The following is a 57,194-nucleotide window of genomic DNA, read 5'->3' on the forward strand; positions in this document are numbered from 1 at the left end:
GATCACCACACCAACGACGAGGGGCTTCGCCACGTCACCACCACGCTGACCAACCTGTTTCACTCCTCAGACCCCAGGATGAAAGAGGTTCAGTGAGCGCGCGAAATCGCCTGATGCCCTCTTGCCGGGGTCCAGCGTGGTCGGCTGGACGTAGAAGCCGTCGTCCGGCTACAAGCAATGTCGGTCAACGAGCTCTCGGTGAGGACGATGTATGTCAGGGCGCGGTCGCCGAGCGCAGGAGGGAGATGATCCCCTCGATCCTCTCCTGTGCCTCTACCTTCCCCTGAGGCTCCTTCCAGCCGCTCCAGTACCAGCCGTCCGCCGGCAGTGCCGCTCGGAGCGCCTCGACGGCGCTCGCGGCGAGTGCGGGGCTGACGGGCTTGGCCAACCAGCAGGCGATCGACGGATAGTCCTCGTTCCTCTCGACGCGCGCGCCTGCCGGGGTGTTGGCCGCGACCACCGCCGCGGCGACGATCACCTCTTCCGGCAGCACCGATGCGGAGGGCGAGCCCGCCCCGCGCACCGCCGAGCGGAAGACAGCACTGACCGTCTCCTCACGATGCCGCTGGGACATGGCGTCGAGCTCTTCGAGGGTGTCCTCGGCGGTGTCGTTGTCAAAAGGCCCTGAGCCCCAGGTTCCCATGCCACTTCCTCTCAGCGATTGCGGCGCATTGCGGCAGATGCCCGCCGATCGGCACTTGGGTCTCCGGCTCCTTTGAATTGACGGGAGATACGGCTTTGGACCCCAATGCCATCCCATCGTTGCTGCGCGCGAGGTCGGCGATCGACGACGAGATGCAGACGCCTACAGTGGAATTCCCAAGGTCACCGACTTGGCCGCGAAGCCGTTGCGCTCATAGAAACGGATAGCCTCCGTGTTGCTCGAGTACGCCGTGACCTCCGCGAGCCCCGCATACTTCTCCTTCGCCCAGACTGTGAACTCGCGGACCAGGCGCCCGCCGATCTGTTCCCGGCGATGGGCGGGCTGCACATACATACTCACCAGCGTCGCGACCCTGACCGGCTTCATCGCAGACGCCTCGGCCACCAAACCGGTGAGATGGCCGACGACCTCGCCGTCTCGATCGGCAACGAGCAGCAGTCGGTCAGGATCGTCAATGCCGGAGGCGAAACGCCGAGGTCCGTGCTCGCGCGGCCAGTCGATGTTGATGTCCGGATCACGGGTCCCCGCGTCCTCGGCGAACAGGGCACGACTGCACGCCACCAAACCTTCTACATCCGCATGCTCTGCCTTGCGGACGACCACCTCATGCCATTGATCACTCATGGGCCGCGACACTACCGACCGTCACGGACGCGTCGCTCGACACCTCAGCCGATCCCAGAAGAACAGGCCAATCCCCGAGGTGACTGAACGAACTGGCACACGCTGAAAGGCCATGAGCCATGATGATCAAATCTCATCGGTCGGCAGCGAAAGGAGTCGAGGTGTCCGTGGTAGGTGACGGCCTGGCCGTTGGAGCCGAGTGCGATACCGGCCCCGCTGTGTCTCGGGGCGGGCGGATCATCTTCCTGAACGGTACGTCCAGCTCCGGGAAGTCGAGTATCGCCAGAGAACTTCTACAGGTTCTGGACGAGCCGTACTTCCACATGCCCGTGGACGCCTTCCATGCCATGCGGTCCCACTGCGAGGTGACGCCGGATGAACTGCGCGGTGTCCTTCGGCGCACGTGGATGGGGTTCCACCGTGCGGTCGCCGGCATGGCCGCGAGCGGCAACAACGTGGTGGTGGACCACGTGCTGAGCGAGCAGTGGCGCCTGCTGGACTGCCTCGGGCTGTTCGCTCCCGGGGACGTCGTTCTCGTCGGTGTGCGCTGTTCGCCGCAGGAGCTGGAACGGCGTGAGCGGGAGCGTGGTGATCGCCCGATGGGTCTGGCGGCCCGTCAGCTGAAACAGGTTCACGCCCATGGCCTGTACGACATCGAGTGCGATACGGACACCGACAGCGCAGCAGACTGTGCCCTGCAGATCAGGGACTTTCTGCCGCAGCGGCCGACTCTCACAGCGTTCGAGCAGCTCAGGGCCAGGCTCCGCCCCGATCTACCGTGATCGGCAGCTGGAGTAGTGGACGGTTGGGCGCCGGGCCCGGTGCCCCGCAGGGCCCGGCGCCGTGTACTGGGATCAGCTGCTGGGGACGGTGTCCTCGAACGTGGTGCCCGCGCTGCGGTACGTCGTCACCTGGGCCGCGACCTGGGCCGGCGTGAGGACCTGGTCCTTGACGTGCAGGACGTAGTCGACCTGCTCGTCGTACGCCCGCGCGGTGGTGCTGGTCAGGCCGCCGAAGTCGATCAGCCACTGGTTGAAGTTGATCGACATCGGCCGCTCCGGCAGGTACGCGGAGTCATGGGTGCCGAAGAGCTGGCCGTCGATGTAGTACTTGATGCTGCTGTTGTCGATGGTGAGCACCAGGTCGTGCCAGCCGGCGTAGCTCTGGCGGCTCTCGGTGTGCTGGTTGACCGCCACCCACGGGTCGGCCTGGTACGTCTCCCAGGACGTCGTGTAGAGGATGTTGGACGGCTCGCCCCAGCCGCCGTTGGGCAGGTACTCGAAGTCGTACTCGGCGTAGTCGTCCGCCATCGGCGCCGTGAGGTCGTTGATGGTGAAGAACGTCTGGACGAGGTGGTCGCCGTCCGGCCCGTACTTGGGCGCGTCGCTGAACTTGACCCGGGCCGCGTAGGTGCCGTTCTTGAACTTCCTCGCCTGAGTGAGGATCTCGGTGTGCTCGGTGCTCGCCCCGGTGCCGGCGGTCGAGGTCTCCAGGTTCATCACGGAGTTGCCGCTCGTGGTGGCGAAGGTGACGTTCTCGGGCGCCCAGGTCGCGCCGGAGACGCCGGGGCCACCGGAGTTGGAGCGCACGCTCCAGCCGTTCGCCGAGATCCTCGGGTCGCTGTGGCTGCTGTAGTTGAAGTCGTCGAACAGGGTGGCGGCGTCCGCCGGAGGGTCGGTCGGCGGGTCGGTGGGCGGGTCTGTCGGCTCGTTGCCCTCGGGGGCCGTGCCCCACAGGGTGGTGCCGGCCAGCTGCGCCGTGACCTTGGACCAGTCGCCGTACGACGTCTGCGATGCGCCGAAGGAGTAGTCGTCGCTCTGGTTCAGCGAGGCCCACGTCGACTGGTGGAAGCGCAGCTGCAGGTCGCCGGTGTCGGCGCCCGGAGCGAGTGAACCGGCACCCGAGGTGAAGCCGATCTCCAGGTAGCGGTCGGCGGTGGCGGTCGGGTTGGCGAGCGTACCGAAGGTGCCCGTGACGTTGGCGCAGCCCTTGACGGCCCAGGAACAGGCGAAGCGGTAGGTCGCGCTCGCGGAGTCGGCCTTGAAGTAGTAGCGGATCTTGACGTTCTGCAGTTGCACGCTCGTGTCGCCGGTGTTCTTCACCTTGAACCAGGGTTCGGCCTGGTCGGCGGTGGCTCCCGCGGCGCTCGTCCGGTACTGGACGTTCAGCCTCTCTCCGGCCGCGCTCGCGGTGGCCGGGAGTGCGGTGAGCGCGGCGGCGCCCATGGCCACCGCGACGGCGGCGGATGCGGTGGCGCGCAGCCGGTTCTTCGCGAATCTCATGGTTGTTCCTCTCCAGAAGGGTGGGGTGGTTCCGGAATGGGACGGGGGTTCGGGGTGGTGCTGTCAGGGCTGGTGCTTCAGGGGTGGCGCTGGACGCCGAGCGCGTCGAGCCGGGCCGTGTGCCCGTCGAGGCGGGACCGGAAGTCGGCCCAGTCGGTGGCGCCGCTCCAGCCGCGGTCGGCGAGGGCGCACAGGCGCGGGTAGGTGAGGTACTCGATGTGGGCGGGCGTCGTGACGAACTCGGTCCACAGCTGGGCCTGGGTGCCGAGGACCTTTCCCGCTACGACCCCGTCCGCGACCTCGGGTACAGGGTCGTGGGCATGGACGGCGCGCAGATCCACGACGGCTCCGGGCTGGGCCGGCGGCTCGTGCGGGGCGTCGGACTGGGCGTAGTCGAGGTAGGTGGCCCGGTGGTACGCGCTGACCACAGGGTGGCCGCGACGGGCCGCCGCCAGGGTGTGGGCCGAGTCGCGCCAGGTCATCACCGTGAAGTCGAGGGGCAGTTCGGCACCGGTCTCCGCCCAGCCGACCGGGCGGCGGCCGTGCCGGATGAGGAAGTCGCCGACCTGTCCGAGGAACCAGCCGTGCAGGGCCTCGGGGTGCGGCAGGCCCTCCGCCGCGGCCCGTTCGCGTGCGGCGGCACTTCGCGTCCACTCGGTGGTGGGGCACTCCTCGCCGCCGACATGGATGTACGGCGAGGGGAAGACGTCCATCACCTCGTCCAGGACGGTGCGGCAGAAGTCGAGGACTTCGTCGTGGACGCCGAGGACGGTGCCGCACACGCCCCAGCGTGTCCAGACGTCGAGGGTGCGCTCCGGGTGGTTGCCCAGTTGGGGGTAGGCGGCGAGGGCGGCGCGTACATGCCCGGGCATCTCTATCTCCGGCACGACGGTGACGCCGCGCGCGGCCGCGTACCGGACCAGGCCGTCGAGTTCGGCCCGCGTGTACGAGCCGCCGTGCGGAATGCCGTCGTACGTGCCGCTGCCGGCCGGGCCGTTCTGGGACTCGGCGCGGTGGCCGCCGATCTCGGTGAGCTTGGGGTAGGCGGCGATCGGCATGCGCCAGCCCTGGTCGTCGGTGAGATGCAGGTGGAACACGCTGATCTTGTGCAGGGCCAGCACGTCGACGTATCGGCGCAGGTAGGAGACGGGTTGGAAGTGGCGTGCCACGTCCAGCATCGCGCCGCGCCAGGGGTGACGGGGGACGTCGCGGATGTCGGCGCACGGCAGCGGCCACCGTGTTTCGGGCTGCGGGATCGCCGACAGGGCCTGCGGAGGGAGGAGTTGACGGATCGTCTGGATGCCGCGCAGCAGGCCCGTGGGGTGCGCGGCGCACAGCAGCACGGCATGCGGGTCGATGGTGAGGACGTATCCCTCTTCGCCGAGCCCGGAGTCGAGCGCCAGGGTGAACTGGCCGTCCGGGGACGGTCGTAGGGACAGTCCGGTGGCGGGGGCGAGCAGGGTGCGCAGCAGTTCCGCGGCCGGTTCGGTGCCTGCCCCGAGCCGCAGAGTGGTGTCGGGGTCGAGCGTGAAGTGGCCGGGCCTGAACACGGCCTCGGTGGGGCGGGGTACGAGGGCGGGCATGCGTCGCCTCCGGAACGGGGTCGCGGGGGTGGGTGTGAGGGTCAGCCCTTGACTGCGCCGGCCGCGAAGCCGGAGGTGACGTGGCGCTGGAGCAGCAGGAACACCACGAGCGCCGGGGCGGCGAAGAGGGTCGAGGCGGCCATGGTGGCGCCCCAGTCGGTGCCGAAGACGTTCTGGAACGAGGACAGCCACACGGGCAGGGTGCGGTTGTCCTGCTGCTTGATGATCAGGAAGTTGGCGTACGTGAACTCGTTCCAGGCGGTGATGTAGCCGAACAGCGAGGTGGCCATCAGGCCCGGTGCCAGCAGTGGGAACGCCACGCGCCGGAATGCGCCGAACCGGGTGCAGCCGTCGACCTGGGCGGCCTCCTCCAACTCCGGCGGGACCGTGGCGATGAAGCCGCGCAGGACGATGACGGTGAAGGGCAGCGTCATCATGAAGTAGACGAGGGTCAGGGTCGGCAGCCGGTCGAGCATGTCGGTGTCGCGGGAGATGATGTAGACCGGGATGATCAGTGACTCCCAGGGTGCCATCTGGGCGATGAAGACCATGAGCATGAACTGCCGGCGCCCCTTCCACTTCAGCCGGGCGACCGCGTAGGCGGCGCCGAGCGCGATGACGAGGGCAAGCAGGACGGCGCTCAGCGTGACGAGGATGCTGTTGCGCCAGAACAGGCCGAAGCCGTCGGCGCCGACGGCGGTGCGGAAGTGGTCGAGCGTCCAACTCTCCGGGATGAACCGGGGGCTGTCGGACTGGATGTCGCGGGTCGGTGTGAGCGCGGTGGCGGCCATCCAGTAGACCGGGAACAGGCAGACCACGACCGTGACGACGGCGGCGGCGTTCAGGGGCAGGCGGCGGATGCGGGGACGGGTCGTGCTCATACGCGCCGTACTCATGCGAGCTCGTCCTCCTGGCGGAACATCTGGCGGAAGTAGAAGACGAGCACGCCCGACATCAGCACGACGGTGACCATGGAGGCCGCCGATCCGAGGTCGTAGCGCTGGCTCGACAGGGCGGTCTGCACCGCGTACACGGGCAGGATCGTGGTCGCGTCGCCGGGCCCGCCGTTGGTCATCACCCAGATCTGGACGAACGCCTTGAAGGTCCAGATCACTTCGAGCGAGAACACGAGCATGAAGATCGGCCGGACCATCGGGAAGGTGAGGGAGCGGAAGATCCGCGGCCCCGACGCTCCGTCGAGCCGCGCCGACTCGTACAGCTCGGTGGGGACGGTGGTGAGGGCCGAGTACAGGGTGATCGCCGCGAAGGGTACGGACTGCCACACGACGAGTACGACCACGATGGCGAAGGCGGCCGGGCCGTGCGCGAACCACGGATAGCGGTCGAAGGACCCGAACCCCAGGCCGGTCAGGACCGAGTTGACGATGCCGAACTCCGAGTGGAACAGCCACTGGAAGACGGTGGTCGCCGAGATGACGGGCATCGTCCAGGTCAGCACCAGCGCGCTGAGGACCGTGGTCCGGCCGAACCGGCCCAGTCGCTCGATCATGAGCGCGACCAGCGTGGACAAGGTCATGATCAGGACGACGCTGATCGCCATGAAGAGGAAGGTGCGGCGCACGACCTCCCAGAAGTGGCCGTCGCCCAGCAGCTTCTCGTCGTTCTCGAATCCGACGAACCGCGCGTCGCCCACGATGAGTTGGCGCAGCCCGAAGTCCTGGAGCGATATCACCACGGCGCGGACCAGGGGATATACGAGGAGGTAGAGCGTGCCGAGGACGGCGGGTGCGATCAGGACGTACGGCCAGATCGCGCGGCCGGTGGTCTTCGACGGGCGGTGCGGTCCGCGGCCGGTGGAGCGCCGGGGTGGGGCGGTGCCGAGTGGGGGGCGGGGGGCGGTCTGCTCTCGGACGGCCGACACGGCGCTCCTCCTTCCGGTGCGTGGACGGTTCAGGAGCCGGAGTTCATCGCCGTGGTGATGGCTTCGGACGCGGTGACGGCTTCTTGCCGCGGGTCGCCTCCGGTGAGTACGGCCGTCATGTAGTCCTTGATCGGGTTCTTGGCCTCGACGGCTGCCCAGCCGGGGCTGTTGGGCGTGGCGTGGCCCTCGGCGGCGCCGACCGCCATGGCCGCGGCGCCCGGGTCGGCGGCGACCGCGTCGGCGAGGGTGGTCTTGTTCGGGACGTAGCTCATGGCGACGGCGAGCTTCTTCTGCCAGGTGTCGCCGGTGAGTTCCTTGATGAAGGTGTAGGCCGCGTCCTGCTTGGTGGAGGCCGTGGGGATGACGAGGTCGGAGCCGCCGGTGAAGACCGCGCCGGGTGCGCCGGCGGTCTTGCCCGGGATCGGGAAGAAGCCGAGCTTGCCCTTCAGTTCGGGGTTGTTCTCGATGACCGTGCCCGCGCCGCCGGGAGTAGAGATGACCTGGGCGACCTTTCCCTTGGCCATGACGTCCGCCTGCGGAGGGCCGGCCTCGTCGGAGTCCTTCGGGCCCCTGCCGAGGGCCTGGAGCTTCTCGTAGAACTCCATGCCGCGGAGCGCCTCGGGGGTGTCCAGGCTGCCCTTCCACTTGCCGCCGGACTCGGTGGCGAGGTCGCCGCCCTCGTCCCAGACGAAGCCCGCGAGGGTGTACCAGTTCTGGCCCGGCAGATAGATGCCCTGCGTGTCACCGGTGTTGAGCTTCTCGGTGGCGGCGATCCACTGGTCGCGGGTCTTGATGGCGGCCGCGTCGATGCCCGCCTCCTTGAAGAGGTCGGTGCGGTAGATGACGACGCGGTTGGCGGCGTAGTACGGAATGCCGTACTGCTTGCCCTCGTAGGCGCCCGGCTCGGCGAGTCCCTTCAGCCAGTCCTTCCCGCCGAGTTCGTCGACCTTGTCGCTGAGGTCGAGCAGGCCCCCGCTCTGCGCGAACTGGGCGACCTGGGTGTTGCCGGTCTCGATGACGTCCGGTGCGTCGTTGCTGGCGAGGGCCGCCGTGACCTTCTCACCGATCCCGTCCCACTCCTGGATCTGCACCTTGACCTTGATGTCCGGGTGTGCGGCCTCGAAGCCCTCGACGAAGTCCGTCTGGAACTGGGCCGAGACGCTGTCGCGCATCAGCCAGACGTCGATGGTGGAACTCCCGCCGGGGCCGTCGTCGGAGGCATCGGAGGAGCTACTGCAGGCACTCAGCCCGACCGTCGTCACGAGCACGGACACACCGGCAAACAAGCGGAGCTTCACGGTTCACCTCTGGAGGACAGGACCTGACCACCTGACCAGTGAAGTCCACTGGACAGCTCACCTGTTGATGTGGGGACGAAGGTGGCATAGACCAATCGAGGGCGTCAACCCCCTGCGTTTCTAAGGGCTTTAGCGCGCAGGCCAGTCAGAACATGGACGATCACCGTGCGGCGGCAGTTACACTTCCCTCGCCAAGAGGGCAGTTGCGGAAGACCACTGGTCAACTGGTCAACCGGGGATTCCGTGCATGAGGGAGTGCGACATGAAGGCCGACGAGCCAGGTGCGGTGCTCAAACGGGAGCGAGTTCGCGACTTCATCCTCGACCTCGTCGAGTCGCACCGCCCGGGAGACGCGATCCCCTCCGAGCGTTCCCTGTGCGCCCGCCTGGGCGTGTCCCGTCCGACCCTTCGCGCGGCGGTCGACGAGCTCGTCGCCGCGGGTCTGCTGGTTCGGGAACACGGCCGCGGCATGTTCGTGGCACCGGAGAAGATCACCCAGGAACTCGTCTCCGGTCAGCAGGCCATGACCGTGCCTCAGGCGTCCGGAACCTGGTCGAGCCGCCTGCTGGAGTTCACGACCATCCCGGCAGGCGCGCGCGTGGGCCGCAAGCTGCGCATCTCCCCCGCCGCCGAGATCGTGTACGTAGCACGGCTGCGCCTCGTCGACGGCGCCCCGATGGCCATCGAGCATCTGCACATCAAGGCCGATCTGGTCCCCACCCTGTCCGCCGAGGAACTGGAAGCCGGCGACCTGTACGAGCACCTTCGCGAACAGCATGGCGTGCACGTCCATGAGGCCGTACAGGCGATCGAGCCGACCGTCGTCACCCGCGCCGAGGCCGAGCTGCTCGAGGTGCCCGAGTTGTCCCCGGCGCTGCTCTTCGAGCGGCTCACCTCGGACACCACGGGTCAGCCCGTCGAATACGTCCACTCGATCTACCGCGGCGACCGCTACCGCATCGTCTCCCGGCTCACCCTCGGCCCCTCGGCCACCGTGGCACCGGCCCAGCTCGGACACCACCCCGGCATCCCCCCGGGCGACTTCGCCCACCGCGACACCATCGCGTCCTCCACACGCGGGGACATCCAGTCGGCACCGTGAGCCAACGCGGTTTCCCGGTGAGGCGTGGGCGGAGGGGCAGCCGGCGAGTACCGGCCCTTCCTCAACGCTGCACCACGGCCATCTGCGCCACCCGCGGCCGCCCTCTTTCGCGCCGCCCCAGCCCTACCCGGTTCGGTATGCCCGGAGAAAGGTCCGCACTCCCTCGACGATGAGCGTCCGGACGCGGGTGTCCTCCGCGGCGTTCGCGGAACCGAGCCTGTCCAGCGCGACACCGAAGGTCAGCGCGATGAACTGGTCGGCCGCGAGTCGGGGGTCGGGGACGTCGAGCAGCCCGGCCTCACCGAAGGCCGCGAGCCGCTCGGCAAGTGCCTCGTCGGGAGTGTCGGCCATGGAGTTGTAGCCCCGGTGCGGCAGGTGGCCTGATTCCGCCCGGACCAGTCGTTGAAGCGTCGCGTACTCCGCCGAGTCGAGCATGTCGGTCGAGATGCGCATCGAGAACGTGACCAGGGCGTCCTCGAGTTCGGCGACCTCGGTGAGATCGGTGAGGGTGTCGTCGAGGGTGCGCCGGATCGTGGTGATCATTGACTGGCCGATCGAGTCGACGACCGCTTGCAGCAGCGTCTGCTTGTCGCCGAAGTAGTCGTAGACCGTCCGCTTGGACACCTCGGCCCGGGCGGCGACCGCGTCGACGCTGGACCGGTCGAAGCCGTCGGCGAGGAACAGTTCCCGGGCCGCCGAGAGGATGGCTGCCCGCTTCCGGGTGGACCCCTCGCGCAGGGTCTTCGTGGTCGGCATGGGCACATCTTAACCGTTCTACACTGCACGGTGTAGTGTAGTGTCGACTCGTGACGCACCGCAGTCGTGCACCACAGTCGTGCACCGCACTTGTGCACCCGCTCCGCCTGGCGGAGCCGTGCATGCGCCAACTCGGTTACCGCCTCCCCGGGTTCAGCCCGCGGGACGACCTCGGACCTGTCCACAACGCTCCATGCACACCGCGCCCCGCGCGAACAGGCCGCCTGGTCCGCGCCGGGCGGACCCGGCAAGGCGGCAGCGCTACAGGTACGACCGACCTCCTACTCGCCGCCCGGCAATGAAGGAAAGGACGTCCATGACCGCAACTCTGGCTCCCCCGGTCCGCATCGGGAAGGCCGCTGTCGGAGCCCTCGGCATGCTGGCAGTCGCCACCGGCGCCTTGGAGTCGGTGGTGGCACCGACGCTTCCGCTCCTGCAACGCGAGCTGGACATGAGTACCGCCGAAGGGGCGTTGCTCAGCATCATGCTTCTCATCACCGGCGCGCTCGTCACACCGGTCGCGGGCAAGTTAGGCGACCGCTACGGCGGAAAACGGATCCTGATCCGGCTGATGGCGGTGGTCTCGGCCGGTGGTCTGGTGTCCGCCCTGGCGCCGAACCTGCCGGTGCTGCTGCTCGGGCAAGTACTGCAGGGGGCGATGGTGGGCGCGCTGCCCCTGTCGTTCATCCTCGTGCGCAAACACCTCCCCGCGGGCGAGGCGAAGGTGGCCATCGGGATGGTCAGCGGGTTGCTCGTCGGGGGCGGGATGACGGGCACACTGGCCGCCGGGCCCGTGGCGGAAGGGCTGTCCCGACACTGGATGTTCGCGCTGCCGACGATCGCGGTCATCGGGGCCACCCTGCTGGTGAACAGGCTGATGCCACATGATCCGCCGGGCCGGTCGGACGACGCCGGGATCGACTGGCCCGGACTGGTTCTCCTGAGCGGGACGCTGGTCACGCTCATGCTCGTCCTCGCGCTGGCGCCCGACATCGCCTCGCAGCCACTCCTGCTCGCCGCCCTCATCGTGGCTCTGGCCGCCTTCGCGACCGGATGGACAGCCGTCGAACGTCGCGCGGCCTCGCCGATGGTCGATCTGCGCATGCTGGCACGGCCCGCGGTATGGAAGTCGTCCGTACTGACGTTCGTGATCTGCGTCGGAACCGCGATGGCGGTCCATCTCCTCCCGCAACTGTTCGCCGTGCCCACCGACGAGTACGGCTTCGGGGCGAGCGCCACCGAGATCGGCTTCTTCCTGCTGCCCGGCGTCGTGGCCGCGTCGCTGGCCGGGCCGATCAGCGGGATCGGGGCGCGGCGCTTCGGCTCGCGTGCCGTGGTCACCGCCGGGATCGTCATCATGGCCGTAGGCCTGGTCGCCCTGGCAGCCGTGCACACCGAGGTCTGGCACCTCGTCATCGGCAAGGCGATGATCGCGCTGGCCAACGGCCTGTGCGTCACGGCGCTGGTGACGAGCACCGCCACCTCCGTCGATCAGAGTGACACCGGCATCGCCACCAGCCTGGTCCTGGTGACGCGCGTGGTCGGCTACGCCGTGGGTGTGCAGGTCAGTGCCGCGATCCTCACCGCCGGGACCCCTTCCGGATCGGCTGTCCCGGCCGAATCGGCCTTCGTCACCGGCTTCGTCATAGCCGGCGCCGTCACGGCGCTGTCCCTGCTTGTCGCCCGCACCATGAGCAAAGGAGTCAAGGAATGACCCGTACCGATCTGTCGAGGGATATCCGTACGACTCCGAGGCGCAAAGTCCTGATATCCGGGGCCGGCGTCGCGGGGCCCGCCCTCGCGTTCTGGCTGAACCGCTGCGGATTCGCGGTCACGGTGGTCGAGAAGGCGGGCGCGCCTCGTGGCGGTGGCTACCCCATCGACGTGCGCGGCACCGCACTCGAGGTCGTCCGGAGGATGGGAATCCTGCCGCGACTGCAGGACGCGCACATCGACCTGCGCCGGCTGACCTTCCTCGACGGGGACGGCAGCGAGGTGACCTCGGTCAAGCCGCACTCCGTCACCGGCGGTGTCGCGGGACGGGATCTGGAGGTGCGGCGCGGGGATCTGACCGAGGCACTCCACACGGCGGTCCGTGACGACGTGGAGTTCTTGTTCAACGACTCCATCGACACCCTCGACCAGTCGTCCGGCCACGGGGTCGACGTCACCTTCCGCGGGGGCAGCAGGCGTACGTTCGACATGGTGTTCGGCGCGGACGGCCTGCACTCACGTACCCGCGCGTTCCTGTTCGGGCCCGAAGAGCAGTTCCATCGATACCTCGGCTACTGCTTCGCCGGATTCACGATGCGCAACACCTTCGGGCTTTCCGACGAGCTCTTGATGTGGAACACGCCGGGCAGGGCGGCGGCGCTCTACGCCGTGGGGGGCAACGACGACGTGCACGCCCTCCTGAACTTCGCCCACCCGGAACCGCCGTTCGACGCGTTCCGGAACCCGGAAGCCCAACGGGACCTGGTCGCCGCGGTCTTCGCCGACGCGGGATGGGAGGTCCCGGGCATGCTTGCCGCCATGCGTGACGCGGATGACCTGTTCTTCGACGGGGTCAGCCAGATCCGCATGCCCCGCTGGTCCAGCGGCAGGGTCGCGCTGGTGGGCGACGCCGCGTACGCACCCTCGTTCCTTACCGGACAGGGCTCCAGCCTCGCACTCGTCGGCGCGTACATGCTCGCCGGTTCCCTGGCCGACCGTGACCACACCGCGGGCTTCGCCGCCTACGAACACCACACCCGTGAGTTTGTGACCGCGAACCAGGATCAGGTCGGCGAGGGCGACGCCACGCTCTTCCCGACCACCGCCCGGGGCCTGGAGCAGCGCAACGACATGCTGCGCAATCTAAGCGCCATGCCCTCCCCGGAGGGACGACCGGCCCATTCGGCCCTCACCCTGCCCGAGTTCATGCCCCTGACGTGAGCCCGGCCGCGCGCGCCGTTGACGGGGGTCACCGGCGGTGGGGGTCGGCGGTGCGGACCCGGTTCCGGTCGCTCTGAGCAGCCCGGGACCAAGATCGATTGTCAGTGGTGGGTGGGACGATAGGAGCATCGAGTCGGAAGTAGGGGGAGCTGTCTTGTCCGGAAGCCAGAACTACATCAATCACGTTGCTCTTGTGCTGGATGCCAGTTCGTCCATGTCGCACCTGAGCCGCAAGGTCGTCGAAGTCGCCGACCAGCAGATCGCCTATCTGGCGCGCCGATCACAGGAACTGGACCAGGAAACCCGCGTCACGGTGTACGTGTTCGCGGACAAGGTGGAATGCGTCATCTACGACAAGGACGTGCTGCGGATGCCGTCCCTGAAGCAGCTGTACCGGGTCGGTGGCATGACAGCGCTGCTGGCAGCCACGCTCAAGTCGCAGCAGGAGCTGGCGCAGACCGCTCAACTGTATGGCGACCACAGCTTCCTGACGTTCGTGCTCACCGACGGGCAGGAGAACGCGAGTCATCGCTGCCCGGATGCCCCGGCCAGGAATCCGCGTGAACTGGTCAAGGCCGTGGCCGAGATGATGGCAACACAGGAGGACAACTGGACCCTGGCCGTCCTCGTGCCGGACCAGATGGGCAAGCGCGAGGCCATGCAGGGCGGGTTCCCGAAGGACAACATCGCCATCTGGGACGCCACGAGCACACAGGGTCTGGAGGAGGCCGGACAGGTCATCCAGCAGGCCACCGAGAAGTTCATGGTGGGCCGCGCCCAGGGCATCCGCGGATCACGGGCCGTGTTCTCCACCGGTGCGGAAGCGGTCAACAAGAACACCATCAAGGCTGCCGGCCTCACCCCGGTGGACCCGTCCGCGTACCAGCTGATCCCGGTGGCTCGTGACGCGGCGATCCGGGAGTGGGTCGTCGAATGCGGGCACACCTACCGCACGGGGGGTGCGTTCTATCAGCTGAGCAAGTCGGAGACGGTCCAGGCGCGGAAGCAGATCGCAGTGCTGGAGAAGAAGACGGACCGGGTGTACACGGGGCCCGAGGCGCGCGCCCTGCTCGGCCTGCCGGACGTGGAAATCCGCGTCAAGCCGGACCACAACGACGACTTCACCATCTTCGTGCAGAGCACCAGCGTGAACCGGAAGCTCGTACCGAACACGCGGCTCCTGCTGATGCTCTGACGCCTTGGAAACGCCGTCGGGTCACGGAGGATCATGCCGGGCAGCCGTCAAACGCCGCCGTACCCTCAAGGCCGGGCTTGGGCTGTACAGCACCGTGTTGTTGTGCCTGACGGTGCTGCACAGCCCGGCTTCACAGCAGGGACTTGTCCTCGATGAGCGGCCTCCTGGCCGACACCGCCTACCCTCTGGTGTCGGCCGGACGGCCCGGCCTCACTTCAGGTGCCGGCCGAAGAACCGGTTCCCGTCGTCCACCTCGAACCACGGGGTGCCGGTGTGCCCGCCCATATTGGCGTGCAGCGTCTTTTCCTTGGTGCCGAAGGCGTCGAACAAGTCCAGGGCGCGCTGCCGGGGGTTGCCCTCGTCGTCCCACTGCAGCAGGAACAGCAGCGGAATGGTGACCTGCCGGGCCTCCTCGCGCTGGGCGCGGGGCACGTAACCCCCGGCGAAGAAACCGGCGGCCGCGATGCGCGGTTCGGTCACCGCAAGGCGGATGCCGACGGCGGTCCACCCCGAGTACCCGACCGGGCCGCCGATCTCGGGCAGCGCAAGGAGGGCGTCCAAGGTGGTCTGCCAGTCCGGGGCCGCCTGTTCGACCAGCTGGCCGACGAGGGACTCGAAGATCTCGTCGACCGGCTCGCCGGCCCGCATCGCCCGACGGAGGTCGGCGCGGGCCTCCTCGTCGGCGGCGGAACGGGGCCGGTCGCCGCACCCTGCGGCGTCGATGGCGGCCACCGCATAGCCGTACGCCGCGGAGTGCCGGGCCCGGGCCACCAGCCGCGGTTCCCGCTTGGGCAGGCCGTTGTTGTGGGCCATCAGGATCAGCGGAGTTGGTGCGGCGGATTCAGGCATCCACAGGGTGCCGGGGATCTCGCCGAGGGTGAATTCGCGTTCGAGGACGCCGTCGTCGAGGCGTTGCTCGGAAGTGACGTGCATGGTCGTGCCTTTCGGGAGTGCGCTTGGAACGGCGCTCCCGGACGACCTAGCGTCCGACCGTGACCCCGAAGGGGAGCACCCATGTCGATACTGCGTTCACGGGTACCACCTCCTCGTTCTCTCGCACGGCCTCCGGAAAACTAGCAGTGGCCGCCGTGGCCCGCCAACGGGTTTTGCGGGGGCTCCGCGGGCGGATGCCATCGAGCCACCCTCCACATGTGACGGGCATCACAGCACACAAATCAATGTCCTCAGGTCATCATATGACCTGATCTCCACGAGCGGTGAGCTTGAGCCGACGCGCTCCGGACAACACAGACGAGGATGGGCATGGACGACCAGAACAAGCCCGAACGGCCGCGCGTGGGCGTGGTCGGGCTAGGGGCCATGGGCCTCGGGATGGCCCACAGCCTGCGCGCCGCGGGCTACGACGTCGGGGTCCACGACCTGCGAACGGATGTGGCCGCAGCCTTCGCGCGTGGCGGCGGGACGGCGTTCGCCTCCTGCGGTGAGCTGGCGGCCGCGGTGGATGTCCTGGTCGGCGTGGTGGTCAATGCGGCGCAGGTCGAGTCCGTGCTGTTCGGTACGGACGGGGCGGCCGAACGGCTCCGGCCGGGCGCCGTCTTCGTGATGTGCTCCACGGTCGATCCGAGCTGGTCGGCCGAGCTTGAGGGACGCCTGGCCGAGAAGGGTGTGCTCTACCTGGACGCCCCCATCTCCGGTGGCGCCGTCCGTGCGGCGGCCGGCGAGCTCACCATGATGACGTCGGGCTCTGCCGCGGCGTACTCCGTGGCCGACCCGGTGCTGGAGGCCATGAGCAGCACCGTCTACCGGCTGGGCGACCGCGCCGGACTCGGCTCGAAGGTCAAGATCGTGAACCAGCTGCTCGCGGGCGTGCACATCGCCGCAGCGGCCGAGGCGATGGCCCTCGGCATCAAGGCGGGTGTTCCCGCCGAGGCGCTCTACGAGGTCATCACGCACAGCGCCGGCAACTCGTGGATGTTCGAGAACCGCATGGCGCACGTGCTCGCCGGTGACTACACACCTCTTTCCGCCGTCGACATCTTCGTCAAGGACCTTGGGCTCGTGCTGGACTCCGCAAGGCCCGAACGGTTCCCGCTGCCGCTCGCCGCCACCGCCCACCAGATGTTCCTCCAGGCGTCGGCGTCCGGGCTGGGGGCCGAGGACGACAGCGCGGTCATCAAGATCTTCCCGGGCGTCGACCTGCCCAAGCCGGCGGAGGCCTGACATGGGAATCCGCCTCGGGTGCATCGCCGACGACTTCACCGGCGCCACCGACCTGGCCAACAACCTGGTGCGCGCGGGCATGCGTGTGGTCCAGCTGATCGACGTGCCGTCGGCCGACCCCGGGCAGGTGGTGGACGCGGACGCGGTGGTCATCGCCCTCAAGTCGCGGACCGTCCCGGCCGCCGACGCCGTCGAGGTGTCCCTCCGGGCGCTTGCCTGGTTGCGGTCCATGGGCGCCGAGCAGGTCTACTTCAAGTACTGCTCCACCTTCGACTCGACCCCGGCCGGCAACATCGGACCGGTCACCGAGGCGCTGATGGAGGCACTGGGCAGCGACTTCACGATCGCGACGCCCGCGTTCCCCGACAACGGGCGCACGGTCTTCAAGGGCCATCTCTTCGTCGGCGACGTGCTGCTCAGCGACAGCGGCATGCGCCACCACCCGCTCACCCCGATGACCGACTCCAACCTGGTCTCCGTACTCGGCGCGCAGACCACGCGAGCGGTCGGGCTCATCGATCACACGGTCGTCGCCGACGGGCCCGAGGCGATCAAGGATCGCATCAACGCCCTACGCGAAGACGGCGTCGGGGTCGCCATCGCCGACGCCGTCTCCAACGACGACCTGGTGCGCCTGGGCGCGGCGGTCAAGGGGCTGGCCCTGGTGACCGCAGGCTCGGGGCTGGCCATCGGTCTGCCCGCGAACTGGGGGGTCAAGCCCTCCCCCGCCGCCGCGCGGCTTCCGCCGGCCGGCGGCCACCGGGCCATCGTCTCGGGATCGGTCTCCGCGGCCACGAACGGTCAGGTCCTTCAGTACCTGCGCAGTGGCCAACCCGCGTTCAGCGTGGATCCGTTGCGCGTGGCGGCCGGTGACGACGTGGTCGGACAGGCCCTGGCCTTCGCCGAGTCGCACCTGGACGACGGGCCGGTCCTCGTCTACTCCACCGAGTCGGCCGACACGGTCCGCACCGTCCAGGGCCGACTCGGCGCCGCCGAGGCCGGTGAGCTCGTGGAGCGGACGCTGGCCCGTGTCGCACAAGGGCTGGTGGAACGCGGCGTCCGTCGGCTCGTCGTCGCGGGCGGTGAGACCTCGGGAGCGGTCGTCCAGGCGCTCGGCCTCACCGGGCTCCGGATCGGACCGCAGATCGACCCCGGTGTGCCGTGGTGTGCGGCGGCCCTTCCCGGCGGAGAGACGCTCCACATCACGCTCAAGTCCGGCAACTTCGGCGGCCCCGACTTCTTCACCTCCTCGTTCGCCCTCCTGGAGAAGGAGGCCGGATGACCCAGCACCAGGGCACCACCGCCGGGCCGGCGCACGACGAGGCCGTCGACGAGGCGCGCAACGAGATCGTCCGCGTGGGCACGAGCCTGTTCGCCCGGGGCTACGTCCATGCCAGCGCCGGCAACATCAGCGCCAAGGTCGACGACCGCCATCTGATCACCCCGACCGACGCCGCCCTGGGGTTCCTCGAACCCGGCCGCCTCGCGCTGGTCGACTCCCGTGGTGAGCAGATCGCCGGTGACCGCGCCAGCAAGACCCTGACGCTCCATCGACGTATCTGTGCCGCCGACCCCACCGCCCGGTTCGTCGTCCACACCCACTCCACTCACCTGGTCGCGCTCACCCTGGCCGGTGTGTGGAGCGACGACGACGTGCTCCCGCCCATCACGCCGTACTACGTGATGAAGGTCGGCCACGTCCCGCTCATCCCCTACCACCGGCCCGGCGACCCGCGCGTGGCCGACCTGGTGACCGCCAAGATCGCCGAGCGGGCGGAAAGCCGTACGCCCATCAGGGCCGTGCTGCTCGACCGGCTGGGCCCCGTCGTCTGGGGTCCCGACGCGGCCACCGCCCTCGCCGTCCTCGAAGAACTCGAGGAGACGGCACGCCTCTGGCTCCTGACCGACCGTCGCCCCGAGCCGCTCCCCCATCATGCGCTCGATGAACTGAGGTCCACGTTCAACGCCGCGTGGTGACCCGCTCCTCACCTGTCAGAACCTGTCAGAGAATTCCCCTGAGCCGCGCCAAAGGATCGCCATGTCCATACCCAAAACGGCGTCCGCAGTCCCCGACGTCGCCCGTGAGAACGCCGTCTTCCGCAAGGTCGTAAGACGCATCGTCCCCTTCCTCGTCCTCTGCTACGTCGTCTCCTACCTGGACCGGGTCAACGTCGGCTTCGCGAAGCTGCAGATGTCCGACGACCTCGGGTTCAGTGAGGCGGCGTACGGCCTCGGTGCCGGTCTGTTCTTCATCGGCTACTTCCTCTTCGAGGTGCCCTCGAACCTGATGCTGCAGCGCATCGGGGCCCGCACCTGGATCGCCCGGATCATGATCAGCTGGGGTCTGGTCTCGGCGTCGTTCGTGTTCGTCAGCAACGAGGCGACGTTCTACGTCCTCCGGTTCCTCCTCGGTGCTGCGGAGGCGGGGTTCTACCCGGGGGTGATCCTGTACTGCACCTACTGGTTCCCGTCCCACCGTCGTGCCCGGGTGATCGCGCTCTTCATGTCGGCGATCCCGGTGGCGGGTATTTTCGGCAACCCGCTCTCCGGCTGGATCATGGACCGCTTCCAGGGCGTGAGCGGCTGGCAGGGCTGGCAGTGGATGTTCCTGCTGGAGGCGATCCCCGCCGTCCTCATCGGTGTGGCCACCCTGTTCTACCTGGACAACAGTGTGCGCGCCGCGAAGTGGCTCACCGATGAGGAGAAGGCCGTAGTCGAACGGGCGATCGCCGAGGACGCCGCGCACCAGACCGTGCACGGCCGGGTCTGGGACGCCTTCCGTGAGCCCAAGGTGTGGCTGATGTGCCTCATCTACTTCTGCTTCGTGATGGGCCAGTACGCCCTGACCTTCTGGATGCCCACGTTCATCGAGTCCACCGGCATCAAGGGCAACCTCGCGATCGGCGTCCTCAGCGCCGTGCCGTTCCTGGCCGCGCTCGTCACGATGAACCTGTTCGGACGTTCGGCGGACAAGCGCCGCGAGCGCCGCTGGCACCTGGTCGTGCCGAGCCTCATGGGTGCCGTCGGCTTCTCGCTGGCGGCCGGCTGGGCCGGGTCCACCGCGCTGTCCCTGGCCGCGCTGTCCTTCGCCGCGGCCGGGGTGCTGACCTGCGCGCCGCTGTTCTGGTCGCTGCCCACCGCGTTCCTCGGCGGCACCGCCGCCGCGGTCGGTCTCGCCGCGATCAACTCGGTGGGCAACCTCGCCGGCTTCGTCAGTCCCTACATGATCGGGGCGCTGAAGGACGCCACCGGCTCGACATCGCTGCCGATGTACGTCCTGGCGCTCAGTCTCGTCGTCGGCGCGGCCGCGGTGCTCACCACCGACAAGCAGGTCGTCAACCGCTGACCGGGCCCTCCCGGTCCCCACACAGGAGCCAGCATGCCGAGGTTCGCAGCGAACCTGTCCATGATGTACACCGAGCACGACTTCCTCGACCGCTTCGCCGCGGCCTCGGCGGACGGCTTCACCGCCGTCGAATACCTCTTCCCCTACGCCTACGACGCCACCGAGCTGCGCCACCGACTCGACGACCACGGCCTCAGGCAGGTGCTCTTCAACGCGCCTCCCGGGGCGTGGGAGTCCGGGGAACGCGGGATCGCGGCGCTGCCCGGCCGCGAGGCGGAGACGCGCTCCGGGATCGCCCGGGCTCTGGAGTACGCCGCTGCCCTGGACTGCCCGCGGGTGCACGTGATGGCCGGGCTCGTACGGGCGGACGCGACGCCGAAGGAACTGGCCGAGCAGCGCGACACCTACCTGGCCAACCTCGCCTGGGCCGCCGAGCGAGCGGCCGCGGTGGGCGTCGACATCCTGGTCGAGCCGATCAACGGCCGCGACATGCCGGGCTACTTCCTGTCCCGGCAGGCGGAGGCCCACGCGGTGGTGCAGGACGTGGGTGCCCCGAATCTCAAGGTGCAGCTGGACCTCTACCACTGCCAGATCGTCGAGGGCGACCTCACCACGACCCTGCGCCGCGACCTGCCGACCGGCCGGGTCGGTCATCTGCAGATCGCGGGCGTGCCCGACCGCCACGAGCCCGACCTCGGCGAGCTCGACGTGAGCCACCTGTTCGGCGTCGTCGACGACCTGGGATTCGACGGGTGGATCGGCTGCGAGTACCGCCCCCGCGCCGGCACGAGCGAGGGGCTCGGCTGGCTGAACGACTACCGAGGAGACAGCGCATGAGGATCGTCATCACGGGTGGCTTCGGCTTCCTGGGGCGGCAGCTCACCGGCACACTGCTCAGGACGCGGACGTTCCGTGGTGCGCCGATCGACCGCCTGGTGCTCGCCGACCGGTTCGTGCCGGCCGAGTCGCGGTCGGCGTCCGACCCGCTCGTGGAGATCGTGCAGGGCGACCTGAGCGACCGCCTCGACGAGGTGTTCGCGGAGCCGGTGGACGTGCTGATCCACCTCGCCGCCGCCGTCTCGGCCGAGTGCGAGGCCGACTTCGACCTCGGCATGAGTGCCAACCTGGACACCACCCGCGCCCTCCTCGAAGCCGCCCGGGCGCAGTCGGCCGCCGGTGGACCGACGCCGCGCGTGGTGTTCTCCAGCAGCGTGGCGGTCTACGGTTCCGACCCGGCGCTGCCCCTCCCGTCCGTGGTCAGCGAGTCGACCCTGCCCACGCCACGATCGAGCTACGGGATCCAGAAGCTCGTCTGCGAGCAGCTGGTCGCGGACTACACCCGCCGGGGTTTCGTCGACGGCCGCGTCGCCCGTCTGATGACCGTCTCGGTGCGGCCCGGCAAGCCGAACGCGGCCGCCTCCGGCTTCCTGTCCGGCATCATCCGCGAGCCGCTCGCGGGCCTCCCGGCGATCTGCCCCGTACGCCCCGACCTGCGGGTGGCCCTGGCCTCGCCACGGCGCACGGTCGAGGCGATCCTCCGCATCGCGGAAGTCGAACGCGGCACGGGGCCGGGACGGCTCGACGGCAGGCTGCCGGTCAACCTTCCGGCACTCACGGTCTCGGTCGCCGAGATGCTGGCCACGCTGCGGCAGGTGGCCGGCGACGCCGTAGCCGATCTGGTGACGATCACGCCCGATCCTGACATCGAGGCCATCGTGGGCTCCTGGCCCTCCGTCTTCGACAACACACGCGCCGCCGCGCTCGGGCTCGAGCCCGACCCGGGCTTCGCATCGGTGGTTCGGGACTACGTCACCGACCACCCCGAGGCGGTCCTGGCCGGCCCACCGCTCGCAGCAGGACAGCCAGATCCAGGCCTATAGACTGAAAACCATGTTTTCCAAGGTGCCCGGTCCCGTCCGGCTCGCGGATCAGGTCGCCGCAACGCTCTCAGCGGAGATCGAGTCGGGGCGACTGGCCGAGGGCGACCGGCTGCCTACCGAGGTGGAGCTGGTCAAGCAACTGGGCGTCAGTCGCACGGTGGTGCGCGAGGCACTCTCCAGGCTCCGCAACGCCGGCCTGGTCGAACCGCGCCAGGGCATCGGCGTGTTCGTCCTGCCCCGGCGCACACGGCCGCTCGACCTGGAAGCCGAGGCCTCCGACACCAAGGCGAAGGTGCTGCAGATCGTGGAGGTGCGTCGCGCCATGGAGGGCGAGGCGGCCTACCTGGCGGCCACCCGGGCCACGCCCCGCGACCTCGCGCGGATGCGTCAGGCGCTGGACGCGATCGACTCGGCGGTCGCGGCCGGCGGCGACGGCGTGGACGAGGACCTCGCCTTCCACCGGTCCATCGCCGAGTCGACCGGAAACACGGTCATGGTCTCGACGGTGCGGTACCTGGGCGATGTGTCGCGCGGCGGTATCCGCGTCACGCGCGCGAACGAGGCACGCCGCAACGACTTCATCGAAGCGGTCCGGGAAGAACACCACGCCATCCTCGACGCCATCGAAGCCGGGGACGCCCGAGCGGCACACGCCGCCGCGCGCAGCCACATGAAGCACGCCGCCGCTCGGCTCCGGGACGCGGACGACCGGTTCTGGACCGAGGCCGAGGACCTTGAGGTGGATCTCGACCCCGCTCCCTGACGCAGGCCCGGCCCATTGCCCCAGGGCCGCGACTAATTGCGGATTCAGATAAACACGGCCCGAAGAGGGGTCGTATAAGCACTCCTTTAAGAATCCAAAAGTCGCGATACGGGGCCAAAACTGGTCGTCTGCAGCCGACTTGACGGAGCGTCAGCCCACTCTCCGTCGCTCCGCCTGGACCATCGCCCCGTCGGCCCTCGCCCTTGGTGGCACCGGCTCTCGACGTACCCGGTGTGGCGCGCCCGCCCGGCCCCGCGTCGAGCGTTTCCGGCCCGAGCCCCGCCGAACGGTGTCCTACGCACCTTGTGGCGGCCGGTTGCCCGCCTGCACGATCGGCCTCGCTCGTACGGAACCGATCCCGGAGCAACCCAGTCGAGGAGACCCCTGTGACGACCGACCGCATGAGCCTCAGCCCCGAGGCCGCCCGGCAACTCGCGACGACCACGAAGACGACACCGCAGATGCGCGGTATCACCCCGCGCTACCTCCTGCGCGCCCTTCCGTGGGTCGATGTCGAATCGGGTGTCTACCGCGTCAACCGACGCCGCACCTACGTCCTGGGCGACGACCGCATCAGCACCCACACCGACGCGGGAGATCCCCGCGTCGTCCCGGGCGACTTACGCGAGATCCCGTATCTGCGCGAGACCGACGACGCAGCTCTCGACCAACTGGCCGATGCCTTCAGCGAGATGAGCTTCGAGGCGGGGCAGGTCCTCGTGCAGGAGGGCGACACCGCCGAGCATCTCTGGGTGATCGTCCGGGGACGCGCCGAGAAGCGCGCCGCCGGGCGATACGGCGACGAGGCACTGATCCAGGTCATCGGCGACGGGCAGTACTTCGACCTGGACGCGTGGACCAGGCGCGAGCCCATGCCGTACGCCGTCAAGGCCGTCACTCCCGGCGTCGCCCTACGAGCCGATCGTTCCGCCCTTGCCGCGCTCATGGAGCTCGACGAGGCGCTGCGCGGGGCGGTCGAGTCGTACGCGGCGGGCGACATGCCGGCACCCGGCAGCGAGGCTCCCATCGACCTGAGCGGCGGTCATGTGGGTGAGGTCGACCTGCCGGGCACCTACGTCGACTACGAGGACGCGCCTCGCGAGTACCACATGACGCTCGCCCAGACCCGGATGATGGTGCACTCCCGCGTCGCCGACCTCTACAACGGCCCGATGGACCAGACCCGGACCCAGGCCAACCTGACCATCCAGGCCCTGCGCGAACGGCAGGAGAACCTGATGCTCAACCACCCCGACTTCGGGCTCTTCCACAACGTCCCGGCCGGTCAGCGCGTGCAGGCGCGCACCGGCGCTCCCACCCCCGACGACCTGGACGAGCTGCTGGCGAAGGTGTGGAAGCAACCGGCCTACTTCCTCGCGCACCCGAGGGCGATCGCCGCGTTCGGGCGCGAATGTACGCGGCGGGGGGTGCCCCCGGTGACGGACAGCAGGTTCGGCAGCCCGCTGCTGACCTGGCGGGGCGTACCGCTCCTGCCCTCCGACAAGGTGCGCTGCCCGGGCGGCTCGGGCGATGCCGTCGGCACCACCGAGATCCTGCTGATGCGGATCGGCGAGGCCGAGCAGGGCGTGGTGGGCCTGCGCCCCGCAGCCGTGCCGGACGAGGTCGAACCCGGCCTGTCCATGCGGAACATGGGCATGGACCAGAAGGGCATCACGTCCCATCTGATGACGGCCTACTTCAACACCGCTGTGCTGGTCGACGACGCCATCGCCGTACTCCAGAACGTCGAGGTGTCCAAGTACCATGACTACGCCTGACGTCACGGCGCGGCCGACGCCGACGGCAGCGGGTGGGTTCACCGCCGAGTCGGTACGGCGGGACTTCCCGATCCTGCACCGGACCGTCAACGGCCACCCCCTCATCTGGCTCGACAACGCCGCCACCACGCAGAAGCCGCGCCAGGTCATCGAGGCGCTCACCGCCTACTACGGCGCCGCCAACTCCAACATCCACCGCGGAGCCCACACCATGGCCCGGGAGGCAACCGAGGCGTACGAGGAGGGGCGGGCGGCCGTCGCCGAGTTCCTCGGCGCCCCGAGCCCGGACGGCGTCGTCTTCGTGCGGGGCACCACGGAGGCCATCAACCTCGTCGCACAGACGTGGGGCCGGGCCAACCTCGGGCCCGGGGACGACATCCTGGTGCCGGTCCTGGAGCACCACTCGGACATCGTGCCGTGGCAGATGATCGCCAAGGAGACCCGGGCCCGGCTCGTGCCGGTCCCGCTCACGCCGGACGGGGAGATCGACCAGGACGCGTACGCCGACCTGCTGTCCTCTCGCACCCAGCTCGTCGCGATCAGCCATGCCTCGAACGTCCTGGGCACCGTCCCACCCGTCAAGGAGATGACGGCACTCGCCCACCGCTACGGTGCCAGGGTCCTGGTGGACGGCGCACAGGCCGTCGCTCATTTCCCCGTCGACGTACGGGACTTGGACGCGGATTTCTACGCGTTCTCGGGCCACAAGCTGTTCGCACCGACCGGCATCGGCGCCCTGTACGCGAAGCCGGAGCTCCTCGCCGGCATGGCACCGTGGCAGGGCGGCGGCAACATGATCGAGTCCGTGAGCTTCGAGAGGACCACGTTCGCTGCCGCGCCCCACAGGCTGGAGGCCGGTACCGGACACATCTCCGGGGTCATCGGACTTCTCGCCGCCGTGAACTGGCTGACGTCCCTCGATCGCGAGGCCGTCGCCGCATACGAGGAAGGGCTGATGTCGTATGCGCACCAGGCCCTTGCCACGGTGCCCGGGCTTGAGCTGATCGGCTCGGCGTCCCAGCGGATCGCGGTGCTCACCTTCACGCTCGCCGGGCAGGACCCGGCCGCCGTCGCCGACTGGCTCGACCGCGACGGCATCGCCGTCCGCGCCGGTCACCACTGCGCCCAACCAGCACTAGCGCACTACGGGTTGGAGTCGGCGGTACGCGCCTCGCTCGCGCTCTACAACACGTCCGAGGAGGTGGACAAGCTCGTCGCTTCGTTGCGCAGGCTGCAACAGAGCGCCTGACGACGGGAGTGGGGATTGAGCGACTCAGCCGGGGTCCGTACGGCCGCGTTCGGCCGGACGGACCCCGGCTCCGCAGCAGCGGCCTGTACCGGCGATCGAAGCGGCAGGGGGCCTTCCGATAGAGGGAATGAAAATGCCTGGATAGCATTGAATTGTGCCGCCATGTCGAGATGCGGCATGCGGCATGCGAGGAGGCCCGACCGGTATGGCAGACCCGCAACGTACACATTCCGTCCGGCCCGACGCGCAGCGCATCGACATCCACCAGCACGTCATCCCGCCCGCCCGCAGCCGCGCCATCGCCGCCCGCGCCGCGGCTGTCGGCTGGCCCGCGCCCGCGTGGGACGAACAGAGCGCGATCGCCATGATGGACCGGCGAGCGATCGACACGGCGGTGCTGTCCTACGCCGCGCCGCTCGCCGGCCCGGACGACCCCGCCGCAGCACGCGAGGCGGCCCGCAGCATCAACGAGTACACGGCCGAGCTGGTCAAGAACCGGCCCGACCGCTTCGGTCACTTCGCCGCCCTCCCCCTGCCCGACGTGGACGGCGCCCTCGCCGAGGCGGCCCACGCCCTGGACGAGTTGAACGCCGACGGCGTCATGGTCCTGTCCAACGCGCACGGCCGCTACCCGGGCGAGGAGGCGTTCGAGCCGCTGTGGGCCGAACTCGATGCCCGTTCCGCCGTCGTACTCGTCCACCCGACCGCACCTCCGGGCGCGCCCTTGCCTCAAGTCCCCCCTCCGCTGGCGGACTTCCCCTATGACACCACCCGCGCCGCCCTGCACATGACCGTGCGCGGCGTACTGCGCCGGTACCCCCGGATGAAGGTGATCCTCCCCCACGCAGGCGGCTTCCTGCCGTACGCCGCCTCCCGCTTCGCCCTCGCGGCCCGCCTCCCGCACACCGCGAGCCCCGACAGCCCGGCCCCAGTTGCCGAAGTCCCCGCGACCCCCGAGGACTTCGTCACCGATCTCCGCCGGCTCTACTTCGACACGGCCATCTCCCCCGGCCCCGCCACCCTGCCCTGCCTGCTCGCCTTCGCCGCCTCCGGCCACATCCTGTACGGCAGCGACTGACTACCCCATGCTGCCCGAGGACTGGAACACCGGCTTCGACACGGCACTCGACGCCTACCCCTCATGGAATCCCGGCCAGTTGCACACCATTTACCGAGGCAACGCCGAACACCTGATCCCACGCCTGGCCCTCGAACCGTAGTCAGCGAAGCACAAGGAATACGCCGCCCGTGTCGTTGCGCGGACGGCCACAGCCGGCTGACACGATGCCCTCATGACGAACAGCCGGTCGATAACCTACGTGCGGATTGCCGAAGTTCTCACGGGGCTCGGAATGATTCCTCAGGAGAAGGCTCAAGGGGTCCTGGACGAGTTCGCCGAGTACGCGAACGAGCCGATGGAGCGAGGCCATGAAGTCGCCAGTGCCCTGGAGTCCTTCGAGGTGGCTGTTTCCATCCACTCCGAGGACGTCGACTTCGCCGACGCGCACTACGAATGGCTCCTGAACGAGGCGGCAGCTCTCACCGGAGGCGGAGTCACCGTCTCCGACTACCGCTTCGAGAAGAGCAACCCGGACGACGAGGACTGCGGCCTGGGGACGATGCACTTCGAATGCAACGGCAAGCCGCTCTCGTTCGGCGTCGAGCAGGAGTCGAACGACTACCTCGACATGGGAGCAGCGCGGCAGGCGATCGAAGCGCTCACCGACCACGACACCTCCCGGGAATTCCGCTGCGTCGCGCAGGAGGGCCCGCAACTCGACGACGACATCATGGTCCTGGCCTCATCCGAGCAGCGGGAAGGTCTCCGCCGGCACCTGGGCATCACCTTCGAACCTCCTTTGGGACAACGCTGACCGACACAAGCCGTTCACGGCCGGTGACGCGACTCCCGGGCGTCGACGCCGGCATCCTCGGTGCGCCCGGTCCCCTGCCGCGAGGGTGCCACCGCCTCCACGGCAAGCGCGAGGACGGCCCGGTCGTCCTCGTCGGACTGGGTCGACCAGCGTTCCGAGTCGGTCCGTACGAAGGACACGACCGTCTCCGGGGCGGGTGGGCGCTCGCCGGAGAAACGTTCGCAGAGCCGCTCAAGGACGGGATAGAAGACGCCGTCCGCGTCGCGTGCCTCGCTCACCCCGTCCGTGTGCAGGACGAGCACCTCCGAGGGTGCGAGGCGGTGCACCGTCGTGTCGTCACCGTCCGGAGCCAGTGCGCCGAGCCCCAAGGGCAGTCCGGGCGCCGTGCGCAGTGACCTGGCACCGTGCCGGCCGACCACCAGAGGTGAGGGATGGCCGCGGTCGACGATCCGTACCTCGCCGCCGTGCGGCGGGAACTCCAGCACGAGCGCGGTCACGAACAGTTCGGGGTCGCCGTCGTCGCCGGCCGGACTGTTGCGGGCGATGCTGAGCTCCAGTCGCCCGGCCAGCGTGCTCAGGCTCTGCCACTCGTGGGCCGACACCCGGAAGCTGCCCAGCACCGCCGCGACCGTCTGGACCGCGTCGAGCCCTTTGCCGCGGACGTCACCGATGATCGCGCGCACCCCGAAGGGCGTCTCGCACACGTCGTACAGATCCCCGCCGACGAGCGTGCCGCCCTCCCCGGCCTCGTAGAACGCGGCGGCGCGTACGGGGCCGAGCCTGCGCGGTACGGGGCGCAGCAGGGTCCGCTGCATGGCCTCGGCGACCGAGTTGGCCCGGATCAGATGCCGCCGGGTCCGCTCCCGCTGCCTCGCCAGCGCGACACTCGCGATGCCGATCAGGGCCGTGGCGACATACATCGCGACATGGTGCTGCTCGTCGAAATGGCCCGGGCGCCGAGCCGCCATCCACATCTGCAAGCCCAGGCACACCACCGTCGACATCGCGGTACCCCGCGGGCCGCGCGTCGCGGCGGCCAGCGGCGGTACGGCGATGAGCATGAAGCTCACCGGTTCGCGGCCCCTGACGATCAGTTCGGCGGCCACATCGACGAGCACCGCCACCAACGGCAGCCACCACACCCACCCTCGCGCGGAGGGGGGTCGAAGCTCGGAGCGGAGGTCCCCGTCGGACACGGCGCGCCCTACCTTCCCGGCCCGGCGGGGCCGGACCCGGAGTCCGTGGCGCCTGCGGCCGGCGTACCGCGTGCCGCCCCTCGGAGCGCCTCAGGAAGCCCTGCCTCGATCCTGGCCAGCTGGTGGGTGAGACTGCGCAGCCACAGGTCGAGGTCGACCAGCACGGGCAGGGCGCGCGCGGCCGGCTCCGCGGGCATCGGGCCGGTGCCCAGCGGCGGTTCCGAGGGCTCCGGCTCCGTTCCGGGTCGCTGTGGACGCTCGCCGCTGCACAGGGCGGCCAGCCGGTCGGTGGTCTCGACGAGCGTGCGGGCGCCTGCCCGTGCCCGGTCGGCGTCGTCCGGGGGCAGGGCGGTCGTGGGCAGGTCGAAACGGGGCAGCCACTGGGCGCCGAGCAGGATGTGGTGGGCCGTGATCAGCACGGCGTGCCAGTCGGCGCGCACCGGCGCGCTGCTCCCCGGTTCGCTGCGGAACTGGGCGTAGGCGGACTCCGCCAGGCGCAGCCGGTGCAGAGCGGGCAGCGTCGGCGGGGCGGGGGCCGAGCCCGGCGGCGCCGCGGACAGCATCTCGACGGTGCCCCTGATCAGCGGGCCGCACTCCCGCAGCAGCCCCGCCATGGTTCGGCGTACCTCCGCGCGGGCGCCGGCCGGCCAGGCCAGCATCGCGCACAGCAGACCGATGGCGCTGCCGGTCACCACGTCGACGATCCGCGCTTCGGCCAGCCTCCAGGACGCCGGGGCGATCTGGGCGAACGCCGTGGCCACGACGAGTGTGAACAGGCCCTGCGCCCAGGCGACCCCGAGCAGCGGACCGAGCGCGAAGGCGATCAGCATGGCCGGTGCCAGGATCGCGGCGTACGCCTCGGTGTGCCGGCCCAGGCCGATGAGCAGGGCACCCGCCGCGACCGCGCCCACGAGGTTGCCGGTGACGGCCCGGCGGATGGCCGTCCAGGTCTCCACGACCGTGGTCCGGCTCAGCGTCAGCACCGCCAGCAGCACCCAGAAGCCGTGGGTCAGGTCGAGCGAACCGGCCACGAGGCGTGCGGCGGCCAAGGCCACGGCGATGCGGACGGCGTTCTGGAACTGCACCGAGCGCAGCGTCATGTTGCCGGTGATCCGGCGCGCCCACAGCCGGGGCGTGGCGGCCTCCGCGTACCAGAAGAGCTCCCGTGGCTCGATCGGCGGGGTGAGCCGCCCGTCGAGGCCGACCCGTACGGAGATCTCCAGGATGCGCACCGACTCGGCGACGGCCAGCAGCGCCGCCTGCCGACGCAGCACCGCCACCGGCGGTACCTCGCCCGCGGCAGCGGTCGCCTGCCGCAGGCGCAGCCGCTGGAAGTCGTCGATGGCATTGTCCATCCGCTGTGGGCCGGGAACGGCCCGGCCCGTGCGCAGGGACGCGGCGGTCGCGTCGCACAGGGACACGACCTGCGGCAGCAGCGACCCGGACGCGGTGTCGGTACGCCCCCTGCCACGTCCCCCATCCCCGCCCGCACCCTCACCCTCGCCCCCGGTGCCGTATCGGACCAGTTCACGGAATTCACCGGTCTCGGTCAGATGGGCCAGTTGCTCAAGGAGCCGACGGGCGGCGGACCCCGCCTGGGCGAGGCCGCGAACCGCGCGGCCCGGACCCGCGGGGCGCTCCGCGGGCGGGATGTTCGACAGCCGCAGCCGCGCACCGGTCTCCCGCAAGGCCTGTGGGGAGCGGTCGTCGCGCCCGGCGATGGTGTCGCCCGCCGTCGCCAGGGCGTCGGCGAGGGTCGTCCGGTACGGCGTCGCCGGCGGCTGTGGCAGCAGGAACAGTTCGCACAGCGCCAGCGCCACCACTCCGAAGGTGAGCCCCGCCAGCCGCAGCCAGAGGGTCTGGGGTTCGTACGGCGGGAAGCAGGCCAGGATGTAGAAGAGCTGGAGTCCGGGCGCCGCCCCGGCCGGTCGTGGGCCCGCGATCGCCGCGAAGGCGAGGAGGAATCCCACGACGAGCATGCCGAGCACCGCCGCCCACGTCCGCACCGCCAGCACGGTCCCCAGTGCCACCAGCAGCAGGCCCACGGGCAGCGCCTTCAGCATCACCTCGGCCCGCTGCCGCCCGGATCCGGGGATCGGGGACAGCAGGCCGAGGGAGATCGGCGCGAACAGGGAGTACAGCGCCAGCACCGGTTCGTCGAGCCCGTACACGAAGGTGTAGAAGCCCACGGACGCGGCGAGCGTCACCCGCACCGCCCGGTGCAGGATCTGTGTGCGCTCCGCTCCGCCCGTCACTGCAGGCGCCCGCCACGTGGCGTCCCCGAGGCGATCGGCGGGGCCCCACCGAGGACCATCGGCCGATGGCGTACGGCCATGACGACGACGGAAGCCGCCAGGATCACCCCGCCTCCGAAGCGGAGGATCGCGTCGTAGGCGGCTTCCGGGGATCGCTCCGGCACCATCGCCGTGATCGCGGCCGCGGCGCCCGCCAGCGCGACGCCGCCCAGCGTGACCAGGAACGTCAGCAGCACGCCCGAGGCCTCGCCGGCCCGTTCGGGCGCCACGACCTGCTGGGTGGCCACACTGGCGAAGGTCCAGCCGAGGCCGAGGCCCAGTCCGCACCAGGCGAACACCGGGACGTACAGCCACCAGGCCGTGACGGTGCTGAGCGCGATCATGCCGGTCCCGGCGACCGCCCCGGCCAGCGCCATCACCGACGTCGGCCGCATATGCCCGGACAGCCTCGCGCCGAGCGGCCCGCTGAGCGCCACGAGCACGGCGGGCGCCAGGAAGACCACGCCCGCGTCGAGCGGTGACAGCCCCCGTACCTGCTGGAGATACAGCGTCGAGACGAAGACGGTGACGGCGTAGCCCATGTTGGTGATGGTTCCGGTGCCGGTCACCAGGACGTAGGGCGTGTTGCGGAAGAGCCGCAGGTCGACGAGCGGATGCCGGGTGCGCCGCTCCCGGCGCAGGAACAGGGCGCCCCCCACGGCGGCGAGCGCCAGCAGGGTGAGCGTGCGGGCGTGGTCCCAGCCCCAGGCGCTGCCTCGTTCGACGGCCAGCGTGAGTGCCGCCAAGGCGCACACGACGGTCAGGCAGCCGGCCAGGTCGAGTTGGCGTGGGACCGTCGGGTCGCGGGAGTCGGGGACGTAGGCGTAGGCCACGATCAGTGCCAGCACGCTCAACGGTGCGAGGAGCCAGAAGATCCAGCGCCAGCCTGGCCCCTCGGTGAGGCCGCCGCCCACGAACGGACCCAGCGCCGTGCCCACGTTGGCGATCCCGAACACCGCGCCCAGCGCGCGGGCCCGGCTCGTGTCCGGGAAGGCGTTGCTGATCACGGAGACCGACACGGGGAAGACGAAGCCCGCCCCGATGCCCTGCACGATCCGTGCCCCGACGAGCAGCCAGAGCCCCGGCGCGAGCGCGCAGCCGACCGACCCGGCCGCGAAAAGCGCCGTCCCGGCGAGCAGGGCGCCCCGGCGTCCGAAGACGTCGCCCACCCGGCCGCCCACGATGAAGCAGCAGCCGATGGAGAGCATGTACGCGGACAGCGTCCACTGGGCGGCCGAGGCGGTGACGCCGAATTCGTCGGCGATTCCGGGGACGGCCAGGTTCAGCGCGAAGAAGTCGAGCTGGATGCAGAACAGGACGACCGCCACCGCGATGAAGGCTCCCGTCCGCGCGGCCGACGAAGACTCAGCGCGCATGAGCACGTTCCTCTCGGGCCGACGCGCCGACGCGGCGTCGGGGCCGGGCCGGACATGCGATCCACTGCCCATTGTCGGCCGACGCCGTTCGGACCGCAGCCCGGCGGTTTCCGGAGAGTTGCCGAATCGGCAAACACGCTCGTCCTCTCGGCACTGTCCTCCGCATGATCGGCGTTGAGGCACGGGAAGGACGGCGAGGGCCGTCAGCACGCAGAGCAGGGCACAGCAGAGCACAGGGTCTCGGAGGAGGGCGCATGTCGCAGCAGCAGTCGCACGTCGCGGAGGTCACCCATCGGTTGGTTTCGTCACCGGCCGGCCGGATTCACGTGGTGGAGCAGGGGCGCGGGCCAATGGTGCTGCTCGTCCACGGCTTTCCGGAATCCTGGTACTCCTGGCGCCACCAACTGCCCGTGCTCGCGGCTGCGGGATATCGCGCGGTCGCCATCGATGTGCGCGGATACGGCCGCTCCTCCAAGCCGGCCGACACGGAGGCGTACCGGATGCTCGACCTGGTGGCGGACAACGTCGCGGTGGTGCACGCCCTCGGCGAGGAGTCGGCGGTGGTCGTCGGCCACGACTGGGGCGCGGCCATCGCCGCGAACTCCGCCCTGCTCAGGCCGGAGGTCTTCAGCGCGGTGGGGCTGCTCAGCGTTCCCTACGCACCGCGCGGCGGACCCCGCCCGACGGAACTCTTCGCCCGGATGGGCGGCGACGAGGAGTTCTACGTCTCCTACTTCCAGGAGCCCGGCCGCGCCGAGGCCGAGATCGAACCCGATGTGGGCGGCTGGCTCAGGGGCTTCTACGCGGCCCTGTCCGCCGACACCATGCCCGCACCCGGCGCTCCCGATCCGCACTTCGTCGGCCGGGGCGGGACGCTGCGCGACCGGTTCCCCACGGGTCGGCCGCCCGCGTGGCTCAGTGACAGGGACCTCGATGTCTACGCCGGGGAGTTCGAACGGACCGGTCTGACAGGAGCGCTCAACCGGTACCGGAACATGGACCGCGACTGGGAGGATCTCGCCGCCCTGGACGGCGCCCCCGTCACCCAGCCGTCCCTGTTCGTCGGTGGCAAGCTCGACGCATCCACGACATGGCTGGCCGACGCGATCGCGGCGTACCCGGTCACGCTGCCGGGACTGATCTCCTCCCACATCCTCGACGGCTGCGGCCACTGGATCCAGCAGGAACGCCCCGAGGAGTTCAACCGCCTCCTGACCGACTGGCTCGCCGCCCTGCCCACGTGACGCGTCGTCAGCCGCCCTTGGAGTCTTGACGTACTTAGGAGTCGGCCAAGCCCTCGGCGATGATGATCCGGCCCTCCTGGCTGAGGCAGTGCACACCACCGTTCTCCAGATGTCGGGGTCGGGCGCCTGATCCTAACCGTCCCCGCGCGGCTGCTGGAGGAAGGTCACAAGCGCCGCCGTGAGTTCGGCCGGTGCGTCCTCTTGTACGAGGTGACCCGCACCGGCAATGGGTTCAAGCCGCGCGCCTGGGATGCGGGCGGCGAGTTCCCGTCCTCTGGCCGCCGGGATCCAGGTGTCGTCCTGGCCCCAGCACACCAGCGTCGGAAAGCCGATCTCGCCGTACCGTTCTTGTATTTCGTCGGTGTACAGCTGGTCGGCCTGGGCGATCTGACGGTAGAAGGCCGCTTGGCCGAGGTCGCCGAGCCAGGGCTGGACGAGCCGGTCGAGGACGGTCGGGTGCAGACCGGGACTGCTGGCCGAGCTCACGTACTCGCGCACCAACGCGTGGTGCAGTGCGGGTGGCAACTGCTCGAAGACCTCGGAGTGTTCGCCGACGAGCCGGAAGAACGGGGAGCCCCACGGGGCCAACGCGACGGGGTCGACCAGCGCGAGGGCACGGTAGCGGGCCCCGTGCAGCAGATGTGCCCGCAAGGACACGGCACCACCGAAGTCGTGGGCGACCACCAGCGGTTCCTCAAGGCCCCAGTGCGCCAGCAACTCGGTGAAGACCCTGCCCTGAGCGGCCAGGGAGACATCCTGGCCGGCGGACATCTCCGATGCCCCGTAACCGGGCATGTCCCACACGAACACCTGGTAGCGGCGGGCGAGCGCGCGGGCGACAGCGCGCCAGACGTACGAGGAGAAGGGGGTGCCGTGCAGGAGCACGACCGGGTCCTGGCCGGGTTGGCCGAGGCTGCCCCAGCGGACACCGCCCGACGTGCTGCGGAACGTCTCGGACAGCTGCCATTCACTCACCGGTGCTGGTCCTCTCACTCGTGTCCGAGCCGTCTGCCGACCCGGCGGTTGCCCTTCTACTTGCCCCAGATCTTGCGGTACCCCTCCTGGTAGCCCGAGGGATCCCAGGTCGTGGCCCCCTCGCTGTTGTCGGCCGTGGTGATGTGGACGGGGGCCACGTATCCGCTGGCGGGCCTGCCGGCGAAGGCGCGGTTGAACTCGTCGACGATCTGCCAGCCCTGTTGGGACAGCGGCTCGGGCACGGTGGCTGCCTGGTACTGCCTGGTGTTGATGCGCTGGAAGGCGGAGGGGTCGCCGTCGCCGGCGCCGATGTTGAACGGTGGGCCGGAGCCTTTCTCGCCGGCCGCGCGGAATGCGGGCGCCGCGTCGGCGAAGTACAGGTCGTTGATGGCGACGGAGTGGGTCCACCTGCTCTGGAAGCGGGAGAGGAGAGAGGCGATCACCCGAGGCGTGCGGCTGCTCGCGTCCGGGATCGGGATGTTCTCGTACGCCAGCAGCTTCACGCCCGCGCAGGTGGCGAGTTCATCCCTGATCAACTCGGACTTGTTCTTGGCGAAGGGGATCGAGGCGTCGGTGATGAGCACGGCGCCGGCGCGGCCGCCCGAGTCGGCGATGATCCATTGGGCGCTGATGGCGGCGACGTCGTCGACCCGGGTGGTGACGTTGGTGAACAGCTCGGGCCGCGTGCTGGGGCCGGGAGCGGCGACGGCGTGCCAGCCGATGAGCGGGATGCCCGCCGCGTTGGCCCTCGACACCTGCTGCAAGGTCGAGTTGGGGTCGAAGCCGCCGATGACGATGCCCGAGGGCCTGACGGACACGGCCTGGCTCATGGCCGCCTGGATGCCGGCCGGGGTGCCCCCTCCGTCGATCACCCGGACGTTCCAGCCGATGACCCGCGCGGCTTCCCGCACCCCGTTCGCGGCGCCGGCGACTCCGGGGTTGGTCATGGTCTGGGCGACGTAGACGAGGGTCTTGCCGGGCTCCGCCGCGGGACCGGTGGTCGGCCCGTTCCAGGAGACGTCCGTCTCCTCGGCCCGGCCGACAGCGGCCTGGGCCCGGGCGTGGACTTCCGGGCAGCCGTTCGGGCCCGCGGTGAACTCGTCCGGCCCGCTCTGCGAGCCGCGTTCGCAGCCGGCGAGGACGGTTGCCGTCGCCAGCAGGGCGCAGACGGTGAGCCGAACCCGGCGGGCGCCGGTGGTGGCCTTGCGGTTGCCGTTGCGGTGCACGAGAGCTCCTCACGGAGTCACGGAACGGAGTCACGGAGTCAGGGGCGGGAGGATGCGATCGGACGCGGAGTCGGGGTCCTTGGCGTGGGTCATGGGGCGGTGCCCGTAGGGCCGTCGTGCCGCGTCGGGGAGGGGGGTGGCTCGGGCGGCCCGGCGGGCGAGTCGCGGGCGGATACGGCGCCGGTACGCAGTCGGCGGCGGGCGGCGTAGCCGGCCAGGCCGACGGCCAGGAGCAGGGTGCCGCCGTGGAACAGCGGGACCGTCCAGAAGTCGGCGCCCAGCTGGCCGATGCCGGTGAGGCCGACGGCCAGGACGGCGACGGCGACGACGGTGCCCAGGGCGTTGGGCCGGCCGGGTTTGATCGCGGTGGCGCCGAGCAGGGCGCCGACGAAGGCGGGCAGCAGATAGTCGAGGCCGACGCTGGGATTGCCGATCTGCTGCTGGGCCGCGAGCAGCACACCGGCGAAGCCGACGATCAGTCCCGACGCGGTGAACGCGTACACGGTGTATCTGCGGGTCGGGATGCCGACCAGGTCGGCGGCGCGCGGGTTCGACCCGATGACGTACAGGTACCGGCCGAGCGGCAGCCGTTCCAGCACCAGCCAGAGGGCGGCCGCGAGCGCGAGCACGTAGAAGGCGGGGACCGGCAGGCCGAGGAACGTGGAGTCGTAGAGGTCGGTGAAGGCGGCCGGGAGGCCTTGCGGTCCAGGGACGATCCGGCCGCCGTCGGTGACCCAGCCGGTGACGGCGTACAGCATGCTGCCGGTCCCGAGGGTGGCGATGAAGGAGTCGATCCGGCCGAACACGACGATGACACCGTTGAGGACGCCGACGACCGCCCCTCCAACGATCACCGCGAGGCAGGCGAGCGGCCAGGGCCACCCGTCGTTGACGATCAGCTGCATCACCATGACGTGGGCGAGGCCGAGGCCGTAGCCGATCGAGAGGTCGAACGCGCCGGTGACGATCGGGACCATGGCGGCGAGCGCGAGGACGGCCGGGATCGACTGGTTGGACAGGATCGAGTCGACGGTGTCCAGCGTGGGAAACGTACGCGGCAGGGCGAGGGAGAAGATCAGGAAGAGCAGGCCGGTGAGGGACAGGAGGCCGTAAGCGCCGATGAGGTGCCCGCCCGGGCCGCGCAGCGAGGGGGTCATGGATGCGTCGCGGTTCCGGAGGCCGGCATGGCCGAGGCCGACCGGGTGAGTCCGGCGACGGTGAGGGCCGGGCCGCTGAGTTCGGCCGTCACGGACCCGCCGACGAAGACCAGGGCGCGCCGGCACGCGCCGACGACCTCCTCGAAGTCGGTGGAGATGAGCAGGACCGCGAGGCCGGCGGCCAGTGCCTCGTCGAGCAGCCGGTAGACGGCCGCCTTGGCTCCTACGTCCACGCTCGCGGTCGGCTCCTCCAGGATGAGCAGACGCAGGCCCACCCGGAGCCAGCGGCTGATCATCACCTTCTGCTGGTTGCCGCCGGACAGGGTGGCGATGGGGGCCTCGCTGTCGCGGGGCCGCACCGAGAACCGTTCGATGAGGGTGGTGGCCTCGGCGCGTTCGCGGCGGGGGCTGATCCAGCGCGGTGCCGGCGGGCTGTCGGCGCGGGGGTTGGCCAGGAGGTTCTCCCGTACGGTCAGTTCGGCGAGGCAGCCCTCCCGTTGCCGGTCCCCGGGCACCAGGCCGACACCGAGGCCCACGGCGTCCGCGACACTGCGCGGGCGGTACGGCCGGCCGCCGAGGAGCACCCTCCCGTCGACGACGGGCCGGGCGCCGGCGAGGGCCCGTCCCAGGTCCATGTGTCCGGCGCCCGAGAGGCCGACCAGGCCCAGTGCTTCGCCGGCCTTGAGTTCCAGACTGACCGGTCCCGCGCCGACGGTCCGTACGCCGTCGAGTGTCAGGACGGCGGGGCCCTCGGCGGGGATGCGGACGGGGTGGCGGTGTGTCAGTTCCTCGCCGACGATGTCGTGCACCAGGCGGGCGGGGCTGTGGCCCGCGAGCGGGCCGTGGCTGACGAGGTGCCCGTCGCGCAGCACCGCGAAGGTGTCGGCCACCTTGTACACCTCGTCCAGACGGTGGCTGACGTAGAGGATGCCGTGCCCCCGGTCACGCAGGGCGTGCAGGACGTGGAAGAGGCGGGCGCAGTCCGCGGCCGGGAGGCGGGCGGTCGGCTCGTCGAGGACGATGAGCTTCGCCCGTGCCGCCAGGGCTCGGGCGATGGCGACCAGGGAGCGTTCGGTGGGGGCGAGGTGGGCGATCGGTGTGTCGGGGTCGAGATGTGCGGCGACGGTCCGCAGGGCGTCGGTGCTGTCCTCGCGGGTCCGCCGCCAGGAGATCAGTCCGGCGCGGCGCGCGTACCCGGTGCTCAGGGCGATGTTCTCGGCGACCGTCATCCACTCCACGAGACCGAGGTCCTGGTGGATGAAGGACATGCTGTGCGATGCGGCATGACTTCCGAGTGGGTGCCCGTCCACCGTGATCTGCCCCGCGTCGGCGTGGTGGACGCCGGAGAGCACCTTGATGAGCGTGGACTTTCCGGCACCGTTGGGGCCCAGGAGGGCGAGGACGCTGCCGGCGTGGACGTCGACGTCGACCCCGGCCAGCGCGACGGTCCCCCCGAACCTTTTGCGGAGCCCGCGGATACGGACCAGAGGTTCCGCTCCGGAGGGCGGGATCGTCACGTTCTTCCCGGCTTTCATGAGGGACACCAACGGATCACCGACGGATCACCAACGGATCAGATCATGACATTTCGACCATTCCATGTGAGGCATTGCCGTCAAACACCGGCGAGCCCGCACTCGGCCCAGATGACCTTGCCCTGCGGGAGGTAGCGCGTACCCCAGCTCCGTGCCAGCTGCGCGACGAGGAACAGGCCACGACCACCCTCGTCGGTGCTGGCCGCCCGGCGCAGGTGCGGGGCGGTGTTGCTGGCGTCGGAGACCTCGCAGATCAGGGTGCGGTCGTGGAGCAGCCGTACCCGGATGGGCCCGGCGCCGTGCCGGATGGCGTTGGTGACCAGCTCGCTGAGCATGAGTTCCGCGGCGAACGCGGCCTCGTCGAGACCCCAGTCGGCCAGCTGCCGGACGGCGGACGCGCGGACGTCGCTGACCAGGGCCGGGTCGGCGGGCAGCTCCCAGGCTGCGATCCGGTCGGGGTCCAGGGCGTGGGTACGGGCGACGAGGAGGGCGATGTCGTCGCACGGGTGGGCGGGCGCCACGGTGTCCAGGACGGCCTGACAGGTGTCCTCGGGGGTGCGCTCCGCGTGGGCCAGGACTTCTCGCAACTGGTCGAGGACCACGTCGACGTCGCGTTGCCGGTCCTCTATGAGTCCGTCCGTGTAGAGGACGAGCTGGCTGCCCTCGGGGAGGGGGATCTCGGTGGCTTCGAAGGGCAGGCCACCGAGACCGAGAGGGGGCCCGGCGGGCAGCTCGGGGACGGACACCGTGCCGTCGGGGTGGACGACCGCGGGCGGAGGATGCCCCGCGCGGGCCATGGTGCACTGCTGCGAGGTCGGGTCGTAGATCGCGTACAGGCAGGTGGCGCCGATGATGCCGCCGCCGTCGGAGGTGGGGTCCTCCCGGTCCAGGCGTCCCACGAGGTTGTCGAGGTGGGTGAGGACGTCGTCCGGAGGGAAGTCGAGTTCGGCGAAGCTGCGTGCGGCGGTGCGCAGTCGGCCCATGGTGGCGGCGGAGAGCATGCCGTGTCCGACGACGTCGCCGACGAAGAGGCCGACCCGGGTTCCCGAGAGGGGAACGACGTCGTACCAGTCCCCGCCGACGTCGGATTCGGCGGGCAGATAGCGATGTGCGACGTCGACGGCGACCTGGTCGGGCAGACCGTGCGGGAGCAGGCTGCGCTGCAGGGCCAGGACCATGGTGCGTTCGCGCGTGTAGCGCCGGGCGTTGTCGATGGACAGGGCGGCTCGGGTGGCCAGTTCCTGGGCCAGCGAGCGGTCGTCGTCGCTGAAGGGTACGGGGTCCTGTCCTCGGTAGAAGCCGACGACGCCCAGCACGACGCCGCGGGCGGCCAGGGGCACCGCGATGAGGGAGTGGACGTGGCTCAGCAGTTGCCCGGTGTGCTCGGGATCCTGCGCGAGCCAGCCCGCGGCGGCCTTCAGGTCCGGTTCCAGCACTGCCTGCCCACTGGTCAGAGATCGCAGCTGGGGCGTCGTAGGGCCGTAGTCGACCCGCTTGCCGACCGGCCAGAAGGGAAGGTCGTCGCGGATGCCGTGGACCACCGTACGACGCAGGTCACCGCCAGGATCGGCGGCCTCCTCGCCGCGCAGTACGGCCTCGGGCAGGTCGATGGTGACGAAGTCGGCCAGTCGTGGGACCGCCGTCTCGGCGAGTTCCTCGGCGGTGCGGCGTATGTCCAGGGTGGTGCCGATGCGTGTGCTGACCTCGGATAGCAGCTCCAGGCGGCGTCGCGCGGCCAGGGCGTACATCCCCACGTGCGGCTCCCCCACCAGCACGAGCCCTCTCGCCGGGGGCGCGGAGTCGGGGTGTTCATCCATCGCGCCGTCGGCGCCGCTGGTCGTCACGCCCTCGCCGGACTCGGCACCGGGCAGGGGCCTGGACGACGCGGTGACGGAGCGATGCTCGGGCACCGGGGCGGCATGAGCGACCCCGGACAGCGGGACGCCAGGGAGGCCCGGGACGCCAGGAACGCCAGGGACGCCCGGGACGCCGGCAAGCTCGGCGGGGAGGCCCAGCGGTTCGTCGGCCTGATGTGGGACAGCGAAGGACATTCCCGGCGAGAGGCCGGGCAGGACGGCCTCGATGGCGATGCCCGCCACCCCGGAGGCACTCGTCACCGGACGGCTCACGAGCGTGACCCGCCGGCCGTCGGACAGGTGCACGTCGACGGCGGCCCTATCCCCTCGGGAGATCAACTCGGCGGCCTTCCCCACGAGGACGGACCGGTCTCGGGGGCGCAGTTCGAGGGCCAGTTCGTCCACCCCGATACCGCGGTGGGGACCGGCCGCGGTTCTGCCTCCCGCGTCCAGGTACGCCTGCAGCAGAGCGCGCCCGCGCGCGGAACTCTGCCCGAGCAGCCGCCGCTCGATGGCCTGCGCTGCCTTGCGTATCACGGTGTCCAGCGCCGGGTTCTCGGCGCTACGCGGATAGCCGAAGCACAGGACACCTTCGATACGGCCGCTGAGCGGGTCCCGAACGGGGAGTGCGCGGCAGGCGCTTCCCTGAGAACGCTCGGCGAAGTGCTCGGCGCCGTAGACCCGGATCAGTCGCCGTTCCGCGAGGGCGAGACCGATGCCGTTGGTTCCGGCGACCCGCTCGGCGAACACGAATCCCGGGACGCGCTGGATCGCCGGGAGAGCTCGGGCCATGGACGCCTCTCCGAAACGGCGTAGGAGGACCGTCCCGTTCGCGTCGGCGACGGAGATGTTCATCGCGCTGCCGGCGAACCGGTACTGCAGCCGGTCGAGCACGGGCGCTGCCGCGCGCACGATCCGGCCGTCCGGATCGAAGTCGTCCCGGAAGGGAAGGTCGTCCTGGTCCGGCGAGAGGCCCAGGGACCCGCAGCGCTGCCATGAATTCAAGATCGACGCCCGTACGCCCGTCTCGACCGGCTCACCCTGCAGAAACCGCTCACGGGAACGAGCGGACCCTGTGCCGTCCGTCGCAGGGCCCGTCGGCATCGGCTCCCCGCCGGGCAGAACCACGCTGCGCCTCACTCACGCCGTCAATAACCCACTCTTCGGAAATATCTGGCATTGACGAGAATACGGGACATCAAGGGTGAGAGGCACGATTCACAAGATCCCTCACCCGCAGTAACCGGACGGGGTCGCCGTCACAGGACCGCGACCGGGGTGACGGGTGAGCCGGTCCCGCCCGGAACGTTCAACGGCGCCACGACCAGCATGAACTCATACCGCCCCGCCTCGGCCGTGGCGGCGGAGAGCGCCTCCAGATCAAGGTTGTCCAGCAGCGGCACCCCCATCGCGGCCACGGCCAGGGCGTGGACCGGCGAGTGCACGCCGTCCACCGGGGAGGGCCGCACATCACTGTCGCCGTCTCCGCCCAGCAGCGCGATACCGCGCTCGGCCAGCAGGGGTATGGCATCCACGTGGAAGCCCGCGCTCGCCGTGTCGGGGTCCCAGGCACCGAGTTCCGCGCGGCGGCGGACGTGTCCGGAGCGCAGCAGCACCGCGTCGCCCTCGCCGATCGTCACGTCGAGCGCCTTCTCCGCGGCGATGACGTCCTTCGCGTGGACCGCCCGTCCCGGCTCCAGCCAGCGGATCCCCAGGACGTCCGGGAGGTCGAGGAGCACCCCCTTCGTGACGAGAGAGCCGAGCGTCGACACCGCGCCGAAGCGGGCGCCCGCGGAGTCGACGACCTCGCTCGCCGTCCGGCCGTCGTAGAGCTGGCCGCGGTAGGCGATGTGGCACAGGGCGTCGAGATGGGTGACACCCTTGCCGTGGTAGTCGGCTGCGATGAAATCCTTGTGGGTGCGGGGTTCGGGGGCTTCGACATCGCCCAGATCGGTCATGTGATGCAAAGCCGGTTTGCGGTTGTCAGGACCCGGCCGGGTGTTCCAGGGCAGCGCCATCGGGACGACGGTCCCGGACCGCACGGTGGCCGTGGCCCGCCGCACATGGTCCGCGGTCACCCGGTTCCAGGCACCACGGTCGGCCGCGGCCCACCGCCCCCACGTGCGAACCCTTTCGAAGAGTGCGTCGAACTCCCGACGGGATACGGCGGGACCGTTGCCGGTGTCGGCGGGCACGGGATCCGGGACCTGGGCGGAGGTCGAGCTCATCTGTCCTCACCGATCGCTCCGGGGCGGGCGGCCCGAACGGCCGAGCGGGCTCGTCCTCACGTTTCCACCGATTGTCGGCGAACGTGCAGGTCATCGCGAACCGACACCCGCCTCGTCGCGAACGACGCGACCGGCGGTTACAGCAGGCCCTCTAGAGCATGCTGAGTGCCCGCATCGCATCGCGTTCGATGCGCGAGAGATCGTGGAGGAGGGAGCCGGCCTGCATGAGGTTCTTCGCGTCGCCGGATTCGCCTGCTGTCGATCAGCTGGGCACACTCGGCGAGGAAGTCCCGGTAGAGATTGCGGAACAGGGCGCCGCCGGGAGCGGTGCCTGGCGGTCATGGGGCCGCGCTCGGCTCTGGCCCTGGCCAGGTTGGCGAGGCTGGTCGAGACGGCTCCGCCCTGCGGGTCGGTGTCCACCAGGTAGGCATCCTGTTCGTCGTAGCCGTACATGGCCACGACGTGCCCGCCGAAGTGCACCTTGGTGCTGAAGTAGTCCAGGTGGTAGCTGTCGAGCTGAAGGCCGACCGGCGTCGATGGGTGCCGCCACCCCATTGCCACGGCCCGCGCAGCGCTAGCATCGGGCCTCGTGATCGTATGGCTCAACGGCACCCACGGCGCAGGCAAGACGACGACCAGTGCACTCGTGCAGCAACTGATTCCGGACTCACGGGTGTTCGACGCCGAGAAGGTCGGCGAGACACTCATGGACATCAAGCCAGGGCTGCCCGCGACGGACAACTTCCAGCACTGGCCGCCGTGGCGGCCGCTCGTCGTCGAGACCGCCCGCCGCGTACTGGACTACACCGGCGGCACGCTGGTGATGCCCATGACCGTTCTGGTCGAGCAGTACTGGCGCGAGATCAGCGCTGGGCTCGCCCAACATGGCATCCCGGTACGGCACTTCGTCCTCCATGCCGACCAGGACACCCTCCGCGGGCGCATCGCAGGCGACACCGTTCTTGGCCCCAACTCCCCGTTCCGTCTCCAATACCTCGAGCCCTACGCCGAGGCGGCCCGCACCTGGCTGCACGCCGAGGCCGAGGTCATCGACACCACGCACCTCACGCCCGCCCAGGCCGCCCTGCTGATCGCAGAGGCCGTCAAGAGTTGAGGTCCAACCGCCACGCCCAACAGGCGCAGGTGGCAACAGAAATGACCCTGGCGGTGTAAAGCAGTCAGCGGGTGCCGAACGTGTCCAGCTTGATGGCCTCGGGGTCGGGGCCGCTGCGCAGCCCGGTGTCGAGGGCGTCGATGGCGGCCAGCTCGTCGGGGGTGAGCGTGAAGTCGAAGACGTCGAAGTTCTCCGCGATGCGGTGTGCCTTGACGGACTTCGGGATCGCGCACACGCCGTGGTCGAGGTGCCAGCGCAGGACGACCTGGGCCGCCGTCTTGCCGTACTTGTCGGCGAGCGCGGTGACGACCGGCTCCGCCAGGGCGCTGCGGCCACCGTTGGGAGCCTGGGCCCAGTAGCGGGTGATGCCGCCGATCGGCGACCAGGCCTGGGTGGTGATCCCGAGCTTCTCGTGGACGTCCACCAGTTCGCCGTGGACGAAGTAGGGGTGCAGTTCGACCTGGTTGACCGCCGGGACGACGTCGGTCTGCTCCAGGAGGGTGTGCAGCAGCCCCGGGGTGTGGTTCGAGACGCCGATCGCCCGGACCCGGCCGTCGGCCAGCAGCTGCTCGGCGGCCTTGTAGGCGGCGAACCAGGGTTCGGGCTCCAGCGGCGCCGGCTGGTGCAGCAGGTACAGGTCGAGGTACTCCAGGCCCAGCTTGGCCAGACTGGTGTCGAAGGCGCGCAGCGCGGAGTCGTAGCCGTAGTCGCTCAGCCACAGCTTGGTCGTCACGAAGACCTCGTCGCGGTCCACGCCGGAACGCCTGAGCCCCTCACCGACCTGCTCCTCGTTGCGGTACGCGGCGGCGGTGTCGATCAGGCGGTAACCGTCCCTCAGGGCGGTCTCGACCGCGGCGGCCGTCTCCTCCGGAGGGCTCTGGTAGACGCCGAGGCCCAGCGCGGGCATCTCGACGCCGTTGTTCAGCTTGAGAAGGGGAGTTCTGCCGGTCATGGCTGTTCCTTGGGGAGTCGTGACGGTGCGCGACGGGCGGGGGTCAGGGCTGGACGAGGACCTTCAGGGCTTCTCGGTCGGCCATCGCGCGATAGCCGTCGGGGATGTCCTCCAGGCTCACGGTCCGGTCGAAGACACGGCCCGGTTCGATGCGGCCCTCCAGAACTTCGGGCAGCAGCTCCTCGATGTAGGCGCGGGCCGGGGCCACACCTCCGGTGAGGGTGATGTTCTTAATGAACTCGGGGAATCCCAGCGGGACTTCGTCGTACTGCGGCGCGCCGACGCGGCTGATCGTGCCGCCCGCGCGCACCACGCCCAGTCCCATCTCCAGAGCCGGACGCGTTCCGACGCACTCCAGCACGGTGTGGGTGCCGTCGCCGCCGGTCAGCTCCCGTACCCGCGCGATGCCCTCCTCGCCGCGCTCGGCGACGACGTCTGTGGCGCCGAAGTCGCGGCCCAGGTCGGTACGGTCCTCGTGGCGGCCCATCAGGATGATCCGCTCGGCACCGAGCCGCTTGGCGGCCAGCACCGCCGAGAGGCCGACCGCGCCGTCGCCGACGACCGTCACCGTCGTCCGCGGGGTGACGCCGGCGGTGACCGCGCTGTGGTGCCCCGTGCAGAACACGTCCGACAGGCTCAGCAGCGACGGCAGGAGGGCCGAGTCCTCCGCGACGGGCAGCTTGACCAGCGTGCCCTGCGCCTGCGGAACACGCACCGCCTCGCCTTGACCGCCGTCGACGCCGTCCCTTCCCCACACCCCGCCATGCCGGCAGGACGTGTGCAGTCCCTCGCGGCAGAAGTCACAGGTGTTGTCGGCCCAGACGAACGGCGCCACGACGAGGTCGCCGCGCCTGAGTCCGGACACGTCCGTGCCGGTCTCCTCGATGACGCCGAGGAACTCGTGCCCCATCCGCTGTCCGTCTTCCGTGGCCGGCAGGGAGCCGTAGGGCCACAGGTCGCTGCCGCAGACGCAGGATCGCAGGACGCGTACCAGTGCGTCGGTGGGCTGCTGGATCGTCGGATCCGGGACGTTCTCGACGCGGACGTCTCCTGCGCCGTACATCAGTGTCGCTCGCATGGGGTGAGTTCCCTTGTTGCTCGATAAGGAGTTGACGGTTGGTCAGTAACGGCCGCCGTGCGGGACGGGCAGCGCGTCCAGTTCGGCCAGGTCGGCCGCGCTCAGCTCGATGTCCGCCGCCCCGGCGTTGTCCGTCAGGTATGTGGGGGTCTTGGTGCCGGGGATGGGGATCACGTATGCGCCCTGGGCCATCACCCAGGCGAGTGCCACCTGCGCCGGGGTGGCGCCGATGCGCTCGGCGATCTCCCGCACCTTGCCGACCATGGCGAAGTTGTCGCGCAGCGCGTCCTGCTGGAAGCGCGGCAGCGAACGTCGGAAGTCGTCCTCGGGCAGGTCGTCGAAGGAGGTGAACCGACCGGTGAGGAAGCCCCTCCCGAGCGGCGAGTACGGCAGGAAGGCGATGCCCTGGTCCCGGCAGTACGGCAGCACCTCGTCCATCCACTCCCGCGTCCACAGCGACAGCTCCGACTGCACGGAGGTCACCGGGTGCACGGCCTGGGCGCACTTGATGTGGTCCACCGTCGCCTCGGACAGACCGATGTACCGGGCCTTGCCGGCGGCCACCGTCTCGGCGAGCGGTACCCCCAGGACTCCTGGGGGTACCCCCTCTGGGGGAGGGCACCTCGGGGTCGACGCGGTGCAGCTGGTAGAGGTCGACGTGGTCGGTTCCCAGGCGGCGCAGGCTCTCGTCGATCGACTTGCGGATGTGCTCGGGACGGCCGTTCGGCACGGGGCCCTGGCGGGCGATGTCCCCGGCGTTGTCGCGGGCCGTCACACCGACCTTGGTGGCGAGGACCGCCCGCTCGCGGTAGCCGTCGGCCAGCGCGTGGCCGACCAACTCCTCGTTGGTGTACGGCCCGTAGATGCCGGCGGTGTCGATCAGGGTCATGCCGAGGTCGATCGCCTGGCGGATGACGGAGACGGACCTCTCCTCGTCCCGAGGGGTCGCCATGTCGTAGCCGAACGACATTCCCATGCAGCCCAGGCCGAGGACGCCGGTCTCCGGGCCGTCGGTGCCGAGTGTCGTCGTGCGCATGAACGCTGCCTGCTTCCTGTCAGGGTGGTGGTGATGTTCCTCGTCGGTGGCGGAATGTGCGGGAGGGCTGCCTGGACGCGGCCTCGTCCTCCACCATGTCCTTGAACCGCGCGATCGCGCTCATGGCGCTCGGCCACCCGGCGGACAAGGCCGCCAGGGTCCGGTTCCCGACACTGGCAACGGTCCCTCTCCCCGCGTCACGTGCCAGACCGCGCTGTGCCGGGGAATCGCGTTCAGGGGTGTGACAGGGCCCCCCAGGCGCCTACCGGCGAGTCACCTGCGCCCGCACACTCGAAGGCATGACACGTGAGCAGCCCGCCGGCGGGGGCACCGAGCTGGGCGGCTTCCTGCGCGCTCGTCGGGTGCGGATCACCCCCGCCGAGGCCGGTCTCACGGTCGGTCCGGGACCGCGCCGCACGCCCGGGCTGCGTCGTGAGGAACTGGCCGCCCTCGCCCGGATCAGCTTCGACTACTACGTCCGTCTGGAACGCGGGAAGGAGACCCGGCCCAGCCCGTCCGTCGTCGACGCCCTGGCCCGGGCCCTGTGCCTGGAGGCGGACGAACACGAGCACCTGCGCGAACTCGCCGCCAGGGCTGCCCGCACCGCGCCAGAGCCTCCGGCGCCGCCCAGCCGAACGCTACGGCCGGGCGTGAAGCTGCTGCTGGAGACCATGCGGCCGAATCCCACCCACGTGGTCAGTCGTACCAACGACTTGCTGGGGGCCAACCCCAGCGGGCTGAGACTGCTCGCCGGAATCGAGGAGTGGCCGGTCAGGCAGCGCAACCTTGCCCGCTACGCCTTCCTCCACCCCACCGCACGCACTCTCTTCCCCGACTGGGAGAACCAGGTCCGCGGCTGCGTCGCCCTGCTGCAGTCCCTGGCCAGGACCGACCCCGACGCCCCCGATCTGGCTCGGCTTGCCGGGGAACTGCTGGTGAAGAGCCCGGAGTTCGCCCGCCTCTGGAAGCGCCACGACATCAAGGGGCGCTCCCACGGCCGCAAGCCCTTGCACCACCCCGACGTCGGCGACCTCGTCCTCGGTTACCAGTCCATGGAACTGGAGGGCACGCCGGGCCACCGGCTGATCATGTACTACGCCGAGCCGGGTACCCCCGACCACGACGCCCTCGTCCTTCTCGACCTGCTCGGCTCGCAGCCGAAGGCTCACGAACGGACGTCTTCCGAGGACGAACCCACGTCGTCCTCCGCCTGAGCCCGCGTCAGGGCTGTGTGCGCCGTTGCTGTTCGGCCTTCGGATCGGCGGCCTGCGCGGCGGGCTCCGGTGACGTCATGTCGAGCAGAAGCATGGCCTCGTGGTCGGGGGTGCCGGGTTCGGCGGTGTAGACGCCGAGGCGTTGGCCAGGGGTGTCCTCGAGCTGCATGCTCTGGCCGCTGAGGGTGAGGATGCCGACCTGGGGGTGGTGGAAGGTCTTGTGGGTCTTCTTGCGGCCGGCGACGTCGTAGCGCTCCCACAGTTCGGCGAAGTCCGGGCTCTTGAGCAGAAGCTCCCCCACCAGGCTGGTGAGGTCTGGGGCGTCCGGGTCGGTACCGGCCACGGCTCGGAGCCTGGCGACACAGCCGCGGACCTGGTTCTCCCAGTCGGGGAAGAGAGTCCGTGCGGTGGGGTGGAGGAAGAGGTAGCGGGCAAGGTTGCGCTGGGTGTCAGGCCAGTCGGCAAGTCCCGCGTACAGGGCGAGGCCGCCGGGGTTCCAGGCGAGCAGGTCCATGCTGCGGCTGACGACGTAGGCCGGGCTCGGCCGCAAGGTCTCCAGGACCAGCGTCAGGTGCGGGCCCACGGTCCGGCTGGGCGGCGGCGAGGACTCGGGGACGAACCTGGCGGCGCGGGCGGCCAGCTCGCGCAGGTGCTGGTGCTCGGCATCGTCGAGGTCCAGGGCACGAGCGATGGCGTCGAGCACAGAGGGGCTGGGACGGATCTCCTTGCCGCGCTCCAGACGGACGTAGTAGTCGATGCTGATGCCGGCGAGCGTCGCCAGCTCCTCGCGGCGCAGACCAGGAGTGCGGCGCAGTCCGGTGCCCACGGTGAGGCCGACCTGGCCGGGGCTGGTCTGGGTGCGGCGGGCGCGCAGGAATCGGCCCAGTTCCAAATCGGCGCTGCTGCTCTGCTCTGATGCCATAAACGCCAGTGTCACACCGCGCTGACCTGCGTGGCTGGCGCGTGGGGGGCCCTGTCACACCCCTGAACGTCGCTCCCTGGCACAGCCCGGCCTGCCACCGGGGCCGGAAAGACGCGACGCTCGTTTTCTGTCAGCACACCTGGCCGTCGCACCCGGCCTTCACATGCGGCCCGCACACCTGGCCGCCCCAGTGCGGGAGAACCCCTTGTCCACGTCCGCCTCGTCCGCATCGCTCCAACCCGCCGTGGTGGGTCCGCCGCCGGAGAGCACGTCCGGCGCGCGCCCGGCACTGGCCGCCGTACTGCTCGGCTTCTTCATGATCATGGTCGACGCGATGGTCGTGAACGTGGCCCTGCCCTCGATCGGGCGCGGTTTCGGCAGCGGGATGACGGGACTGCAGTGGGTGGTCGACGGCTACACCCTCGCCTTCGCCGCGTTCCTGCTGTCCGCCGGCGCGGTCAGTGACCGTATCGGGGCTCGTCAGGCGTTCGCCGGTGGTCTGGGCCTGTTCGTGGCGGCGTCCGCCGTCTGCGCGCTGGCGCCGAGTCTGGGCGTTCTGGTGGCGGCACGGCTGGTGCAGGGAGCCGGGGCCGCGGTGGTCGTTCCGTCCTCCCTGGCCCTGCTGCGGGAGACCTTCCCCGACCCGGCGGCCCGGGCGAAAGCGATCGCCCTGTGGGGCGTGGGCGGCTCCGTCGGCGCCGCTGCCGGGCCGGTGGCCGGCGGACTGCTCACCCTGGTCGACTGGCGGATGATCTTCTTCGTCAACCTGCCCGTCGGCGCGGTGGCCCTGGTGCTCCTCAGGCGCGCCCGGCGCTCCCCGCGCCAGGAGGTGCCCTTCGACTGGACCGGCCAGGTGGCCGCGGTCACCGCCATGGGCACGCTGACCTACGCGGTCATCGAAGCCGGTGCCGACGGGTTCGGCACCGCACGGGTTCTCGGCGCGTTCGCCGTGGCGGTCGTGGCAGCCGTCGTCTACCTGACCGCACAGGCGCGCGGGCGGCACCCGATGACGCCGCTGCCGCTGCTGCGGTCGCGCATCGTGTCCCTCTCGGTCGCCATCGGCTTCGCCCTGAACGTCGCCTTCTACGGGATGATCTTCCTGCTGGGGCTCTATCTCCAGCAGGTGCACGGGCTGAGCGCACTCGCCACCGGTGTGGCCTTCCTGCCGATGACCGTCCTCACGTCCTTCATGGGCCCCGTCGCCGCCCGCCTCGCCGTCCGGTTCGGTGCGCGGATGCCGGTGGTCACCGGCCAGTGCCTGATCGCCGCGGGCCTATTGGCCATGGCGACCCTCCCTGTCGCCGCCCCGGTCTGGCTGACCGTGGTGCTGATGGTGCCCGTCGGTGCCGGCGGTGCCATGGCCGTGACCGCGCTGACGGCGCTGCTGCTGGAGAAGGTGCCCGCCGAGCGGGCCGGCGTCGCCAGTGGTGTGCTGAACGCGTCCCGCCAGCTCGGCGGCGCCCTGTCCGTCGCCGTCTTCGGTGCACTCGTCGCCGACCGGGCCCGATTCGCCCCCGGCCTGCACACCAGCCTGCTGATCGCCGCGGCGACCGTGGCGGTGAGCGTCGTAGCCACCCTGCTGCTGCGCACTCAGATACCTCATCGGATTCCGGCCACCGCCACCGAAGCGAGCACGCGCCCGCTCGAACGCTGACCGGTCACCTGCCCCACCCCGTTTCGCACAGAAAGAAGTTCCCATGCAGAACGTCACCCTCAACAACGGCGTCGAGATGCCGATCCTCGGTTTCGGTGTCTTCCAGATCCCGGCGGAGGAGACCGAGCAGGCCGTCACCGAGGCCCTCGCGGCCGGCTACCGACTGCTGGACACGGCCGCCGCCTACCAGAACGAGGAGGCCGTCGGTCGCGCCATCAAGGCCAGCGGCATCCCGCGCGACGAGCTGTTCGTCACCACCAAGCTGTGGGTCCAGGACGCGCCCGCCGACGAGAACACCGAGCGCGCCTTCGAGACCTCGCTGAACAAGCTCGGCCTGGACTACCTCGACCTGTACCTCATGCACCAGCCTTACGGCGACGTGTACGGCCAGTGGCGCGCCATGGAGCAGCTGAACCGGGAGGGCCGGGCGAAGGCGATCGGCGTCGCCAACTTCTACCCGGACCGGCTCCTCGACCTGATCATCAACAACGAGATCACCCCGGCGGTCAACCAGATCGAGACCCACCCCTTCTTCCAGCGCACCGCCGACCAGGAGCTCATGCGCGAGCACGGGGTCCAGATCCAGTCGTGGGGCGGGTTCGCCGAGGGCAAGAGCAACCTCTTCACCAACCCGGTCCTGAGCGAGATCGGCGAGAAGCACGGCAAGTCCGTGGCGCAGGTCGTACTCCGCTGGCTCACCCAGCGCGGCGTCGTCGCGATCCCCAAGTCGGTACGCCCCGACCGCATGGCGGAGAACTTCGACATCTTCGACTTCGAGCTGACCGACGACCAGGTCGCGGCCATCGCCACCCTGGAAACCGGCAGCTCGCTGTTCTTCGACCACCGTGACCCTGCGATGGTCAACTGGCTCAGCGCGCGGCGCGTGGACAGCTGACCTGACGGACGGCCTCTTCATGTCCCAGAACATCACTGACGTACCCCCCGCGCTGGGGAGACGTGCGCTCCTTCGTGGCGTCCTCCTGGGAGGAGCCACCGTCATGACGGGTGTTCAGATCACCGGCTGCTCCCCGTCGCGGTCGGGCGGGGCGGCGTCGGAGTCCGGTGAGCGATCTGCCGCGACACCCTCGCCCGGGAACGCGACGCCCTCGCCCGGGAAGCGGATCCTGCTGGCCTACTTCTCTCGCCCGGGCGAGAACTACTACTACGGAGGGCGTACGACGCTCAAGACCGGGAACACCGAAGTCCTCGCCCAAATGATCAACGAGCTCATCGAGTGCGACGTGCACCGCATCGAAGCCGTCGCCCCCTACTCCGACGACTACGACGAGACGGTCGCCCGCAACGTCCGCGAACAGGACGCCGATGCGCGGCCGGCCATCTCCGATCCCCCGTCCTCGATCGACCGTTACGACGTGGTGCTGCTGGCCAGTCCCATCTGGAACGTCAGAGCACCCATGATCATGTCGACCTTCGCCGAGAGGTACGACTTCCGCGGCAAGACGGTCCATCCGGTCACGACGCATGCGATGAGCGGTCTTGGCACGACCGCGCGCGACTACGCGGCGTCGTGTCAGGGCGCGACCATCGGGGAAGGGCTCGCGGTGCGCGGCGAGGAAGTCCAGAAGGCCGATGCCGAAGTCCGGTCGTGGCTGCGGCGCATCGGCGTTCTCCAGGACTGACCCCCGTCTCTCGAACGGGGCAGTTTGACAGCCCCGTGACCTGTGCGACAGGCGGGAGAGGGGCTCTGTCACACCCTGGCTGACTGTTCCCTGGCACAACACGCCCTGCCACACGTCCGGTCGGCCCACCAGGCTGGGCGGAAGCCGAAGTGCCATCAGGGTCAACGGTCAACCCCCGTCGTGGGCTCACCCCGATCATCAAGTCCCCCACCTTCCCTGTGCCGAGAGAGTGAGCATGTCTCCCGAAACTTCCGAGTCGGCCGCGCCTCCTCCCCTCACCCAGCCCCCATCCACACCTTCCCGTCGTACCTTCATCGCGACGGCCTCCGCGACCGGCGGTGTCATCGCGGCGGGGGGTCTGGTCGCAGGTCCGTCGCTCCTCGGCGTCGAGGAGGCCGCCGCCGCCGAGGCCTCGCCCAGCAGCCGTGTCTCGTTGACCGTCAACGGCGAGCGGCACACCGTCACCGTCGACAACCGCACCTCACTGCTCGACCTGCTGCGTGAGCACCTCGGACTGACCGGCTCGAAGAAGGGCTGCAATGCCGGCGCCTGCGGGGCCTGCACGGTTCTGGTCGACGGTCGACGGGTCAACTCCTGTCTGACTCTGGCGGTTCGCTTGGAGGGCGCCGAGGTCACCACCATCGAGGGACTGGCCAACGGGGATCAACTGCACCCGCTGCAGCAGGCGTTCATCGACCAGGACGCCTTCCAGTGCGGCTACTGCACCCCCGGCCAGATCGTCTCAGGCGTCGGCTGCATCGAGGAGGGCCACACCGGCTCCCCGGAGGAGATCCGGGAGTGGATGAGCGGCAACATCTGCCGCTGCGGCTGCTACGTCAAGATCGTGCGCGCGGTCGAACAAACCACGGGCCGGAAGTGAGTGCCCATGTACCCCTTCTCCTTCACCAAGGCATCCGACACCCGTGAAGCCCTCAACGCCGGTAGGCGCGGCGGCCGCTACATCGCCGGCGGAACCACCCTGGTCGACCTGATGCGCGAGACCGTCGAGCGCCCCGCGACCCTGGTCGACATCACCCGCCTACCGCTGGACGAGGTCACCGTCACCGAGCGCGGCGGGCTGCGGATCGGCGCGCTGGTGACCATGTCGGAGGCCGCAGCCGACCGCAGGGTGCGCATGCTGTACCCGGTCGTCTCACAGGCCTTGGAGCTGAGTGCCTCGGCACAGCTGCGCAACATGGCCACCATCGGCGGCAACATCATGCAGCGCACCCGGTGCACGTACTTCCGTGACGTGACGGCCGCCTGCAACAAGCGCGAGCCAGGGTCGGGGTGCTCCGCGCGCGAAGGCTTCAACCGCACCCACGCGATCCTGGGCACCTCCGATTCATGCGTGGCCACCCACCCCTCCGATGTGGCGGTGGCCTTCGCCGCACTGGCGGCGCGGGTTCATCTGCTGGGCCCGGACGGTGAGCGCACCGTCTCCTTCGGCGACTTCCTGCTGCGGCCCGGCAGCACTCCGAACCGCGAACAGGCCCTCCGCAAGGGCGAGTTGATCAGCGCCGTGGAGATCCCCGCCCATCCGCGCCCGCTGAAGTCCGGCTACCTGAAGGTGCGCGATCGCCAGTCCTACGAGTTCGCGCTCACCTCGGCCGCGGTCGCCCTGCACCTCCGCGGCGGCGTGATCCGCGAGGCCAGGGTCGCCGCCGGAGGGGTGGGCACCGTGCCGTGGAAGCTGCCCGCCGTGGAGCGAGCCCTCATCGGCGAACGTCCATCGGACCGGCTCTGGACCGAGGCCGCCGAGCACGCGGCGGACGGCGCCCGCCCGCTGGCCCACAACCGCTTCAAGGTCGAGCTGCTCCAGCGGACCGTCGAACGCCAGCTGCGCATCGTAGGAGACAACGCATGAGCACCCAGCCGCAGGCAGCCGTCGGCGCACCGCTCTCCCGCGTGGACGGACGCCTGAAAGTGACGGGGCAGGCCGAGTACGCAGCCGACCTCCCCCACGCGCGAACAACCTCGCGCGAGACGACCCCCATGCTCGAAGGGGTCGTACATGCCGTCGTGGTCGACAGCAGTATCGCCCTGGGCCGGATCACCGGCATCGACACCCGCGCCGCCGAAACCCAGCCCGGCGTCCTGAAGGTGATCCACCACCGCAACGCCCCCAAGCTGCCGTACGGGCCCAACCCGGGGTCGCTCAACCTCCCGGGTGAGCGGCTGCGCGTCTTCCAGGACGACCAGGTCCGCTTCCACGGCCAGCCGGTCGCCGTCGTCGTGGCGACCACCCTGGAAGCCGCTCAGCACGCGGCGAGCCTGGTGAAGATCGACTACGACGCCGAACAGCCCGCCACCGACCTGGCCGAGGCCCCGGCGGCGGGCGAGCCCCGCACCTACGCGCGCGGCGACGCGGAGGCGGCCCTGCGCGACGCCGCCGTCCGGCTGGAGATGACGTACCGGACGGCCCGCAATCACCACAACGCGATGGAGCTCCACGCCACCGTCGCCCACTGGGACGGCGACCGGCTCACGCTGTGGGACAAGACCCAGTGGGTGCAGAGCCCGCGCGACGAACTCGCCGCCAACTTCGGCATCCCGGCGGACAACATCCGCGTCATCTCCCCCTTCGTCGGCGGCGCGTTCGGCAACGCCGCGCGGGCCTGGCCGCACATCACCGTCGCTGCCCTCGCCGCCCGCGAGATGGGCCGCCCGGTCAAGCTCGTCCTGACGCGCAGGCAGCTCTACTTCGGGGTGGGGTACCGGCCGTCGTACGAGTACACGGTGCGACTGGGCAGCGACCGGCGCGGCCGGCTGTCGGCCATGACCCACGACCTGCGCGCCGAGACGTCCAGGTACGAGACGTTCGCGGAGCGCGGCGTCCTGGCTCCGGGCCAGATGCTCTACACCACCCCGAACGTCTCCCAGACGCACCGGACGGTGCCGCTGGACGTGAACACCCCGACCCCGATGCGCGGCCCGGGCTACTCCAGCGCCGCCTTCCCCATCGAGAGCGCGGTGGACGAACTCGCCGCCGAACTCGGCATCGACCCCATCGAGCTGCGGCAGCGCAACGAACCCGACAACGACCAGTCCAGCGGGCGGCCCTTCTCCACCCGGCGGCTGCGGGAGTGCTACACCGTGGGCGCCCGCGAGTTCGGCTGGGACCGCCGCGACCCGCGACCGCGCTCCACCCGTGACGGCGACTGGCTGATCGGTACCGGCATGGCCACCGCCCTCTACGACACGCTGCGCGCCCCGGGCCAGGCCCGGGTACGGCTGGACGACGACGGCACCGCCCTCGTCGAGTCCTCGACCAGTGACATGGGCCCCGGCACCTACACCTCGCAGACCCAGGTCGCCGCCGACGCCCTCGGTCTCGCGGTCCGCAACGTCACCTTCCGACTCGGCGACACGAGCATGCCCACGGCCCCGCTCCACGGCGGGTCGCTGACCATGGCCAGCGTCGGCTCCACCGTCCTGGATGGCTGCGACAAGCTGCGGCAGCAGGCGATCGAACTCGCTGTCGGGGACTCGCGTTCACCGCTCTACGGCGTCGACGCCGGCGACGTGGTGGTGCGCGGCGGCCGGCTGCATGTGAAGGACAACCCCGCGCGCGGGGAGACTTACCGGCAACTCCTCACCCGCAACAAGCGCGAGTATCTGGAGGCGATGGGCTCCTGGACCCCCGCCCAGTCACGGTTCTCCATGTACGCGTACGGCGCGGTGTTCGCCGAGGTCGGCGTGGACGCCCGCCTCGGGCTGGTGCGGGTGCGGCGGATGCTCGGCGTCTTCGACGCGGGCCGCATCATCAGCCCGAAGCTGGCCGACAGTCAGGCCATCGGCGCCATGGTCGGCGGGATCGGCATGGCCCTGCTGGAGCACACGGTCACCGACCACCGCGACGGCCGGATCGTCAACGCCAACCTCGCCGACTACCTCGTCCCGGTCAACGCCGATGTCCCCGACCTCAAGGCGATCTACGTCGACGGCCGCGACGACGAGGCCGACCCCCTCGGCGTCAAAGGCCTGGGCGAGGTCGTCCTGGTCGGTGTGGCGCCCGCGATCGCCAACGCCGTCTTCCACGCCACAGGGCGACGGGTGCGGGAACTGCCCATCACCGCCGAGTCCCTGCTCTGAGCCAAGCCCGGGCAACGGTCGGCGAACTCTCGCCGCTGCCCGGGTTCCGGCGCCGCCCTCCCGGAGACCTCACCGATGTTGAACATCGCGGACACGCTGCACACTTGGTGCCGCGAGGCCCGTCCTTTCGCCCTCGCCACCGTCGTCCAGGTCAGCGGCAGCGCACCGCTGCCCGTCGGCACCGCCCTGGCAGTGGACGCCGACGGCAACGTGGTCGGCAGCGTGTCCGGAGGATGCGTTGAGGGCGCCGTCTACGAGCTGTGCCAGCAGGTGCTCAAGGCCGAGGAACCCCCGACCCGGGCTCGGTTCGGGTACTCCGACGACGATGCCTTCGCCGTCGGCCTTACCTGCGGCGGCGAACTCGACGTCCTGGTGCAGCGGATCGACACCACCGACCACCCCCACCTCACCGCGGCCCTCTCCGAGGTGACGTCCGGCCGGCCCGCCGCCGTGGCACAGATCATCGCCGGACCCGAAGAACTCCTCGGCCGCACCCTGAGCGTCACGGGCGACGGCAGCACGCACGAGGCAGCCGTGGGCGGTGAGGATGATGAGGACTGGAAGACTGCGGTGGCCGCGCAGGCTCACGCACTGCTGCGGGCGGGCCGCAGCGGCCGGATCGAGGTCGGCGGAGAGGCGACGACCTGCCCGGAAAGGCTGTCCGTTCTCGTCCACACGCATGCGTCCCGCCCCCGGATGCTGATCTTCGGCGCGGTCGACTTCGCCGGCGCGCTGAGCGAGATCGGTCGCTTCCTCGGCTACCGAGTCACCGTGTGCGATGCCCGCCCCGTCTTCGTCACCCCCTCCCGTTTCCCGTACGCAGACGACGTGGTGGCCGACTGGCCGCACCGCTACCTGGCCGGGACGGAAGTGGACGCCCGCACGGCCGTCTGCGTCCTCACCCACGACACCAAGTTCGACATACCCCTGCTGCGGCTGGCGCTGAGCCTGCCCGTCGGCTACGTGGGCGCGATGGGCTCGCGCCGCGCCCACGAGCACCGCCTGGAACTG

At 70.2% G+C, this 57,194-nt stretch carries 48 protein-coding genes and 2 pseudogenes (1 of these 50 running past the window's edge); 27 read left to right on the plus strand and 23 right to left on the minus strand.

Translation table 11 applies throughout. From position 1 onward, the window contains the following. Positions 1 to 214 precede the first annotated feature (214 nt). Entirely contained in the window at positions 215 to 643 is a 429-nt protein-coding gene (locus tag ACIA8X_RS34480) for a DUF4259 domain-containing protein (protein WP_393446441.1), read from the minus strand. Positions 644 to 805: 162 nt separating this feature from the next. Then, positions 806 to 1,288 (minus strand): GNAT family N-acetyltransferase, encoded by a 483-nt coding sequence (locus ACIA8X_RS34485; protein ID WP_393446443.1) that lies wholly within the window; start codon positions 1,286 to 1,288, stop codon positions 806 to 808. Positions 1,289 to 1,470: 182 nt separating this feature from the next. Here ACIA8X_RS34485 and ACIA8X_RS34490 point away from each other — a divergent pair, with 182 nt between their 5' ends. Then, a complete protein-coding gene (locus tag ACIA8X_RS34490; protein WP_393447318.1) occupies positions 1,471 to 2,070 on the plus strand; it encodes a chloramphenicol phosphotransferase CPT family protein in 600 nt (199 codons plus the stop codon). 72 nt (positions 2,071 to 2,142) lie between these two features. Here the strand turns inward: ACIA8X_RS34490 and ACIA8X_RS34495 are convergent, their stop codons facing one another. The 5 genes from ACIA8X_RS34495 to ACIA8X_RS34515 form a co-directional block, all read right to left on the minus strand. Next, entirely contained in the window at positions 2,143 to 3,570 is a 1,428-nt protein-coding gene (locus ACIA8X_RS34495; protein WP_393446445.1) for a cellulose binding domain-containing protein, read from the minus strand. 77 nt (positions 3,571 to 3,647) lie between these two features. Then, positions 3,648 to 5,153 (minus strand): beta-N-acetylhexosaminidase, encoded by a 1,506-nt coding sequence (locus ACIA8X_RS34500; RefSeq protein WP_393446448.1) that lies wholly within the window; start codon positions 5,151 to 5,153, stop codon positions 3,648 to 3,650. Positions 5,154 to 5,194: 41 nt separating this feature from the next. Further along, entirely contained in the window at positions 5,195 to 6,034 is an 840-nt protein-coding gene (locus ACIA8X_RS34505; protein ID WP_393447320.1) for a carbohydrate ABC transporter permease, read from the minus strand. 11 nt (positions 6,035 to 6,045) lie between these two features. Next, positions 6,046 to 7,035, minus strand: a complete 990-nt coding sequence (locus ACIA8X_RS34510; protein WP_393446450.1) for a carbohydrate ABC transporter permease — start codon at positions 7,033 to 7,035, stop codon at positions 6,046 to 6,048. 29 nt (positions 7,036 to 7,064) lie between these two features. Beyond that, positions 7,065 to 8,333 carry an extracellular solute-binding protein gene (locus tag ACIA8X_RS34515; RefSeq protein WP_399459939.1) on the minus strand — a complete coding sequence of 423 codons (1,269 nt, stop codon included), beginning with the start codon at positions 8,331 to 8,333 and terminating at the stop codon, positions 7,065 to 7,067. Between the two features lie 262 nt (positions 8,334 to 8,595). On the opposite strand from ACIA8X_RS34515, the gene ACIA8X_RS34520 reads away from it, so the two are divergent. Continuing rightward, a complete protein-coding gene (locus tag ACIA8X_RS34520) occupies positions 8,596 to 9,435 on the plus strand; it encodes a GntR family transcriptional regulator (protein ID WP_393446453.1) in 840 nt (279 codons plus the stop codon). A gap of 123 nt (positions 9,436 to 9,558) precedes the next feature. Here the strand turns inward: ACIA8X_RS34520 and ACIA8X_RS34525 are convergent, their stop codons facing one another. Continuing rightward, positions 9,559 to 10,191, minus strand: coding sequence for a TetR/AcrR family transcriptional regulator (locus ACIA8X_RS34525; RefSeq protein ID WP_399459940.1), 633 nt, complete (start codon positions 10,189 to 10,191; stop codon positions 9,559 to 9,561). A gap of 316 nt (positions 10,192 to 10,507) precedes the next feature. Between ACIA8X_RS34525 and ACIA8X_RS34530 the strand changes: the two genes are divergently transcribed. From ACIA8X_RS34530 to ACIA8X_RS34540, 3 genes are all read left to right on the plus strand, one after another. Further along, positions 10,508 to 11,905 (plus strand): MFS transporter, encoded by a 1,398-nt coding sequence (locus ACIA8X_RS34530; RefSeq protein ID WP_399459941.1) that lies wholly within the window; start codon positions 10,508 to 10,510, stop codon positions 11,903 to 11,905. Next, positions 11,902 to 13,125, plus strand: coding sequence for an FAD-dependent monooxygenase (locus ACIA8X_RS34535; protein ID WP_393446459.1), 1,224 nt, complete (start codon positions 11,902 to 11,904; stop codon positions 13,123 to 13,125). The genes ACIA8X_RS34530 and ACIA8X_RS34535 overlap by 4 nt, the downstream gene beginning before the upstream one ends. Before the next feature lie 154 nt (positions 13,126 to 13,279). Next, positions 13,280 to 14,320, plus strand: coding sequence for a vWA domain-containing protein (locus ACIA8X_RS34540; protein WP_399459942.1), 1,041 nt, complete (start codon positions 13,280 to 13,282; stop codon positions 14,318 to 14,320). Positions 14,321 to 14,530: 210 nt separating this feature from the next. Here the strand turns inward: ACIA8X_RS34540 and ACIA8X_RS34545 are convergent, their stop codons facing one another. After that, entirely contained in the window at positions 14,531 to 15,253 is a 723-nt protein-coding gene (locus tag ACIA8X_RS34545; RefSeq protein WP_393446463.1) for a dienelactone hydrolase family protein, read from the minus strand. A gap of 330 nt (positions 15,254 to 15,583) precedes the next feature. On the opposite strand from ACIA8X_RS34545, the gene ltnD reads away from it, so the two are divergent. The 12 genes from ltnD (at position 15,584) to ACIA8X_RS34605 (ending at position 27,391) form a co-directional block, all read left to right on the plus strand. Beyond that, positions 15,584 to 16,501, plus strand: coding sequence for an L-threonate dehydrogenase (gene ltnD / locus ACIA8X_RS34550; protein WP_393446465.1), 918 nt, complete (start codon positions 15,584 to 15,586; stop codon positions 16,499 to 16,501). Between the two features lies 1 nt (position 16,502). Beyond that, positions 16,503 to 17,783: a 3-oxo-tetronate kinase gene (gene otnK, locus ACIA8X_RS34555; RefSeq protein WP_393446467.1), complete on the plus strand. Its 1,281-nt coding sequence runs from the start codon at positions 16,503 to 16,505 to the stop codon at positions 17,781 to 17,783. After that, complete coding sequence (locus ACIA8X_RS34560; RefSeq protein WP_393446469.1) at positions 17,780 to 18,478, plus strand: aldolase; 699 nt, start codon at positions 17,780 to 17,782, stop codon at positions 18,476 to 18,478. The genes otnK and ACIA8X_RS34560 overlap by 4 nt, the downstream gene beginning before the upstream one ends. A 61-nt stretch (positions 18,479 to 18,539) precedes the next feature. Continuing rightward, positions 18,540 to 19,847, plus strand: coding sequence for an MFS transporter (locus tag ACIA8X_RS34565; protein ID WP_393446471.1), 1,308 nt, complete (start codon positions 18,540 to 18,542; stop codon positions 19,845 to 19,847). A 33-nt stretch (positions 19,848 to 19,880) separates the two neighbouring features. Further along, the gene (gene otnI / locus ACIA8X_RS34570; RefSeq protein ID WP_393446473.1) at positions 19,881 to 20,684 is read left to right on the plus strand and encodes a 2-oxo-tetronate isomerase; all 804 of its coding nucleotides are present in this window, start codon (positions 19,881 to 19,883) and stop codon (positions 20,682 to 20,684) included. Further along, positions 20,681 to 21,727 (plus strand): D-erythronate dehydrogenase, encoded by a 1,047-nt coding sequence (gene denD, locus ACIA8X_RS34575; protein WP_393446475.1) that lies wholly within the window; start codon positions 20,681 to 20,683, stop codon positions 21,725 to 21,727. The genes otnI and denD overlap by 4 nt, the downstream gene beginning before the upstream one ends. Before the next feature lie 10 nt (positions 21,728 to 21,737). Then, the gene (locus ACIA8X_RS34580) at positions 21,738 to 22,490 is read left to right on the plus strand and encodes a FadR/GntR family transcriptional regulator (RefSeq protein WP_393446477.1); all 753 of its coding nucleotides are present in this window, start codon (positions 21,738 to 21,740) and stop codon (positions 22,488 to 22,490) included. A 401-nt stretch (positions 22,491 to 22,891) separates the two neighbouring features. Then, positions 22,892 to 24,268 (plus strand): family 2B encapsulin nanocompartment shell protein, encoded by a 1,377-nt coding sequence (locus tag ACIA8X_RS34585; protein WP_393447322.1) that lies wholly within the window; start codon positions 22,892 to 22,894, stop codon positions 24,266 to 24,268. Further along, a complete protein-coding gene (locus ACIA8X_RS34590) occupies positions 24,255 to 25,517 on the plus strand; it encodes a SufS family cysteine desulfurase (RefSeq protein WP_393446479.1) in 1,263 nt (420 codons plus the stop codon). Before ACIA8X_RS34585 ends, ACIA8X_RS34590 begins: the two co-directional genes overlap by 14 nt. A gap of 205 nt (positions 25,518 to 25,722) precedes the next feature. Next, entirely contained in the window at positions 25,723 to 26,595 is an 873-nt protein-coding gene (locus ACIA8X_RS34595; protein WP_393446481.1) for an amidohydrolase family protein, read from the plus strand. A 7-nt stretch (positions 26,596 to 26,602) separates the two neighbouring features. Next, positions 26,603 to 26,737, plus strand: a complete 135-nt coding sequence (locus ACIA8X_RS34600) for a hypothetical protein (RefSeq protein ID WP_393446483.1) — start codon at positions 26,603 to 26,605, stop codon at positions 26,735 to 26,737. A gap of 132 nt (positions 26,738 to 26,869) precedes the next feature. Further along, on the plus strand, positions 26,870 to 27,391 hold the full coding sequence (locus ACIA8X_RS34605) for a hypothetical protein (RefSeq protein WP_393446485.1): 522 nt from the start codon (positions 26,870 to 26,872) through the stop codon (positions 27,389 to 27,391). A 14-nt stretch (positions 27,392 to 27,405) separates the two neighbouring features. Here the strand turns inward: ACIA8X_RS34605 and ACIA8X_RS34610 are convergent, their stop codons facing one another. From ACIA8X_RS34610 to ACIA8X_RS34620, 3 genes are read right to left on the minus strand one after another with little or no spacing between them, the layout of a single operon-like run. Beyond that, positions 27,406 to 28,587: a PP2C family protein-serine/threonine phosphatase gene (locus tag ACIA8X_RS34610; RefSeq protein WP_393446487.1), complete on the minus strand. Its 1,182-nt coding sequence runs from the start codon at positions 28,585 to 28,587 to the stop codon at positions 27,406 to 27,408. A gap of 8 nt (positions 28,588 to 28,595) precedes the next feature. Continuing rightward, complete coding sequence (locus tag ACIA8X_RS34615; RefSeq protein WP_393446490.1) at positions 28,596 to 30,842, minus strand: FUSC family protein; 2,247 nt, start codon at positions 30,840 to 30,842, stop codon at positions 28,596 to 28,598. After that, positions 30,839 to 32,257 carry an MFS transporter gene (locus ACIA8X_RS34620; protein ID WP_399459943.1) on the minus strand — a complete coding sequence of 473 codons (1,419 nt, stop codon included), beginning with the start codon at positions 32,255 to 32,257 and terminating at the stop codon, positions 30,839 to 30,841. The genes ACIA8X_RS34615 and ACIA8X_RS34620 overlap by 4 nt, the downstream gene beginning before the upstream one ends. Before the next feature lie 254 nt (positions 32,258 to 32,511). Here ACIA8X_RS34620 and ACIA8X_RS34625 point away from each other — a divergent pair, with 254 nt between their 5' ends. Next, complete coding sequence (locus tag ACIA8X_RS34625) at positions 32,512 to 33,501, plus strand: alpha/beta fold hydrolase (RefSeq protein ID WP_399459944.1); 990 nt, start codon at positions 32,512 to 32,514, stop codon at positions 33,499 to 33,501. A gap of 132 nt (positions 33,502 to 33,633) precedes the next feature. Here ACIA8X_RS34625 and ACIA8X_RS34630 read toward each other — a convergent pair whose 3' ends face one another. The 7 genes and pseudogenes from ACIA8X_RS34630 to ACIA8X_RS34660 form a co-directional block, all read right to left on the minus strand. After that, positions 33,634 to 34,476, minus strand: coding sequence for an alpha/beta fold hydrolase (locus tag ACIA8X_RS34630; protein WP_393446496.1), 843 nt, complete (start codon positions 34,474 to 34,476; stop codon positions 33,634 to 33,636). 56 nt (positions 34,477 to 34,532) lie between these two features. Further along, positions 34,533 to 35,702, minus strand: coding sequence for a substrate-binding domain-containing protein (locus tag ACIA8X_RS34635; protein WP_393446498.1), 1,170 nt, complete (start codon positions 35,700 to 35,702; stop codon positions 34,533 to 34,535). Between the two features lie 89 nt (positions 35,703 to 35,791). Then, entirely contained in the window at positions 35,792 to 36,859 is a 1,068-nt protein-coding gene (locus ACIA8X_RS34640; protein WP_399459945.1) for an ABC transporter permease, read from the minus strand. Next, a complete protein-coding gene (locus ACIA8X_RS34645) occupies positions 36,856 to 38,394 on the minus strand; it encodes a sugar ABC transporter ATP-binding protein (RefSeq protein WP_393446504.1) in 1,539 nt (512 codons plus the stop codon). Before ACIA8X_RS34645 ends, ACIA8X_RS34640 begins: the two co-directional genes overlap by 4 nt. A gap of 80 nt (positions 38,395 to 38,474) precedes the next feature. Then, on the minus strand, positions 38,475 to 41,354 hold the full coding sequence (locus ACIA8X_RS34650) for a SpoIIE family protein phosphatase (protein WP_399459947.1): 2,880 nt from the start codon (positions 41,352 to 41,354) through the stop codon (positions 38,475 to 38,477). A 155-nt stretch (positions 41,355 to 41,509) separates the two neighbouring features. Continuing rightward, positions 41,510 to 42,478: a cyclase family protein gene (locus ACIA8X_RS34655; protein ID WP_399459948.1), complete on the minus strand. Its 969-nt coding sequence runs from the start codon at positions 42,476 to 42,478 to the stop codon at positions 41,510 to 41,512. A 151-nt stretch (positions 42,479 to 42,629) separates the two neighbouring features. Beyond that, positions 42,630 to 43,009, minus strand: a pseudogene (locus tag ACIA8X_RS34660) (BtrH N-terminal domain-containing protein); the annotation flags it as partial. A gap of 58 nt (positions 43,010 to 43,067) precedes the next feature. On the opposite strand from ACIA8X_RS34660, the gene ACIA8X_RS34665 reads away from it, so the two are divergent. Continuing rightward, positions 43,068 to 43,592, plus strand: coding sequence for an AAA family ATPase (locus tag ACIA8X_RS34665; protein ID WP_393446512.1), 525 nt, complete (start codon positions 43,068 to 43,070; stop codon positions 43,590 to 43,592). 64 nt (positions 43,593 to 43,656) lie between these two features. Here the strand turns inward: ACIA8X_RS34665 and ACIA8X_RS34670 are convergent, their stop codons facing one another. From ACIA8X_RS34670 to ACIA8X_RS34680, 3 genes and pseudogenes are all read right to left on the minus strand, one after another. After that, the gene (locus ACIA8X_RS34670; RefSeq protein WP_399459949.1) at positions 43,657 to 44,544 is read right to left on the minus strand and encodes an aldo/keto reductase; all 888 of its coding nucleotides are present in this window, start codon (positions 44,542 to 44,544) and stop codon (positions 43,657 to 43,659) included. 43 nt (positions 44,545 to 44,587) lie between these two features. Further along, entirely contained in the window at positions 44,588 to 45,622 is a 1,035-nt protein-coding gene (locus ACIA8X_RS34675) for a zinc-binding dehydrogenase (RefSeq protein ID WP_399459950.1), read from the minus strand. 42 nt (positions 45,623 to 45,664) lie between these two features. Next, a pseudogene (locus ACIA8X_RS34680) lies at positions 45,665 to 46,658 on the minus strand (aldo/keto reductase). A gap of 299 nt (positions 46,659 to 46,957) precedes the next feature. Here ACIA8X_RS34680 and ACIA8X_RS34685 point away from each other — a divergent pair. After that, positions 46,958 to 47,872: a helix-turn-helix transcriptional regulator gene (locus tag ACIA8X_RS34685; RefSeq protein ID WP_399459951.1), complete on the plus strand. Its 915-nt coding sequence runs from the start codon at positions 46,958 to 46,960 to the stop codon at positions 47,870 to 47,872. Positions 47,873 to 47,879: 7 nt separating this feature from the next. On the opposite strand, the gene ACIA8X_RS34690 is transcribed toward ACIA8X_RS34685, so the two are convergent. Beyond that, positions 47,880 to 48,794 carry a helix-turn-helix transcriptional regulator gene (locus ACIA8X_RS34690; RefSeq protein ID WP_399459952.1) on the minus strand — a complete coding sequence of 305 codons (915 nt, stop codon included), beginning with the start codon at positions 48,792 to 48,794 and terminating at the stop codon, positions 47,880 to 47,882. 205 nt (positions 48,795 to 48,999) lie between these two features. Here ACIA8X_RS34690 and ACIA8X_RS34695 point away from each other — a divergent pair, with 205 nt between their 5' ends. The 7 genes from ACIA8X_RS34695 to ACIA8X_RS34725 form a co-directional block, all read left to right on the plus strand. Further along, complete coding sequence (locus ACIA8X_RS34695) at positions 49,000 to 50,448, plus strand: MFS transporter (RefSeq protein ID WP_399459953.1); 1,449 nt, start codon at positions 49,000 to 49,002, stop codon at positions 50,446 to 50,448. A gap of 43 nt (positions 50,449 to 50,491) precedes the next feature. Next, a complete protein-coding gene (locus tag ACIA8X_RS34700) occupies positions 50,492 to 51,343 on the plus strand; it encodes an aldo/keto reductase (protein ID WP_399459954.1) in 852 nt (283 codons plus the stop codon). 103 nt (positions 51,344 to 51,446) lie between these two features. Further along, positions 51,447 to 52,088: a flavodoxin gene (locus ACIA8X_RS34705; RefSeq protein WP_399459955.1), complete on the plus strand. Its 642-nt coding sequence runs from the start codon at positions 51,447 to 51,449 to the stop codon at positions 52,086 to 52,088. Positions 52,089 to 52,323: 235 nt separating this feature from the next. Next, positions 52,324 to 52,968 (plus strand): (2Fe-2S)-binding protein, encoded by a 645-nt coding sequence (locus tag ACIA8X_RS34710; RefSeq protein ID WP_399459956.1) that lies wholly within the window; start codon positions 52,324 to 52,326, stop codon positions 52,966 to 52,968. Positions 52,969 to 52,974: 6 nt separating this feature from the next. Continuing rightward, complete coding sequence (locus ACIA8X_RS34715) at positions 52,975 to 53,955, plus strand: FAD binding domain-containing protein (RefSeq protein WP_399459957.1); 981 nt, start codon at positions 52,975 to 52,977, stop codon at positions 53,953 to 53,955. Beyond that, entirely contained in the window at positions 53,952 to 56,183 is a 2,232-nt protein-coding gene (locus tag ACIA8X_RS34720; RefSeq protein WP_399459958.1) for a xanthine dehydrogenase family protein molybdopterin-binding subunit, read from the plus strand. Before ACIA8X_RS34715 ends, ACIA8X_RS34720 begins: the two co-directional genes overlap by 4 nt. A 75-nt stretch (positions 56,184 to 56,258) precedes the next feature. Further along, positions 56,259 to 57,194, plus strand: partial view of an XdhC family protein gene (locus tag ACIA8X_RS34725; RefSeq protein WP_393446545.1) — the 5' portion only. 195 nt of this gene lie beyond the right edge of the window; 936 of the gene's 1,131 nt are visible here — the first part of the coding sequence; it begins with the start codon at positions 56,259 to 56,261; the stop codon falls past the right edge of the window.

Source organism: Streptomyces sp. NPDC051738 (assembly GCF_044453205.1).
Classification (GTDB): Bacteria; Actinomycetota; Actinomycetes; order Streptomycetales; family Streptomycetaceae; genus Streptomyces.

Excerpts from the sequence above, each read along its gene's own strand:
- ACIA8X_RS34485 (WP_393446443.1), bottom strand. The coding sequence starts at position 1,288 with ATGAGTGATCAATGGCATGAGGTGGTCGTCCGCAAGGCAGAGCATGCG.
- ACIA8X_RS34535 (WP_393446459.1), top strand. The coding sequence starts at position 11,902 with ATGACCCGTACCGATCTGTCGAGGGATATCCGTACGACTCCGAGGCGC.
- ACIA8X_RS34520 (WP_393446453.1), top strand. The coding sequence starts at position 8,596 with ATGAAGGCCGACGAGCCAGGTGCGGTGCTCAAACGGGAGCGAGTTCGC.
- denD (WP_393446475.1), top strand. The coding sequence starts at position 20,681 with ATGAGGATCGTCATCACGGGTGGCTTCGGCTTCCTGGGGCGGCAGCTC.
- ACIA8X_RS34495 (WP_393446445.1), bottom strand. The coding sequence starts at position 3,570 with ATGAGATTCGCGAAGAACCGGCTGCGCGCCACCGCATCCGCCGCCGTC.
- ACIA8X_RS34585 (WP_393447322.1), top strand. The coding sequence starts at position 22,892 with ATGAGCCTCAGCCCCGAGGCCGCCCGGCAACTCGCGACGACCACGAAG.
- ACIA8X_RS34620 (WP_399459943.1), bottom strand. The coding sequence starts at position 32,257 with ATGCGCGCTGAGTCTTCGTCGGCCGCGCGGACGGGAGCCTTCATCGCG.
- ACIA8X_RS34560 (WP_393446469.1), top strand. The coding sequence starts at position 17,780 with ATGACCCAGCACCAGGGCACCACCGCCGGGCCGGCGCACGACGAGGCC.
- ACIA8X_RS34500 (WP_393446448.1), bottom strand. The coding sequence starts at position 5,153 with ATGCCCGCCCTCGTACCCCGCCCCACCGAGGCCGTGTTCAGGCCCGGC.
- ACIA8X_RS34625 (WP_399459944.1), top strand. The coding sequence starts at position 32,512 with ATGTCGCAGCAGCAGTCGCACGTCGCGGAGGTCACCCATCGGTTGGTT.
- ACIA8X_RS34655 (WP_399459948.1), bottom strand. The coding sequence starts at position 42,478 with ATGAGCTCGACCTCCGCCCAGGTCCCGGATCCCGTGCCCGCCGACACC.
- ACIA8X_RS34650 (WP_399459947.1), bottom strand. The coding sequence starts at position 41,354 with ATGCCGACGGGCCCTGCGACGGACGGCACAGGGTCCGCTCGTTCCCGT.
- ACIA8X_RS34720 (WP_399459958.1), top strand. The coding sequence starts at position 53,952 with ATGAGCACCCAGCCGCAGGCAGCCGTCGGCGCACCGCTCTCCCGCGTG.
- ACIA8X_RS34545 (WP_393446463.1), bottom strand. The coding sequence starts at position 15,253 with ATGCACGTCACTTCCGAGCAACGCCTCGACGACGGCGTCCTCGAACGC.
- ACIA8X_RS34645 (WP_393446504.1), bottom strand. The coding sequence starts at position 38,394 with ATGAAAGCCGGGAAGAACGTGACGATCCCGCCCTCCGGAGCGGAACCT.
- ACIA8X_RS34715 (WP_399459957.1), top strand. The coding sequence starts at position 52,975 with ATGTACCCCTTCTCCTTCACCAAGGCATCCGACACCCGTGAAGCCCTC.
- ACIA8X_RS34640 (WP_399459945.1), bottom strand. The coding sequence starts at position 36,859 with ATGACCCCCTCGCTGCGCGGCCCGGGCGGGCACCTCATCGGCGCTTAC.
- ACIA8X_RS34675 (WP_399459950.1), bottom strand. The coding sequence starts at position 45,622 with ATGCGAGCGACACTGATGTACGGCGCAGGAGACGTCCGCGTCGAGAAC.
- ACIA8X_RS34530 (WP_399459941.1), top strand. The coding sequence starts at position 10,508 with ATGACCGCAACTCTGGCTCCCCCGGTCCGCATCGGGAAGGCCGCTGTC.
- ACIA8X_RS34705 (WP_399459955.1), top strand. The coding sequence starts at position 51,447 with ATGACGGGTGTTCAGATCACCGGCTGCTCCCCGTCGCGGTCGGGCGGG.
- ACIA8X_RS34685 (WP_399459951.1), top strand. The coding sequence starts at position 46,958 with ATGACACGTGAGCAGCCCGCCGGCGGGGGCACCGAGCTGGGCGGCTTC.
- ACIA8X_RS34700 (WP_399459954.1), top strand. The coding sequence starts at position 50,492 with ATGCAGAACGTCACCCTCAACAACGGCGTCGAGATGCCGATCCTCGGT.
- ACIA8X_RS34480 (WP_393446441.1), bottom strand. The coding sequence starts at position 643 with ATGGGAACCTGGGGCTCAGGGCCTTTTGACAACGACACCGCCGAGGAC.
- ACIA8X_RS34600 (WP_393446483.1), top strand. The coding sequence starts at position 26,603 with ATGCTGCCCGAGGACTGGAACACCGGCTTCGACACGGCACTCGACGCC.
- ACIA8X_RS34690 (WP_399459952.1), bottom strand. The coding sequence starts at position 48,794 with ATGGCATCAGAGCAGAGCAGCAGCGCCGATTTGGAACTGGGCCGATTC.
- ACIA8X_RS34590 (WP_393446479.1), top strand. The coding sequence starts at position 24,255 with ATGACTACGCCTGACGTCACGGCGCGGCCGACGCCGACGGCAGCGGGT.
- ltnD (WP_393446465.1), top strand. The coding sequence starts at position 15,584 with ATGGACGACCAGAACAAGCCCGAACGGCCGCGCGTGGGCGTGGTCGGG.
- ACIA8X_RS34580 (WP_393446477.1), top strand. The coding sequence starts at position 21,738 with ATGTTTTCCAAGGTGCCCGGTCCCGTCCGGCTCGCGGATCAGGTCGCC.
- ACIA8X_RS34505 (WP_393447320.1), bottom strand. The coding sequence starts at position 6,034 with ATGAGCACGACCCGTCCCCGCATCCGCCGCCTGCCCCTGAACGCCGCC.
- ACIA8X_RS34605 (WP_393446485.1), top strand. The coding sequence starts at position 26,870 with ATGATTCCTCAGGAGAAGGCTCAAGGGGTCCTGGACGAGTTCGCCGAG.
- otnK (WP_393446467.1), top strand. The coding sequence starts at position 16,503 with ATGGGAATCCGCCTCGGGTGCATCGCCGACGACTTCACCGGCGCCACC.
- ACIA8X_RS34670 (WP_399459949.1), bottom strand. The coding sequence starts at position 44,544 with ATGACCGGCAGAACTCCCCTTCTCAAGCTGAACAACGGCGTCGAGATG.
- ACIA8X_RS34565 (WP_393446471.1), top strand. The coding sequence starts at position 18,540 with ATGTCCATACCCAAAACGGCGTCCGCAGTCCCCGACGTCGCCCGTGAG.
- otnI (WP_393446473.1), top strand. The coding sequence starts at position 19,881 with ATGCCGAGGTTCGCAGCGAACCTGTCCATGATGTACACCGAGCACGAC.
- ACIA8X_RS34525 (WP_399459940.1), bottom strand. The coding sequence starts at position 10,191 with ATGCCGACCACGAAGACCCTGCGCGAGGGGTCCACCCGGAAGCGGGCA.
- ACIA8X_RS34595 (WP_393446481.1), top strand. The coding sequence starts at position 25,723 with ATGGCAGACCCGCAACGTACACATTCCGTCCGGCCCGACGCGCAGCGC.
- ACIA8X_RS34710 (WP_399459956.1), top strand. The coding sequence starts at position 52,324 with ATGTCTCCCGAAACTTCCGAGTCGGCCGCGCCTCCTCCCCTCACCCAG.